The 57096-nt window shown below is 73.3% G+C and carries 50 protein-coding genes and 1 pseudogene (1 of these 51 cut by a window edge); 20 read left to right on the top strand and 31 right to left on the bottom strand.

Going from position 1 to position 57096, the window contains the following annotated elements:
* The first annotated feature begins 101 nt into the window (after positions 1–101).
* The gene (gene glgX, locus LQ327_RS26815) at positions 102–2177 is read left to right on the top strand and encodes a glycogen debranching protein GlgX (RefSeq protein WP_230738879.1); all 2076 of its coding nucleotides are present in this window, start codon (positions 102–104) and stop codon (positions 2175–2177) included.
* Positions 2178–2257: 80 nt separating this feature from the next.
* On the opposite strand, the gene LQ327_RS26810 is transcribed toward glgX, so the two are convergent.
* Both LQ327_RS26810 and glgP read right to left on the bottom strand, forming a co-directional pair.
* Entirely contained in the window at positions 2258–3187 is a 930-nt protein-coding gene (locus tag LQ327_RS26810) for a type IV toxin-antitoxin system AbiEi family antitoxin domain-containing protein (protein WP_308286385.1), read from the bottom strand.
* Between the two features lie 176 nt (positions 3188–3363).
* Positions 3364–5895 (bottom strand): alpha-glucan family phosphorylase, encoded by a 2532-nt coding sequence (gene glgP, locus LQ327_RS26805; protein WP_230738877.1) that lies wholly within the window; start codon positions 5893–5895, stop codon positions 3364–3366.
* A 2270-nt stretch (positions 5896–8165) separates the two neighbouring features.
* Between glgP and LQ327_RS26800 the strand changes: the two genes are divergently transcribed.
* On the top strand, positions 8166–10256 hold the full coding sequence (locus LQ327_RS26800) for an alpha-1,4-glucan--maltose-1-phosphate maltosyltransferase (RefSeq protein ID WP_230739259.1): 2091 nt from the start codon (positions 8166–8168) through the stop codon (positions 10254–10256).
* Positions 10257–10299: 43 nt separating this feature from the next.
* Here LQ327_RS26800 and LQ327_RS26795 read toward each other — a convergent pair whose 3' ends face one another.
* A complete protein-coding gene (locus LQ327_RS26795) occupies positions 10300–10848 on the bottom strand; it encodes a TetR/AcrR family transcriptional regulator (protein ID WP_230738876.1) in 549 nt (182 codons plus the stop codon).
* An 86-nt stretch (positions 10849–10934) separates the two neighbouring features.
* Between LQ327_RS26795 and LQ327_RS26790 the strand changes: the two genes are divergently transcribed.
* The 6 genes from LQ327_RS26790 to LQ327_RS26765 all read left to right on the top strand — a co-directional run bounded on the left by LQ327_RS26790 (position 10935) and on the right by LQ327_RS26765 (position 19874).
* Positions 10935–12152, top strand: coding sequence for an FAD-dependent monooxygenase (locus LQ327_RS26790; protein WP_230738875.1), 1218 nt, complete (start codon positions 10935–10937; stop codon positions 12150–12152).
* Positions 12153–12271: 119 nt separating this feature from the next.
* Positions 12272–12832 carry an FxsA family protein gene (locus LQ327_RS26785; RefSeq protein WP_230738874.1) on the top strand — a complete coding sequence of 187 codons (561 nt, stop codon included), beginning with the start codon at positions 12272–12274 and terminating at the stop codon, positions 12830–12832.
* A gap of 18 nt (positions 12833–12850) precedes the next feature.
* Positions 12851–14662, top strand: coding sequence for a maltose alpha-D-glucosyltransferase (gene treS / locus LQ327_RS26780; protein WP_230738873.1), 1812 nt, complete (start codon positions 12851–12853; stop codon positions 14660–14662).
* Positions 14659–16086 (top strand): maltokinase N-terminal cap-like domain-containing protein, encoded by a 1428-nt coding sequence (locus LQ327_RS26775; RefSeq protein WP_230738872.1) that lies wholly within the window; start codon positions 14659–14661, stop codon positions 16084–16086. The genes treS and LQ327_RS26775 overlap by 4 nt, the downstream gene beginning before the upstream one ends.
* A gap of 75 nt (positions 16087–16161) precedes the next feature.
* Positions 16162–18438, top strand: coding sequence for a 1,4-alpha-glucan branching protein GlgB (glgB, locus tag LQ327_RS26770; RefSeq protein ID WP_230738871.1), 2277 nt, complete (start codon positions 16162–16164; stop codon positions 18436–18438).
* A 68-nt stretch (positions 18439–18506) separates the two neighbouring features.
* Complete coding sequence (locus LQ327_RS26765; protein ID WP_230738870.1) at positions 18507–19874, top strand: neutral zinc metallopeptidase; 1368 nt, start codon at positions 18507–18509, stop codon at positions 19872–19874.
* Here the strand turns inward: LQ327_RS26765 and LQ327_RS26760 are convergent.
* The gene (locus LQ327_RS26760) at positions 19840–20508 is read right to left on the bottom strand and encodes a TetR/AcrR family transcriptional regulator (protein WP_230738869.1); all 669 of its coding nucleotides are present in this window, start codon (positions 20506–20508) and stop codon (positions 19840–19842) included. The genes LQ327_RS26765 and LQ327_RS26760 overlap by 35 nt on opposite strands.
* A gap of 97 nt (positions 20509–20605) precedes the next feature.
* Between LQ327_RS26760 and LQ327_RS26755 the strand changes: the two genes are divergently transcribed.
* Complete coding sequence (locus LQ327_RS26755) at positions 20606–21640, top strand: hypothetical protein (RefSeq protein ID WP_230738868.1); 1035 nt, start codon at positions 20606–20608, stop codon at positions 21638–21640.
* Here LQ327_RS26755 and LQ327_RS26750 read toward each other — a convergent pair.
* Positions 21637–22617, bottom strand: coding sequence for a tetratricopeptide repeat protein (locus LQ327_RS26750; protein WP_230739258.1), 981 nt, complete (start codon positions 22615–22617; stop codon positions 21637–21639). The two genes, LQ327_RS26755 and LQ327_RS26750, sit on opposite strands and share 4 nt — an antisense overlap.
* Positions 22618–22728: 111 nt before the next feature.
* The gene (locus LQ327_RS26745) at positions 22729–23046 is read right to left on the bottom strand and encodes an MTH1187 family thiamine-binding protein (RefSeq protein ID WP_230738867.1); all 318 of its coding nucleotides are present in this window, start codon (positions 23044–23046) and stop codon (positions 22729–22731) included.
* 41 nt (positions 23047–23087) lie between these two features.
* Here LQ327_RS26745 and LQ327_RS26740 point away from each other — a divergent pair, with 41 nt between their 5' ends.
* Positions 23088–23591 (top strand): MarR family winged helix-turn-helix transcriptional regulator, encoded by a 504-nt coding sequence (locus LQ327_RS26740; protein WP_230738866.1) that lies wholly within the window; start codon positions 23088–23090, stop codon positions 23589–23591.
* 35 nt (positions 23592–23626) lie between these two features.
* On the opposite strand, the gene cydC is transcribed toward LQ327_RS26740, so the two are convergent.
* The 3 genes from cydC to LQ327_RS26725 are packed head-to-tail and all read right to left on the bottom strand — an operon-like array spanning position 23627 to position 29347.
* Positions 23627–26869 (bottom strand): thiol reductant ABC exporter subunit CydC, encoded by a 3243-nt coding sequence (gene cydC / locus LQ327_RS26735; protein ID WP_230738865.1) that lies wholly within the window; start codon positions 26867–26869, stop codon positions 23627–23629.
* A complete protein-coding gene (gene cydB, locus LQ327_RS26730) occupies positions 26866–27852 on the bottom strand; it encodes a cytochrome d ubiquinol oxidase subunit II (protein WP_230738864.1) in 987 nt (328 codons plus the stop codon). The genes cydC and cydB overlap by 4 nt, the downstream gene beginning before the upstream one ends.
* 13 nt (positions 27853–27865) lie before the next feature.
* Positions 27866–29347, bottom strand: a complete 1482-nt coding sequence (locus LQ327_RS26725; RefSeq protein ID WP_230738863.1) for a cytochrome ubiquinol oxidase subunit I — start codon at positions 29345–29347, stop codon at positions 27866–27868.
* Between the two features lie 112 nt (positions 29348–29459).
* On the opposite strand from LQ327_RS26725, the gene LQ327_RS26720 reads away from it, so the two are divergent.
* Together LQ327_RS26720 and LQ327_RS26715 are read left to right on the top strand one after the other, a co-directional pair.
* Positions 29460–29834 carry a BlaI/MecI/CopY family transcriptional regulator gene (locus tag LQ327_RS26720; RefSeq protein ID WP_308286384.1) on the top strand — a complete coding sequence of 125 codons (375 nt, stop codon included), beginning with the start codon at positions 29460–29462 and terminating at the stop codon, positions 29832–29834.
* Between the two features lie 32 nt (positions 29835–29866).
* Entirely contained in the window at positions 29867–30793 is a 927-nt protein-coding gene (locus tag LQ327_RS26715) for a M56 family metallopeptidase (protein WP_230738862.1), read from the top strand.
* A 24-nt stretch (positions 30794–30817) separates the two neighbouring features.
* Here LQ327_RS26715 and LQ327_RS26710 read toward each other — a convergent pair whose 3' ends face one another.
* Entirely contained in the window at positions 30818–30967 is a 150-nt protein-coding gene (locus LQ327_RS26710) for a hypothetical protein (protein WP_230738861.1), read from the bottom strand.
* 73 nt (positions 30968–31040) lie between these two features.
* A complete protein-coding gene (gene meaB, locus LQ327_RS26705) occupies positions 31041–32012 on the bottom strand; it encodes a methylmalonyl Co-A mutase-associated GTPase MeaB (RefSeq protein ID WP_230738860.1) in 972 nt (323 codons plus the stop codon).
* Positions 32013–32135: 123 nt separating this feature from the next.
* Between meaB and mce the strand changes: the two genes are divergently transcribed.
* The 3 genes from mce to LQ327_RS26690 all read left to right on the top strand — a co-directional run bounded on the left by mce (position 32136) and on the right by LQ327_RS26690 (position 35376).
* Positions 32136–32588 (top strand): methylmalonyl-CoA epimerase, encoded by a 453-nt coding sequence (gene mce / locus LQ327_RS26700; RefSeq protein ID WP_230738859.1) that lies wholly within the window; start codon positions 32136–32138, stop codon positions 32586–32588.
* An 81-nt stretch (positions 32589–32669) separates the two neighbouring features.
* Complete coding sequence (gene ccrA, locus LQ327_RS26695) at positions 32670–34001, top strand: crotonyl-CoA carboxylase/reductase (RefSeq protein WP_230738858.1); 1332 nt, start codon at positions 32670–32672, stop codon at positions 33999–34001.
* A 223-nt stretch (positions 34002–34224) separates the two neighbouring features.
* Positions 34225–35376: a DivIVA domain-containing protein gene (locus LQ327_RS26690; protein WP_230738857.1), complete on the top strand. Its 1152-nt coding sequence runs from the start codon at positions 34225–34227 to the stop codon at positions 35374–35376.
* 7 nt (positions 35377–35383) lie between these two features.
* On the opposite strand, the gene LQ327_RS26685 is transcribed toward LQ327_RS26690, so the two are convergent.
* The 7 genes from LQ327_RS26685 to LQ327_RS26655 form a co-directional block, all read right to left on the bottom strand.
* Positions 35384–35644 carry an Rv1322 family protein gene (locus tag LQ327_RS26685; RefSeq protein WP_230738856.1) on the bottom strand — a complete coding sequence of 87 codons (261 nt, stop codon included), beginning with the start codon at positions 35642–35644 and terminating at the stop codon, positions 35384–35386.
* A gap of 79 nt (positions 35645–35723) precedes the next feature.
* Complete coding sequence (locus tag LQ327_RS26680; protein WP_230738855.1) at positions 35724–37502, bottom strand: 3-hydroxyacyl-CoA dehydrogenase family protein; 1779 nt, start codon at positions 37500–37502, stop codon at positions 35724–35726.
* A 120-nt stretch (positions 37503–37622) separates the two neighbouring features.
* Complete coding sequence (locus tag LQ327_RS26675; RefSeq protein WP_230738854.1) at positions 37623–39158, bottom strand: aldehyde dehydrogenase family protein; 1536 nt, start codon at positions 39156–39158, stop codon at positions 37623–37625.
* A 27-nt stretch (positions 39159–39185) separates the two neighbouring features.
* A complete protein-coding gene (locus LQ327_RS26670) occupies positions 39186–39641 on the bottom strand; it encodes an HIT family protein (RefSeq protein ID WP_230738853.1) in 456 nt (151 codons plus the stop codon).
* A gap of 40 nt (positions 39642–39681) precedes the next feature.
* Positions 39682–40341 (bottom strand): endonuclease NucS, encoded by a 660-nt coding sequence (gene nucS / locus LQ327_RS26665; protein ID WP_230738852.1) that lies wholly within the window; start codon positions 40339–40341, stop codon positions 39682–39684.
* Between the two features lie 7 nt (positions 40342–40348).
* Entirely contained in the window at positions 40349–40837 is a 489-nt protein-coding gene (atpF, locus tag LQ327_RS26660; protein ID WP_230738851.1) for a F0F1 ATP synthase subunit B, read from the bottom strand.
* 95 nt (positions 40838–40932) lie between these two features.
* A complete protein-coding gene (locus tag LQ327_RS26655) occupies positions 40933–41949 on the bottom strand; it encodes a hypothetical protein (RefSeq protein WP_230738850.1) in 1017 nt (338 codons plus the stop codon).
* Between the two features lie 96 nt (positions 41950–42045).
* On the opposite strand from LQ327_RS26655, the gene LQ327_RS26650 reads away from it, so the two are divergent.
* The 3 genes from LQ327_RS26650 to LQ327_RS26640 all read left to right on the top strand — a co-directional run bounded on the left by LQ327_RS26650 (position 42046) and on the right by LQ327_RS26640 (position 44427).
* On the top strand, positions 42046–42585 hold the full coding sequence (locus LQ327_RS26650) for an NUDIX domain-containing protein (protein ID WP_230738849.1): 540 nt from the start codon (positions 42046–42048) through the stop codon (positions 42583–42585).
* Positions 42586–42643: 58 nt separating this feature from the next.
* Positions 42644–43447 (top strand): hypothetical protein, encoded by an 804-nt coding sequence (locus LQ327_RS26645; protein WP_230738848.1) that lies wholly within the window; start codon positions 42644–42646, stop codon positions 43445–43447.
* A gap of 128 nt (positions 43448–43575) precedes the next feature.
* Complete coding sequence (locus LQ327_RS26640; RefSeq protein WP_230738847.1) at positions 43576–44427, top strand: NmrA family NAD(P)-binding protein; 852 nt, start codon at positions 43576–43578, stop codon at positions 44425–44427.
* Here the strand turns inward: LQ327_RS26640 and LQ327_RS26635 are convergent.
* Together LQ327_RS26635 and LQ327_RS26630 are read right to left on the bottom strand one after the other, a co-directional pair.
* Positions 44424–44771 carry a PaaI family thioesterase gene (locus tag LQ327_RS26635; protein ID WP_230738846.1) on the bottom strand — a complete coding sequence of 116 codons (348 nt, stop codon included), beginning with the start codon at positions 44769–44771 and terminating at the stop codon, positions 44424–44426. The two genes, LQ327_RS26640 and LQ327_RS26635, sit on opposite strands and share 4 nt — an antisense overlap.
* Positions 44772–44797: 26 nt before the next feature.
* Positions 44798–46864 carry an ethylmalonyl-CoA mutase gene (locus tag LQ327_RS26630; protein WP_230738845.1) on the bottom strand — a complete coding sequence of 689 codons (2067 nt, stop codon included), beginning with the start codon at positions 46862–46864 and terminating at the stop codon, positions 44798–44800.
* Between the two features lie 160 nt (positions 46865–47024).
* Between LQ327_RS26630 and LQ327_RS26625 the strand changes: the two genes are divergently transcribed.
* Positions 47025–47321, top strand: coding sequence for a hypothetical protein (locus LQ327_RS26625; RefSeq protein WP_230738844.1), 297 nt, complete (start codon positions 47025–47027; stop codon positions 47319–47321).
* A 51-nt stretch (positions 47322–47372) separates the two neighbouring features.
* Here LQ327_RS26625 and murA read toward each other — a convergent pair whose 3' ends face one another.
* Positions 47373–48653 (bottom strand): UDP-N-acetylglucosamine 1-carboxyvinyltransferase, encoded by a 1281-nt coding sequence (murA, locus tag LQ327_RS26620; RefSeq protein WP_230738843.1) that lies wholly within the window; start codon positions 48651–48653, stop codon positions 47373–47375.
* A 102-nt stretch (positions 48654–48755) separates the two neighbouring features.
* On the opposite strand from murA, the gene LQ327_RS26615 reads away from it, so the two are divergent.
* Positions 48756–49346, top strand: a complete 591-nt coding sequence (locus LQ327_RS26615) for a cob(I)yrinic acid a,c-diamide adenosyltransferase (RefSeq protein WP_230738842.1) — start codon at positions 48756–48758, stop codon at positions 49344–49346.
* Here the strand turns inward: LQ327_RS26615 and LQ327_RS26610 are convergent.
* From LQ327_RS26610 to LQ327_RS26565, 10 genes and pseudogenes are all read right to left on the bottom strand, one after another.
* Complete coding sequence (locus LQ327_RS26610) at positions 49343–49819, bottom strand: DUF2550 domain-containing protein (protein ID WP_230738841.1); 477 nt, start codon at positions 49817–49819, stop codon at positions 49343–49345. The genes LQ327_RS26615 and LQ327_RS26610 overlap by 4 nt on opposite strands.
* Positions 49820–49874: 55 nt before the next feature.
* Positions 49875–50261, bottom strand: coding sequence for a F0F1 ATP synthase subunit epsilon (locus LQ327_RS26605; protein WP_230738840.1), 387 nt, complete (start codon positions 50259–50261; stop codon positions 49875–49877).
* Between the two features lie 69 nt (positions 50262–50330).
* A complete protein-coding gene (gene atpD / locus LQ327_RS26600; protein WP_230738839.1) occupies positions 50331–51758 on the bottom strand; it encodes a F0F1 ATP synthase subunit beta in 1428 nt (475 codons plus the stop codon).
* 5 nt (positions 51759–51763) lie between these two features.
* Complete coding sequence (locus LQ327_RS26595) at positions 51764–52771, bottom strand: F0F1 ATP synthase subunit gamma (protein WP_230738838.1); 1008 nt, start codon at positions 52769–52771, stop codon at positions 51764–51766.
* Positions 52772–52785: 14 nt separating this feature from the next.
* Positions 52786–54354: pseudogene (gene atpA / locus LQ327_RS26590) on the bottom strand (F0F1 ATP synthase subunit alpha); the annotation flags it as partial.
* A gap of 82 nt (positions 54355–54436) precedes the next feature.
* Positions 54437–55264, bottom strand: a complete 828-nt coding sequence (locus tag LQ327_RS26585) for a F0F1 ATP synthase subunit delta (RefSeq protein WP_230738837.1) — start codon at positions 55262–55264, stop codon at positions 54437–54439.
* Positions 55264–55863 (bottom strand): F0F1 ATP synthase subunit B, encoded by a 600-nt coding sequence (locus tag LQ327_RS26580; protein WP_230738836.1) that lies wholly within the window; start codon positions 55861–55863, stop codon positions 55264–55266. The genes LQ327_RS26585 and LQ327_RS26580 overlap by 1 nt, the downstream gene beginning before the upstream one ends.
* Before the next feature lie 32 nt (positions 55864–55895).
* Entirely contained in the window at positions 55896–56180 is a 285-nt protein-coding gene (locus LQ327_RS26575) for a F0F1 ATP synthase subunit C (protein ID WP_230738835.1), read from the bottom strand.
* A 97-nt stretch (positions 56181–56277) separates the two neighbouring features.
* Positions 56278–57021 (bottom strand): F0F1 ATP synthase subunit A, encoded by a 744-nt coding sequence (gene atpB / locus LQ327_RS26570; protein WP_230738834.1) that lies wholly within the window; start codon positions 57019–57021, stop codon positions 56278–56280.
* A protein-coding gene (locus LQ327_RS26565) for a hypothetical protein (protein WP_230738833.1) crosses the window boundary here: on the bottom strand, positions 57018–57096 show its end. 308 nt of this gene lie beyond the right edge of the window; only the last 79 of its 387 coding nucleotides appear in the window; its start codon lies beyond the right edge, outside the window; it ends in the stop codon at positions 57018–57020. The genes atpB and LQ327_RS26565 overlap by 4 nt, the downstream gene beginning before the upstream one ends.

Here is a 57096-nt window from a genome sequence, read left to right as displayed (position 1 = left end):
TGGGCGAGACGGGACGCGGGGCACTCACGTGGCCATCCTCTCCGATCCGGTTCACCGCGCGCGGTGTGGGCCGGGGTCCGGATCGGGCACGATCAACCGTCATGCGCCCCAGCAGCCAGGGGACCGTCGAACCGGTGGCGGCCCTCCCGACCGACGCGCCCGCCGGCGTCCTCCTCGACGACGAGGGGGTGCTCTCGGCCGCCGTCCCGGCGACCGCGACCGCCGAGGCCGTCGAGCTCTGCGTGCTCGGCGAGAGCGGCGAGCGGCGGGTGGAGCTGGGACGTCACGACGACGGGTCGTGGCGCGGCTCGGTGACCGGCGTGGCCCCGGGCCAGGGCTATGGCCTGCGGGTTCACGGCCCCTGGTCCCCGACGACAGGGGTGCGGACCGACCCGGCGAAGCTGCTGGTGGACCCGTGGGCGCGGCAGGTCGGCGGGCGGTTCACCTCGCTCGCGGCGGCGGTGTCGCACGTCGGCGACGACCCGTTCGGCGCGCGCTCGGACGTCGACTCGGCCGGGTCGGTGCCGTTCGGGGTGGTGGCCGCGCCGACGTCGTTCGGACCGGTGGAGCGGCCCACGGTGCCGTGGCGCGACACCGTCGTCTACGAGACCCACGTGCGCGACCTCACGATGCGCCACCCCGAGGTGCCGGCCGCGCTGCGCGGGACCTACGGCGGCGTCGCGCACCCCGCCGTCGTCGAGCACCTGCGCTCGCTGGGCGTGACGACCGTCGAACTGCTGCCGGTGTTCGCCAACGCGCCGGAGCCCTCGCTGATGGCGCGGGGCGCGCACAACCACTGGGGCTACTCGACGCTGGCCTACCTCGCGCCGGAGCCGCGCTACGCCGCCGTCCCCGGCCAGGAGCTCGCCGAGGTCCGCGCGATGGTCGACACGCTGCACGCCGCCGGGCTCGAGGTGGTGCTCGACGTCGTGTTCAACCACTCCTGCGAGGGCGGGGTCGGCGGGCCGTCGTTGTCGTGGCGGGGGCTGGACGCGCCGTCGTGGTACCAGCTCGACGGCTCCGGTCGCGACATCGACCTCACCGGCTGCGGCAACACGTTCGACGCCGGGTCTGGGCTGGTCCGCCGGCTCGTCCTGGACTGCCTGCGGTACTGGGTCACGACGATGGGGGTGGACGGGTTCCGCTTCGACCTCGCCTCGACGATGGGCCGGCCGGGCGGCTCGGAGTTCTCGCCGCACGCCCCGCTGCTGGCCGACATCGCCGCGGACCCCGTGCTGGCGACGGTGAAGCTGATCGCCGAGCCGTGGGACGCGACCGGGGAGGGCTTCCAGGTCGGCGGGTTCGGCCCGGAGTGGGCGGAGTGGAACGGGCGCTACCGCGACGGGGTGCGCGACTTCTGGCGTGGTCACGGGCCGGTGAGCGAGATCGTGACGCGGTTCGCGGGCTCGTCGGACATCTACTGGCCGGGCCGCACGCCCGCGGCGTCGGTGAACTTCGTGACCGCGCACGACGGGTTCACCCTGCGCGACCTCGTCTCCTACGACCACAAGCACAACGAGGCCCACGGCGAGGACAACCGCGACGGGACCGACGACAACCGTTCCTGGAACAGCGGGGTCGAGGGGCCGTCTTCCGATGCTGCAATCGAGGCGCTCCGGGCGCGACGGATGCGGAACCTGCTCGCGACGCTCGGGCTCTCCGCGGGCACGCCGATGTTGCTCGGCGGCGACGAGCTCGGCCACACCCAGGGCGGCGACAACAACGCGTACTGCATGGACGACGAGACGTCGTGGCGGTCGTGGCCTGCCGACCGGTCGCTGGCCGACTTCGTGGCGCGGGTGTTCGCGCTGCGACGCTCGATCCCCGAGTTGCGCCGCGACGACTTCTACTACGGCCACTCCGGGCTCGCCGACGACGAGGTGCCCGACATCGTGTGGCTCTCGGAGACGGGTCGGGAGCTGGGTCCGGAGGACTGGCCTCATCCGTTGCGCACGCTGGTGGTGCGCGTCCGGTCGGCCTCGTCGCTGCTGGTGGTGCTGCACGCCGGGCCGGAGCCGGTGGAGGTGACGCTGCCGGGCGAGTACAGGGACGCGACGTGGGGGCCGGTGCTCGATTCGGGTGCCGCGACCGGGGAGCCGGGCGATGCGACGGCGCACGCGGCGGGTTCCGTGGTCACCGTTGCGCCGCACACGTTCCTGGGCTTCCGCTCCGCATAGCCCAGGCTCGCCCGGCGGCCGGGCGGTGATCGACTTCCCGGCGGCAGAGTGCTTGCTCAGCGATCACTCCGCCGCCGACGTCATGATCTTGCTGCGAGGACCCTCCCCAGGGTGTCCAGGAAGACCTGCGGGTTCCCGGTGAGCTCGTACCAGTGGGTGCGGACGACGATCCACCCTTCCGCCGTCAGGGCCGCCTGTCGTGGTCCGTCGATCAGGAACGCCCTCAGGTCGCGGTGGTAGGCCCAGCCGTCGATCTCCACGATCACCTTCTGCACCGGGAACGCGAGATCCACCACGGCACGGCCGTACCCGGGGATGTCGATCGGGAGGTTGGCGATCCAGCCCAGGATCGCGGCCATCCCGAGCACCGAGTGCGCCAGCCGCTCGGCCTCCGAGACCGCGCCGCCGGCCGCGAGGGCGATCAGACGGGCCGTGACGGGTGCCCCACGCCGGCCGGAGCGTCGGAGCTGGAGATGCCGGAGGGTGGAGAGCGCGACCCGGCCCTGCTGCAACGCCCGGTCCACCAGATGCGCCCCGTCGTCGGACCCCAGAACTGCCGCGGCGTCGAGCACCGTGGCGGCGAGCGTCGTCACCCGGATCCCGTGCCGGGTGGTCACCTCCCGGTCAGGGACCGGGCGCCGTCGCAGCACCGCGTCGGGCCGGGACCGCTGGTGACACTCGTGCCCGACCGCGACCTCGAACTCACGTGGAGGCGTGTCACGCAGGCCCCACCACCATGCGGCGGCCTCGCCCACCAGGACGGCATGATCACCGAGGGAGAGCAGCACCGCGCGCACCCGCGCGCGTGATGTGCACTCGTGGGTGGCGTCCTGGTAGACGCGATGCGCCAGGCGTCGCCACCGGCCCGACGCGACCAGCCGCCGCACCGACTGACGACTGATCCCGTGCGCGAGCGCCTGGTCGAGGGAGATCACCCCGTCCTGCCGTCGCAGGAGTGCCCGCAACCGCGCCTGCCGGTGCCTCGGGACGAGGCTCGTATCGGTGTCCACATCCGTTTCGACGCAGCCAGGGCCGCCACGGATCCACCGATTCTCACCCGAGATCGACTTCTCGGCGGCGGAGTGCTCGTTCAGCGATCACCCTGCCGCCCGAACGTCGATCATGGCCGGTGGTGCCTCGCGTCCCGGCCGGCAGACCGCGAGCGCGCTGCCGTCGGACCGGTCACCTATGCCGGGAGGACCACCTTCCCCAGCTCCACCGGCGACGCGAGCAGCTCGTTCGCCGGCAGCACGCGCACCGTGTATCCCAGCACCCCCGCGTGCGGGAGCGGCATCGTCGCCTCGAACCGGTCCGCCCCACCCGAGCCGCCGACGTGGGTCATCGGCTCGACGACGGTCCCGGTCAGCTCGTCGTGGTCGTCCGCGCGCCCGACGACCGCCTGGACCAGCACGTCCGTCGCGGCGAGCCCACCCAGGTCGACCGTCGCGCGCACCGTCATCGGCGCCCCCAGCACCGGGGTGTCCGCCGCCCCGGACGCGTCCACCTCCGCGACCCGCACCGACGGCCACGCGGCGTCCAACCGCGCGCGGAAGTTCGCGAGCTCCTTCGCCCCGGCGTACCCGTCGGAGGCCACCACGCGCGCCGCGGCGGCCGCGGGCGCGTACCAGTCGTTCACGTAGTCCATGACCATCCGTGAGGCCTGGACCTTCGGGGAGAGCGTCGCGAGGGTGTGACGCACCAGAGCGGTCCAGCGGTCCGGGACGCCATCGGCGCCGCGGTCGTAGAACAGCGGCGCGACCTGGCTGGTCAGCAGGTCGTAGAGCGCGTTCGCCTCGATGTCGTCGCGGCGGTCGGGGTCGTCGACGCCGTCGGCCGTCGGGATCGCCCAGCCGTTGCGGCCGTCGTAGAGCTCGTCCCACCAGCCGTCGCGCACCGAGAGGTTGAGCCCGCCGTTGAGCGCCGACTTCATGCCCGAGGTCCCGCACGCCTCCAGCGGGCGCAGCGGGTTGTTCAGCCAGACGTCGCAGCCCCAGTAGAGGTAGCGGGCCATCGACATGTCGTAGTCGGGGAGGAAGACGATGCGGTGGCGCACGGCCGGGTCGTCGGCGAAGTGCACCATCTGCTGGATGAGCCGCTTGCCGGACTCGTCGGCCGGGTGCGACTTCCCGGCGATCACCAGCTGCACCGGCCGCTCCGGGTCGAGCAGCAGCGCCTTGAGCCGCTCCGGGTCGCGCAGCATCAGCGTGAGCCGCTTGTAGGTCGGCACCCGGCGCGCGAAGCCGATGGTGAGCACGCCCGGGTCGAAGATCCGCTCCGTCCAGCCGAGCTCCGGCTCCGAGGCGCCGCGCTCCAGCCAGGACGCGCGCACCCGCCGTCGTACCTCGTTCACCAGCCGGGACCGCAGCGTCCCGCGCATCTCCCAGAGCAGCGCGTCGGACACCCCGAACAGCTCCGGGCCGGCACCCGCCGCGGCCGCACCCGCCGTCATGCCAGCGATCTCCCGGGCCGTCCAGGTCGGGCCGTGGACGCCATTGGTGACCGAGCCGATCGGCACCTCGGGAGCGTCGAACCCGCCCCACAGCGACGAGAACATCCCGCGCGAGACCTCGCCGTGCAGCTGCGAGACTCCGTTGGAGCGCTGCGCCAGCCGCAGGCCCATGTGGGCCATGTTGAACATGTCCGGGTCGGGCTCGCGGCCCAGCGCCAGCACCCGGTCGGTCTCGATGCCCGGCAGCAGGTCGCCGGAGAAGTAGTGCTGCACCAGGCCGAGCGGGAAGCGGTCGATGCCCGCCGGCACCGGGGTGTGCGTGGTGAAGACGGTGCCGGCGCGGACCGCGGCCAGCGCCTGGTCGATGTCCAGCCCGGCCGAGGTGACGAGCTCCCGCATCCGCTCGAGCCCGAGGAACCCGGCGTGGCCCTCGTTCGTGTGGAACACCTCGGGTGCGGCGTGCCCGGTCACCTGGCAGTAGGCGCGGACCGCCCGCACGCCGCCGATCCCGACGAGGATCTCCTGGCGGATGCGGTGCTCGGCGTCGCCGCCGTAGAGCCGGTCGGTGATCGAGCGCAGGTCGGCGTCGTTGTCCTCGATGTCGGCGTCGAGGAGCAGCAGCGGCACCCGCCCGACCGACGCCACCCACACCCGCGCCCGCAGCACCCGGCCCTCGGGCATCGCGACGTGGACGAGGATCGGCGCCCCGCCCGAGTCGGCCAGCAGGTGCAGCGGGAGGCCCTGCGGGTCGAGCGCCGGGTAGGTCTCCTGCTGCCAGCCGTCGAGCGAGAGCGACTGCCGGAAGTAGCCCGAGCGGTAGAGCAGCCCGACGGCGATCAGCGGCACGCCGAGGTCGGAGGCGGCCTTGAGGTGGTCGCCCGCGAGGATCCCGAGCCCGCCGGAGTAGTTCGGCAGCACCTCGGAGACGCCGAACTCCATCGAGAAGTAGCCGACGCCGGCCGGCAGACCCTCACGACCCTGGTACCAGCGCGGCCCGCTCAGGTACTCCCGCAGGTCGTCGGCGATCTCCCCGACACGCCCGACGAAGCCGGCGTCGGCGGCCAGCTCGGACAGCCGGGTGGGACTGACCTCGCCGAGCAGCCGCACCGGATCCCCGCCCGAGGCGCGCCACGCCGCCTCGTCGACCGACGCGAACAGGTCCTGGGTCGGACCGTGCCACGTCCACCGCAGGTTGGTCGCGAGGTCCTGCAGCGGCGCGAGGGCGGCCGGCAGCTGGGCGCGGACGGAGAAACGACGCAGTGCTCTCACGGGTCCGAAGCCTAGGCAAACCCTTCCGACGCGCCGTCATCGCCCGTCGCGGCTGGATCGATTCCACGACTACCCTGCGTCGCGTGAGCGTGCTGGGGAGATGGCGGGGATCCGGACGGCGTGGCGACGACGCCCCGGGCGGGGACGCGAACGGGTCGGACGGCGGGTTCGAGGAACCGGCGACGGGCCCCGCGAGCGGCGGGTTCGACCTGCTGCCCGGCGCCGAGGAGGAGTCGCGGCGTCGGACGAGTCCGTGGAGCGGTCGCTTCCGGGCCGTGGTCACGGGGCGTCGCGACGACGGTCCCGACGACGACCGCGCCGAGGCCCCGAGCGCCTCCCGCGAGGACGACCGGCGGGCGTCCCGGGACATCGAGCCCTCCCGCCCGGTCGATGACGACGACGCCGACGCCGACGACGCTGCGCCCACCACGCCCGGCCACCGGGCCGACGAGTTCCCGCCCCGCTACGACCCCCGGGTCAGCGGCCACCGCGGGGCGATGCCCGCCGGCTGGGGTTCGGCGAGCGACGTCGAGCTCGGCCCGCCCCCGCCCCCGGACGCCCCGGTGAACCCGGGCTCGCCGTCCGGCCCGATCCCCGTTGTCGGGCGGACCCCGGCCGAGCGTCCCCCGCGCCCGGCCGCGGCCCTGGCGGACGACGCCGGGTCGGCGCCGTCGTCGGCCTCGTCGTCCGTCTCGTCGTCGGTCTCGTCGTCGGGCGGTCGCGCCGGCTCCGGATCCGACCTCGACGCCGCGATCGCCTCCGGCCCGACGATCCCCTCGGGCCCGCTGCCCCCCGTCGGTCGCCAGACGCCGCGCCCCTCACGCCCCGCCTCGCCGCCCTCCCCGGCGGGCCAGGGTCCGGCCAACCGCGCCAGCCCCGACGCGTCGAGCCCGGCCGCGCCCGCCTGGTCGCGCTCGACCCAGACCGGCGGGTTCCGGGCGGTCGTTCCGCCGTGGCGCCGGCCCGTCGTGCCGCAGTCCTCCCCCGAGCCGCCGACCGCCCAGGCGCGCACCGCGACCCCACCGCCCGAGGACGAACGGGACGCGTCCACCGCGGTGACCCGGCGTCCGGGCGCTCCGGCCGCATCGAAACCGGCCACATCGGGTAGGGCGCCGGGCATGACCTCGTCGTCCGCTGATCGGCCGACCGACGACCGCGACGCGTCCGACCAGGACGACGCCGCGGCCCAGGACGCGCCGACCGCCACCACGCCGACCGCCGGACGCCACGCGCGCCCGGGGTGGGCGTTCAGCACCGCCGGCTCGTCCGAGGACGTCTCGCCGGGTCGCGGGTCCGCCGACGATCACGAGACGCCCGACCCGCTGACGGCGCCGGGCCGGCTGTCCACGCCGGAGTCCCCGACGACGTCGGGTCCGCTCACCTCACCCGGTGGCTCGCCGGCGTCGGACCGGCCCACGACGCCGGGTCCGCTCACCGCGGCCGGTGCGTCCGCCTCGGACCCGCTGTCGACGCCGGGTGCCTCGCCCTACTCGGACCGGTCCTCGTCCTCGGACCCGCTGGCCCGCCCGGACCGGCCGACGGCGTCCTCCTCGTCGGACCGCCCGACGTCGTCGGACCCGCTGACCCGCTCGTCCGCCGTGGACCTGTTCGGGACCCCCGGCGCGACGTCGGGTGCGACGCCGTCGGGGGCGGCCTCGTCCTCGGGGTCGGCCTCGTCCGCCGGCTCCTCCTCCACGCCCGGACCCTCGGACCGGCCGACGGTGCCCGGCTCCACGGCGCTGCCCGACCTCGGCGGTGAGCGGCCGGACCTCGGCGTCGACCCGCTCGGGACCGACTCGCCCGGGTCCGCGTCGTCGGGCCGGGAATCGTCGAGCGCTCCGTCGTCGAGCGCCCCGTCGTCGAGCGCTCCGTCGTCGAGCACCCCCTCGGACGAGCCCGCGACCGGGACCTCCGCGGCGCCCGCACTCGGCGCTCTCGCCGCCGGCGCCGGCCTCGGGGCCGCCGGTCTGGCCGCGGCGAGCTCCCACCGCTCGACGACGACGGCCGACCCGAAGACCGCCGACGCGACGACCGCCGACGACAGCCCGACCGTCGAGCCCGGCCGGCAGGCCCCGGAGGACACCCCGGCCGTCGAGGAGCCCGAGGTCGCCGGCCCGACGACGGCGGAGACCGGCGGCGCCGAGCCCGACGAGGCACCCGCCCGCACCGTGGCCCCCGCGCTCGCCCGGACCGGACCCGCGGACACCACGAAGACCGAGCGGCCCACCCCGACCCCCGCCACCGAGCCCGTCGCCACCGAGCGGGCCCGGCTGGCGCAGGGCCGGATCGGCATCGACGAGGTCAGCCCCGAGGTCTCGGGCGGGCGGTACCCGTCGAAGGCCGTCGTCGGGGAGGTCGTCCCGGTCGCGGCCACGGTGTGGCGTGAGGGTCACGACGCCGTCGCCGCCACGCTGGTCTGGCAGCGCTGCGCGGACGTCGACCACGCCGACGAGCAGGCGGTCGCGGTCGCACCGACGGTCGGCGAGGAACGCTGCGTGCGCATGGCGAGCCTCGGGCCGGAGACCGACCGGTTCGCGGCGAGCCTCGTCGCCGACGCCGAGGGCCTCTGGCGCTTCCGGGTGGACGCCTGGAGCGACCCGTGGGCCACCTGGCGGCACGCCGTCGAGGTGAAGGTCGCGGCCGGTCAGGGGCCGGGCGAGCTCTCGAACGACCTGGAGTCCGGCGCCCGCCTGCTCGAGCGCGGCGCCGCCCGGATCGAGGAGCGCGCGAGCGCCACGGAGGTCCGCGAGCAGCGCGCCACCGAGTCGACGACGCCGATCGAGATGCCGCCGACGCTGACCTTCGCCGCCGAGCTGCGCGAGGCGGCGGCGAGCCTGCGCGAGACCGGCAAGGGACTGCCCGAGCGGCTCGCGAAGGCGCTCTCCGAGCCGGTTCAACGCACGATGGGCGAGCGCCCGGTGCGCGACCTCCTGACCCGCGGCGCGGACCACCACGTGCTCGTCGAGCGGCCGCGCGCCCTCGACGGCGCCTGGTACGAGTTCTTCCCCCGCTCCACGGGCGGCACCGACGCCGAGGGCCGCGCGGTGCACGGCACGTTCGCGACCGCGCAGCGCGAGCTCGAGCGGGCCGCCGCGATGGGCTTCGACGTCGCGTACCTGCCGCCGATCCACCCGATCGGCACGGTGAACCGCAAGGGGCCGAACAACACGCTGACGCCCGGGGCGGACGACCCCGGGTCGCCGTGGGCGATCGGCTCCGCCGAGGGCGGGCACGACGCGGTCCACCCGCAGCTGGGGACGATCGACGACTTCGACGCGTTCGTCGCGAGGGCGTCCGAGCTCGGGCTCGAGGTGGCGCTGGACTTCGCGCTGCAGTGCGCGCCCGACCACCCGTGGGCCGCGGCCCACCCGGAGTGGTTCACGGTGCGCCCCGACGGGACGATCGCGTACGCCGAGAACCCGCCCAAGAAGTACCAGGACATCTACCCGGTCAACTTCGACACCGACCCCGAGGGGATCTACCGGGAGTCGTTGCGGGTCGTCCTGTACTGGCTCTCCCACGGCGTTCGGATCTTCCGCGTCGACAATCCGCACACCAAGCCCGCCGACTTCTGGGCCTGGCTGATCGCCAAGGTGCACGAGGTCGATCCGGGCGTGGTGTTCCTCGCCGAGGCGTTCACCCGGCCGGCGCGGCTCTTCGGCCTGGCCAAGGCCGGCTTCAGCCAGTCCTACACGTACTTCACGTGGCGGACCGGCAAGGACGAGATCCGCGAGTTCTTCGAGATGCACCGCGACCGTCTCGACGAGTGCCGACCGAACTGCTTCGTCAACACCCCGGACATCCTCCACGAATCGCTGCAGACCGGTGGACCGGGAATGTTCGCGATCCGGGCGACGCTCGCGGCCACGCTCGCCCCGAGCTGGGGCGTGTACGCGGGGTTCGAGCTGTTCGAGTGGCAGCCGGTGCGCTCGGGCAGCGAGGAGTACCTGGACTCCGAGAAGTACCAGCTGCGGCCGCGCGACTTCGACGCCGCGCTCGCCGAGGGCCGCAGCCTGCAGCCCTGGATCACCCGGCTCAACGAGATCCGTCGGGCCCACCCGGCGCTGCGCCAGCTGCGGACGCTGCGGTTCCACGACACCGACAACGACGCCCTGCTCGCGTTCTCGAAGACCGACCCGGTCAGTGGCGACACGGTGCTCGTCGTCCTCACCCTCGACCCGTTCGGCGCGCAGGACGGCACGGTGCGGCTCGACATGGGCGCGCTGGGCCTCGACCCGTTCGCCCGGTTCGGCGCGTTCGACGAGGTCAGCGGGCAGGTCTTCGACTGGGGGCAGGCGAACTACGTCCGCCTCGAGCCCTGGCGCGACGTGGCGCACGTGATCTCGGTGCAGAGGCGCTGACGCGCATGTGAGTGGATATGGTCGTCTGAACGACCAAATCCACTCACATGCGGAGCGCCCGCACCGCCGCGTCGACCGCGGCCTCGCGGATTCGCGGCAGGTCCGCGTCGCCGAACACGACGACGGCGTCCTGCACCCCGCCCAGCGCGACGACCGCGCGCACCCGGTCCGCCGCGTCGTCGCTGCCGACCAGCACCCCGTCGATGCGCTCGCGCCAGTGCAGCATCCGCGGCGCGAGCTCGATCCGGGCGACCACCCGCGGGTTGTGGATCAGCACCCGCATCACCGCACGGTTCCGGAGGCACAGCTCCCAGAACCGCTCGATCACCGCGCGCACCTGCGCCTCGTCGCCGGCATCGATCGACCGGCCCTCGAGCTCGTCGCCGAGCTCGCGCAGCTCGACGAACATCGGGTCGACGAGGTCGCCGAGCAGGGCGTCCTTCGACGCGTAGTGGTAGTAGAGCGCCGCCTTGGTGATGCCGATGCGCTCGGCGATCTCGCGGAGGCTCGTCGCGTCGACGCCGCGCTCGGAGAACAGCTCGAGGGCGGCGGCGCGGATCTCCGCCCGGGTGTCGACGGTGGTGCGGGGCACGACGGGGACCCTACCTCGCGTTGACTACCTGCCGCACGGTCAGTAACTTACCGGTCGGCAGGTAACTCACGGGAAGGGGTCATCCGATGACCAGCGTTCTCATCTCCGGCGCGAGCATCGCCGGACCGGTCCTGGCGTTCTGGCTGCGGCGTGCGGGGGTCGAGGTCACCGTCGTCGAGATCGCGCCCACCGTCCGCGGCGGCGGCTACCCCATCGACCTGCGCGGCGTCGCGGTCGACGTCGTCGAGCGCATGGGACTCCTCGAACCCGTCGAGGCGGCGCGCACCGGCACCCGCGCCCTGACGTTCGTCACCGAGCGCGGCCGCACCATCGCGTCCCTCGGCCCCGCGACGCTCCTCGGCGAGCAGTCCATCCGGGCCGTGGAGCTCCCGCGCGGCGACCTGACGACGGTGCTGTGGGAGGCCACCCGCGACGACGTCGAGTACGTGTTCGACGACCGGATCACCGCGCTCGACGACCGGGACGACGGTGTCCACGTCACCTTCCGCCGCGGCACGCCGCGGGTGTTCGACCTGGTCATCGGTGCGGACGGCCTGCACTCCGGGGTCCGGGCGCTGACGTTCGGCCCGGAGGCGCCGGTGCGCCGCGATCTCGGCGCCTGCTACGCGGCGTTCTCCGTGCCCAACGTGTTCGGGCTCGACCGCGAGGCCGTGATGATGAACCTCCCCGGCCGGTCCGTCACGCTCTACGCGGTCCGCGACCAGCCGGTGACGGCCCTGTTCTCCTTCGCCGGCCCCACCCCGACGCTGGATCACCGCGACACCGAGGGCCAACGCCTGCTCGTCGAGCACGTCTTCGGCGGCGTCGGCTGGTGGGCGCCGGAGCTGCTCGTGCGCATGCGCCGCGCCGAGGACTTCTACTTCGACACCGTCAGCCAGATCCGGATGCCGTCCTGGACGCGGGGGCGGGTCGGCCTGATCGGCGACGCGGCCCACGCCCCGTCCTTCCGATCGGGCCAGGGAACCAGCATCGCGACGGTGGGCGCCTACGTCCTGGCCGCCGAGATCGCGGCCCACCCCGACGACGTGCGCGCCGCGCTGCCCGCCTACGAGGCCCGGATGCGGGGGTTCGCGACGCAGAACCAGGACCTCGCGACGTCGGGCGCCTTCATCACGTCCCCGAGGACCGGGTCCCAGCTGGCCGGCCGCAACGCGCTGCTGCGCTCGGTGCCGCTCCTGGAACGCCTCCACCTGCCCGCTCCGGGCGGCGCCATCGCCCGGGCCGCCACCGCGCTGGCGCTGCCCGAGGAGCCCCGGCCGGCGGTGGCGGCCGTCGCGCCGTGAGTGAGTGCTGCCGTCCGCTCACCGGACGACAGCAACGAGCCGTTGCTGCCGGACCCCGGAATCGGGCACTTTCCGGCATCCCCACGCGTTGGACACGGTGAGAAGACCCGGAGGTCCGCATGCCCGTCCTGCTCGCCCTGCTGGCGTACGTCGCCCTCGAGATCTGGGTGCTGGTCCTCGTCGGCCAGACCATCGGTTTCCTGGGCCTGCTCGGCCTGCTCGTCGTCTCGGCCGTCGTCGGGGCGTGGGCCCTCAAGCACGAGGGACGCCGCTCGCTGACCGACCTCGGCCGCGCGGCGCGCTCGGGCCGCCCGGCGGAGGCCGAGGTCGCCGGCGGGATGTACGTGGCGCTCGCCGGGGTGCTGCTCGTGGTCCCCGGCATGCTGTCCACCGTCGCCGCGCTGGTGCTGCTGATCCCGCCGGTGCGCCGCGCGCTGGCGCGCCGGGCCGCGGCCCGCGCGGTGCGCGCCGGGAGCGCGCGCATGGGCCCGACGATCACCGTCGTGGGTGCGGGCGTGCCGGGCGGGTACGGCGCCGGACAGAACCCGTGGGGACCGGCAGCGAGCGGCGGGGATCCCTGGCACGGGCGCGTCATCGAGGGCCAGGTCGTCGAGCCCGCCGAGCACGACGACGAGACCCCCGACGAGAACGGGACCGGTGGCACGCGTCGCACTGGCTGACCACTAGCGTGACGCCTGATGAACGAGGGGATCGGCACGGGCACCGCCGGCGCGCCCGACACCAGCACGACCGGCACCGTCACCGCGCCGCGGGAACCTCCGACGCCCGAGGGGGTCGTCGAACCCTCGTCGCGGGATTTCCGCAGCGCGCGGGAGCTCCCGGTCGACGACGGCTGGTACAAGCGCGCGGTCTTCTACGAGGTCCTGGTCCGGGCGTTCGCAGACTCGAACCGTGACGGCTTCGGCGATCTGCCCGGCCTCACCGACAAGCTGGACTACCTCGCGTGGCTCGGCGTCGACTGCCTCTGGCTGCCGCCGTTCTACGACTCGCCGCTGCGCGACGGCGGGTACGACATCCGCGACTACCGCAAGGTGCTCGGCGAGTTCGGCACCGTCGAGGACTTCGTCGAGTTCGTGGACCAGGCGCACGCCCGCGGGATGCGCGTGATCACCGACCTGGTCATGAACCACACCTCGGACCAGCACCAGTGGTTCCAGGAGTCCCGCCGCGACCCGGACGGGCCGTACGGCGACTTCTACGTCTGGTCCGACGACGACACCCGGTGGTCCGAGGCGCGGATCATCTTCGTCGACACCGAGTCGTCGAACTGGACCTACGACTCGGTCCGCGGCCAGTTCTACTGGCACCGCTTCTTCTCCCACCAGCCGGACCTGAACTTCGACAACCCCGCCGTGTGCGAGGCGATGATCGACGCGCTGCGGTTCTGGCTGGACCTCGGGATCGACGGATTCCGCCTCGACGCGGTCCCCTATCTCTACGAGCGCGACGGGACGAACGGCGAGAACCTGCCGGAGACCCATTCGTTCCTGCGCCGGGTGCGCAAGGTGGTCGACGACGAGTACCCGGGCCGGGTCCTGCTCGCCGAGGCCAACCAGTGGCCCGCGGACGTCGTGGAGTACTTCGGCGACGCCGAGGTCGGGGGGGACGAGTGCCACATGGCGTTCCACTTCCCGCTGATGCCGCGCATCTTCATGGCGGTGCGCCGCGAGTCGCGGTTCCCGATCTCGGAGATCCTGGCGCAGACCCCGGAAATCCCGGAGAACGCGCAGTGGGGCATCTTCCTGCGCAACCACGACGAGCTCACGCTCGAGATGGTCACCGACGACGAGCGCGACTACATGTACGCGGAGTACGCCAAGGACCCGCGCATGAAGGCCAACATCGGCATCCGCCGCCGCCTGGCCCCGCTGCTCGACAACGACCGCAACCAGCTCGAACTGTTCACCGCGCTGCTGCTGAGTCTCCCGGGCAGCCCGGTGCTCTACTACGGCGACGAGATCGGGATGGGCGACAACATCTGGCTCGGCGACCGCGACGGCGTGCGCAGCCCGATGCAGTGGACGCCCGACCGCAACGCCGGTTTCTCCACCTGCGACCCGGGCCGGCTCAATCTCCCGATCGTCATGGACCCCGTGTACGGCTACCAGGCCGTGAACGTCGAGGCCCAGTCGAACTCCAGCGCGAGCCTGTTGCACTGGAACCGTAGGATGATCGAGATCAGGAAGCAGCACACGGCGTTCGGGCTCGGCGACTTCCACGAGCTCGGGGGCTCGAACTCCTCGGTGCTGGCCTACGTGCGCGAGTTCGTCGACGAGGAGGGCACCCGGGACGTCGTCCTGTGCGTGAACAACATGTCTCGCTTCCCGCAGCCCGTCGAGCTCGACCTCATCGCGTGGAAGGGCTGGGTGCCGACCGAGCTGACCGGCGGTGTCCCGTTCCCGCCGATCGGTGAGTTGCCGTACCTGCTGACGCTGCCGGGGCACGGCTTCTACTGGTTCTCCATCCACGCGTCGCAGGAGCGCTCGTGACGAGCCCCGGCGGACACCGCACCGAGGCCGCGCCGGCGCTCGAGGCCCTGCTCCCGGCGCTGGTCGGGTGGCTGCCCCAGCAGCGCTGGTTCGCGGCCAAGGACCGCACGGTCGACGCGGTGCGCCTCGTCGGACACTCCGAGGTCACCTCGGCGGACGCGGTGCCCGCCGTGACGCACGCGGTGATCTCCGTCGGGTTCACCGACGACGGCCCGGAGGAGACCTTCCAGCTCCTGCTCGGCTCCCGCCCGGAGATGCCCGGCGACCTCGACCACTCGGTCATCGGCACGGCGGCCGGCCGGACGGTCTACGACGGCCTGGCCGACGGCGAGATCACCCGGCTGCTGCTGTCGCTGATCGTCTCGGACACCACCGTCGGCCCGCTGCGCTTCGTGCCCGAGCCGGAGACCGAGGCCCCGATCGTCGGACCGGGCCGGCCGCTGCTGGGCGAGCAGTCGAACTCGTCGGTGATCTACGGCGAGCGGGCCATCCTCAAGCTCTTCCGCCGCGCCACGCCGGGGCTCAACCCCGACCTGGAGCTGCACCGCGCGCTGGGCCGGGAGCACTCGGTCGAGGTCGCCCCGCTGCTCGGGGCGATCGAGGGCGAGCTTCCCGACGGCGAGGGTGGCAGCACGCCGATGACCGTCGCGATGCTGCAGGACTACGCGTCGAACTCCGCCGACGGCTGGTCGATGGCGCTGACCAGCGTCCGCGACCTGCTCGCCGAGGGCGACCTGCGGCCCGACGAGGTCGGCGGCGACTTCGCCGGCGAGGCCACCCGCCTGGGCCGCACGGTCGGCAGCGTCCACCAGGAGCTCGCGCGGGCGCTGGGGACGGCCCGACTCGACGCGGCGGGGGTGCGCGGGGTCGCGGACTGGATGCTCGCCCGCCTCGAGCTGTCCGCGCAGGCCGTTCCGGAGGTCGCCGAGCGCCGCGAGGCGATCACCGCGGTGCTCGAGGGCGTCACCGCGGCGGACGGCCTCGTCGTGCACCGCATCCACGGCGACCTGCACCTGGGCCAGGAGCTGCGCACGCCGCGCGGCTGGCTGGTCATCGACTTCGAGGGCGAGCCGTCCCGCTCGCTGGCCGACCGGGTGCGCCCGGACTCCCCGCTGCGCGACGTGGCGGCGATGCTCCGGTCGTTCGACTACGCCGCGTTCCACCAGCTCGCCGAGTGGGAGCCGGGCGCGGAGTCGCCGAGCTACCTCAAGCGGCGCGCCCAGGAGTGGGCCGACCGCAACCGCTCGGCCTTCTGCGACGGCTACGCGGAGATCACCGGCGCCGACCCGCGCGCCGACCTCGCGGTGCTGCGCGCCTACGAGCTGGACAAGGCGGTCTACGAAGTGCTGTACGAGACCCGGAACCGGCCGAACTGGCTGGCCATCCCGCTCCGCTCGATGGAGCGCCTCATCGATCGCTCCTGATGCCGGATTGGCCGCCCCGCCCGGCGGGGTAGGTGATCGGCGAACCGTCTCACCTGCGAAAGAGTCCGACCACCGATGACCCGACCCACCACGCCGTCGTCCACGGGCCCGCTGCCGGTCGCGCCCGGGGAGCTCGACCGCCACCTGCTGCTCGAGGGCTCGCACCGCGACCCGCACGGCGTCCTGGGCCCGCACCGCCGTCCGGACACGCCGGGCACCGTCGTCGTCCGGGCGCTGCAGCCCGGGGCGGACGCGGTCGACGTCGCCGTGGAGCAGGGCCCGACGGCGGGTCGCTACCCGCTGACGCCGGTGGGCACGAACGGGCTGTTCGCGGGCAACGTGCCGGGGCCGCTGCCGCACTACCGGCTCGCGGTCCGTCGAACGGACGAATCGGGCGGGGACTCCCACGGCGACGTCATCGAGACCCTGGTCGACGACCCGTACCGGTTCTCGCCGGTGCTCGGGCCGGTCGACCTGCACCTGATCGGCGAGGGACGCCACGAACGGCTGTGGGACGCGCTCGGCGCCCACTTCCGGCGCTGGCCCACCCCGTCCGGGCCGGTCGAGGGCACCTCGTTCACGGTGTGGGCGCCCAACGCCCGCGGCGTGCGGGTGGTCGGCGACTGGGCACCGGAGCGCGGCAGCTGGGACGGGGTCGCGACGCCGATGCGCGCGCTCGGCTCCGGCGTCTGGGAGATCTTCCTGCCGGGGGTCGGCGTGGGCACCCGCTACGGGTTCCGCATCCTCACCGCCGACGGGCACTGGCTGGACAAGGCCGACCCGATGGCGTTCGCCGCGGACCTCCCGCCCACGCCGGCCTCCGTCGTCACCACCTCCACCCACGAGTGGGCCGACGCGGACTGGATGGCGCAGCGGGCGACCTCGAGCCCGCACGCCGAGCCGATGAGCGTCTACGAGCTGCACGTCGGCTCGTGGCGCCAGGGCCTGAACTACGCCGACCTCGCGCAGGAGCTCGTCGGGTACCTCTCCGCGCAGGGCTTCACCCACGTCGAGCTGCTCCCGGTCGCCGAGCACCCGTTCGGCGGCTCGTGGGGCTACCAGGTCAGCTCGTACTACGCGCCGACCTCGCGCTACGGGAGCCCGGACGACTTCCGCGCGTTCGTCGACACCCTGCACCGCGCGGGCATCGGCGTGATCGTCGACTGGGTGCCGGCGCACTTCCCCCGTGACGAGTGGGCGCTGGCCCGCTTCGACGGCACCCCCTGCTACGAGCACGGCGACCCGCGCCGCGGGGAGCAGCTCGACTGGGGCACGCTCGTGTTCGACTTCGGGCGCTCCCAGGTCCGCAACTTCCTCGTCGCGAACGCGCTGTACTGGCTCGAGGAGTTCCACGTCGACGGCCTGCGCGTCGACGCCGTCGCCTCGATGCTCTACCTGGACTACTCGCGCTCCGACGGCGGCTGGGTGCCCAACAAGTACGGCGGCCGCGAGAACCTGGAGGCGGTGTCGTTCCTCCAGGAGTTCAACGCCACCGTCTACAAGGCCCTCCCCGGCGTCGTGACGATCGCCGAGGAGTCCACCGCCTGGCCCGGCGTCACCCGGCCCACGCATCTCGGCGGCCTCGGGTTCGGCATGAAGTGGAACATGGGGTGGATGCACGACACCCTCGACTACGCCATGCGCGACCCGGTGCACCGGGGGTACCACCACAACCAGATGACGTTCTCGCTGACCTACGCCTGGTCGGAGAACTACGTGCTGCCGTTCAGCCACGACGAGGTCGTGCACGGCAAGGGCTCGCTGTGGACCCGCATGCCCGACCAGGGGCGGGGCGATCACGGCAGGGCGGCCGGGCTGCGCGCGCTGCTCGCCTACATGTGGGCCCACCCGGGCAAGCAGCTGCTGTTCATGGGCGGCGAGTTCGGGCAGGTCCGCGAGTGGTCCGAGGAGCGCTCGCTGGACTGGGACCTGCTCGACGACCCGCTGCACGCCGGTGTCGCTCGGCTGGTCGCCGACCTGAACGCCGTGTACCGGGCGCACCCCGCGCTGTGGACCGCCGACACCGACCCGGCCGGATTCTCGTGGATCGACGCCAACGACGCGATCGGCAACGTCTTCTCGTTCGTGCGGCACTCGACCGACGACGCGCCCGACGTGGTGTGCGTGGCCAACTTCTCGGGCGTCGTGCACGACCGCTACCGCATCGGGCTGCCGCGGGCCGGGCGGTGGCGCGAGGTCGTCAACACCGACGCGGACCTCTACGGCGGCGACGGGGCGGGCAACTTCGGGTCGGTGTTCGCGGCCTCGGTGGCGACGCACGGGCGTCCGGCCTCCGCCGAGCTGACCCTGCCGGCGTCGGGGGTGCTCTGGTTGGTGCACGAGCCCGAGTAGGTCGCGCTCCCGGGGCGAGTCCGGCCGTTCGACCACCATCGCGGGGCCCGGTCCACCACACTGAGCGGGTGCGGAGGAGATCCGGGGCGGTCCTGCTGGCGGCGGTGTGCGCTGCCGTCGCGCTGCTCGGCTCCGGGTGCGCCGCGGCGGTCGACGGGCAGGCCTTCGCGTCCGGGACGGTGACCGCGGGCGTCGACCCGGGATTCGTCAAGGGCAGCGACGGCAGCGACGACGACCGGCTGGCGGCGGCGGTCCTGCACGACCTCGAGGGCTGGTGGGGCGGACAGTTCCCGAAGCTCGCGAACGGCGCGAAGTTCACGCCGTTGAAGGGCTACTTCTCGGTCGATTCCTCGCGCGACGGTCCCGGGCCGCCGTGCACCGACGCCGCCTCCGAGGTGGAGGGCAACGCGTTCTACTGCCCGAACGCGGACATCATCGCCTACGACCGCGCGGCCCTGCTGCCGGTGCTGCGCCAGAAGTTCGGGGACTCCGCCGTCGTCGTGGTCATCGCGCACGAGTTCGGCCACGCGGTCCAGCAGCGCCTCGAGAGCTCCTCCCCGACGGCGGCCGGGCTGAGCTCCGGGGCGCCGACGATCCTCTCCGAGGGGCAGGCCGACTGCTACGCCGGCGGCTTCCTGCGCGCCGTGCACGACGGCGCCACCCCCGACCTCCGCACCGGGGACCGCGGCATCGACGCCGCGATGAGTGCGCTGATCACCTTCCGGGACCCGGTCGGGACGGACGCCGGGGACGACCGCGCGCACGGGAACGCGTTCGACCGCGTCTCCTCGTTCCAGGACGGCTACGACGGCGGGCCGTCGGCCTGTGCGGGCATGACACTGCAGAACCGCACCTTCACCCAGCAGTCGTTCGCGACCCTCTCCGACGCCCAGAGCGGCGGGAACCTGCCGCTGCCCGACCTGCTGCGGTCCATGGGCACCGACCTCGACCGCTATTTCGGCGGGCTCGTCCGCCAGCGCGGCAGGCAGTGGACCCCGCCGACGATCCGGGAGGGCCAGACCGGCTGCGGCCCGGACGCGGTCGACCTCTGCGCGGGCACCCCCGCGACGCTGGCCGTCGACGACCGGGCGCTCGCGCGAATCCACGACGGCATCGGTGACTACGCCAGCGGCACGGTGCTCGCGTCCCGGTACGCGATGGCCGCGCTGGCCGCGCTGGGCCGGCCGACGACGGGCGCCCAGGCCGGCAGCACCGCGCTGTGCCTGGCGGGCGCCTACACCGGTGACGTCGGGAAGCCCGGCGCCGACTTCAGCCTCTCCCCCGGCGACCTCGACGAGGCCGTCGGCGTCCTGCAGCGCGACGACTCCGCCGCCCGCGGCACCGACGGCGTCTCCGCCGCGGGCGGCGCCTACGCCCGGATCGCCGACTTCCGCCAGGGCGTCAGCGCGGGCGCCGGTCGCTGCCTGGGGAACTGACCCCGTCGTCGGACTCCGGCCCGTCGCGGCGGGTGGCGAGGTCGAAGGTCTCGACGAGCTCCTCGGCGTAGGCGGCGAGGTCGAGATCGGGGCGGGTCTCGATCAGGAACGGCAGCCCGTCGACCGACCGCTGGATGACCGAGGCCATGACGAACGGGTCGAAGGCCCGGAACCGGCCGACCTCCTGGCCCCGCCGCAGGATGTCCTCCACCGCGCCGATCGTCTGCTCGTCCGCGGCCGGCCGGAAGGTGCGGCTCTCCCCCGCCTCGTCGCGGAAGCCGACGAAGATGCGCGTCATCGCCTGCATCTCGACCCGGTGCTCACCGACGAACCCGACGACGGCCCGCACGTACGCGGCCAGCTCGACGCGGGGATCCTCGGCCTCGGCCAGGCGCGCCGTGAGATGCGCGTCGAGCTCGCCGTACACCTGGTCGACCGTCGCGGACATCAGCGCGTCGCGGCCGGCGAAGTGGTACGAGATCAGCCGGGTGCTGCTCAGCCCGCTGCGCTCCGCGATCTTCGCGAACGACGCCGACCGGTAGCCCAGCGCGGCGACCGTCTCGATGGTCGCGGCGACGATCTCGCGACGGCGGGCCTCGGGCGAGAGCCGTCGCCTGCCCCCCGTGTCAGCCACGACCCGGGTTTCTACCCGATCGGGCACCGCCGGTCGTCGCCGCGGCGCGGTGCGCTACGGTGGTCTTGTTACTTACACAAGTAATAAGGGAGGGTGCATGACCACGACGACGGAACCCGTCGACCGCCGCGTGCGGACCGTCACGGACCGGCGGGCCGCCTGGACGCTGGTCGCGCTCGCCCCGTTGTCCGCCGAGGCGACCTTCAGCGGCATCTCGACCCCCTTCATCTGGCTCGGGCTCCTGCTGCTCGTGCCGATGTACGGCGGCGGGGCGCTGCTGGTGCGCGAGCTCGCCCGCCGCAGCGGAACCGGATGGCCCGGGATGCTCGTCCTCGGGCTGGCCTACGAGCTGGCGGAGGACGGGATCGGGCTGCAGGACCTCACGAGCACCCACCTCTACACGGCGGCGGACTGGGGGCCGCGGGTGCTCGGCCTGAACACGACCTTCTGGGAGGCCCAGCTCGGGTACCACCTGGTGTTCACGGTGCTGATCCCGATCGCGCTCACCGAGATGATGTTCCGGGAGCACGGACCGCGGCCCTATCACCACCGGCGCGGCCTCGTCGTCACGGCGGGCGTCTTCGTCGTGGGGGTGGCGCTGGTCCGGGCCTTCCCGGCCTCCCAGGATCCCGGGTACCACCTGCCCTGGTCCGCGCTCGTCGGCTTCCTGGCCGCGATCGCCGTGCTGGCCACCCTGGCGCTGGCGGTGCTGCCACGACTCGGGCCCGTGCGTCCGTCGCCGGTCGTGAGCCCACCCGGCCCGCGCACGGCCGCCCTGGTCTCCGGCGTGACCACCCTGGTGTTCCTCGGGCTCATCTGGCCGCTGGGCCCGGACTCCGGGCACCCCGCGGTGGGCAGCGGCGCCTGGGTCTGGATCCCGATGGTCGCCGCACTCGGGGTCGCCGTCGCCGTCGGGTGGCGGGTGGCCCGCTGGTGCGCGACCGACGGGTTCGACGACCACCACCGCATCTGGCTCATCGGCGGCGCCCTCGTCGCCCACACCGTGAACGCCGCGGCGAGCGGCATCGTCGGGGGATCCGCGGCCCTGTCCACGGCGATCGCGGCGGTCGTGCTGGCCGCGACCGTCCTGGCGCTGCGGCGGCTGGACCGCCACGTGGCCCGAGGCGCCTAGTAGAGCGCCCGGGCGAGGGCCCGCCGCGACGCGGTGACCCGCGGGTCGTCGGCCGCGAACAGCTCGAACAGCCCGACGAGGTGCTCCCGGGCGGCGTCCCGGTCGTCGCCGGCGGTCCGCTGGACGGTCTTCACCAGCCGGTCGAACGCGGCCTCGACCTGACCCGCGGCCAGCTCGGCGTCGGCGGCCGCCTTCTGGGCCTCGACGTCGTCGGGGGCGGCGTCGGCCCGCGTCACCGCGGACGGGTCGGCCTGCTCGGCGCGGGACATGAACCGGACCTGCGCGAGCGCGGCCTGGGCCTCGGTGTTCGCGGGCTCCTCGGCGAGGATGTTCTCGTAGGCGAACACCGCCGCGTCGTAGTCGCCGCGCTCGAGGGCGTCCTCGGCGGCGGTGAACCGGGGGTCCTCCGGCTCGGGCGCGGGCTCGGCCGGCTCGCCCCCGCCGTCCTGGCCGGCGCGGGCCTCCGCCTCGGCGATGGCGGGCATCCGCTCGCGCAGCGCGTCGAGGATCTGGCCGATCCAGGAGCGCAGCTCGGGCTCGGGCTGCACCCCGTTGAACGAGGTGACCGGCTGCTGCGCGACCACGACGTACACCGTCGGGATCGACTGCACCTGGAACATCTGCGCGATGCGCGGATTCGCGTCGACGTCGACCGTCGCGAGGATCCACGCGCCGCCGCCCTCGGCCGCGAGCTTCTCCAGCGTCGGCGAGAGCTGCTTGCACGGCTGGCACCACTCGGCCCACAGGTCGACGACGACCGGCACCGTCATCGACCGCTCGAGGACCTCGGTCTGGAAGTTGTCCTCGGTGACCTCGATGACGTGCCCGCCGGCGGGCGGGGGCGCCCCTTCGACGACGGGTGCGCCGTCACCGCCCGCGGGCGGCGCCGCGGCGCCGCCGGGGGCCGCGCCGCGCGGGGCGGAACCGCGCTGTTCGGCGCGGGCCTTGAGCCCGGAGAGGTCGACGGCCCCGGCCATCGAGGAGGACATGGCGGCCGCCTGCGCGGCCTGCTGGCGGGGATCGGGTCGTGCCACGTGCCCAATCCTGCCAGGAGGTGCAGCGCAGCGCGTCAGGCCAGGTGCAGGGCCTCAGCCGAGGTGCTGCTCGACCCGCGCCACCTTTGCCGACAGCTGCCCGGTCCACCCGGGCCGGATGTCGGCCTTGAGCACCAGCGAGACGCGCGAGCCGTACCGGCCGACCGCCTCGGTGGCCCGCTTGACCACGTCCATCACCTCGTCCCACTCGCCCTCGATCGAGGTGAACATCGAGGACGTCTCGTGCGGGAGCCCGGACTCGCGGACCACGCGCACCGCGGCCGCGACGGCTTCGCTGACCGAGTCCGACACGGCTCCGTCCGGCGCGTCCGGTGCGGGGCCGGACGGCGCGACGCTGAAGGCGACGATCATCGTCCCAGCCTGCCACCGCTCACTGCTAGATTCCGCCCCTGATGGCCACGTCCGATCCCCTGCCGTTCGACCCGATCGAGCGGGCCGCACAGATCTGGTCGAGGCGGATCGGCGAGTCGGCCCCGATGGCCGCCGTGACCGGCGTGTTCCGGGTCCAGCAGATCCTCCAGCAGGCCGTCGACGCGGCCCTGCGCCCCCACGAGCTGACCTTCGCCCGCTACGAGGCGCTCGTGCTGCTGCGCTTCTCCAAGACGGGCGCGCTGCCGATGAGCCTCATGGGCCAGCGGCTCCAGCTGCACCCGACGTCGATCACCAACATCGTCGACCGCCTCGAGGGCGCCGAGCTGGTCCGCCGGCAGCCGCACCCGACCGACAAGCGCACCACCCTCGTCGAGATCACCGAGGCGGGCCGGCGCCGCGGCGAGGAGGCGACCGGGTCCGTGATGGAGATCGGGTTCGGGCTCGTCGGGCTCTCCGAGGACGAGGTGACGTCGCTGACGGCGCTGCTCGCGAAGGTCCGGCAGGCCGCGGGCGACTTCACCTGACGGAACCGGCCGAACTCCCCGCCCGAGGGGAACCCTCAGCCCGCTAGAGCGACCGAGGGTTCCCCTCGTGCGGGCGAGAACAGCCGACCGTCGGCGAGCTCGAGCACCGAGTCCATCCGGTCCAGCCCCTCGGGCCGGTGGGTCAGCAGCAGCACCGTCGCGGGGGTGTCGAGCAGGTCGGCCATCAGCGCCTCGGCGGTCTCGGTGTCGAGGCCCTCGGTGGGCTCGTCGAGCACGACGACGGCCGGGGCAGCGAGCACGACGCGTGCCGCGGCCAGCCGGCGCCGCTCACCCCCGGAGATGCTGTCCGGGCCGACGACGGTGTCCAGCCCCTCCTCGAGCCCGTCGACCCAGCCGCCCAGCCGGACCCGGCGCAGCGCGGCGAGCAGCCGGTCGTCGTCGGCGTCGGGTGCGGCGAGCAGCAGGTTCGCGCGGACGCTCGCGGTGAAGACGTGGTCGGCGTCGCCGAGCAGGCCGACGCGGCGGCGGACGTCGTCGCCGGCCAGCTCGTCCAGCGGCACCCCGCCGAGGATGACGGTGCCCGCCGTCGGGTCCAGCAGGCGCAGCAGCACCGCCGCGAGCGTCGACTTGCCCGACCCGGACGCCCCCGTCACCGCGACGCGTGCCCCGGCCGGCAGGTCGAGGTCGACCCCGCGCAGCGCGGTGGTGTCCGCCCAGCCGGCCGTCAGCCCCCGGATCCGCAGGTCACTGGCTGCGGGCAGCGCGCGCGGGCGGGCCGGTTCGACGGCGGGGACGGGCGTCGCCCCGAGCGCGGTGATCCGCTGCCGCGCCTGCGCGCCCCGCACCGCCGCCCGCGCGGCACCCGGCAGCGCGAGCACCGTCCCGGCCAGCGCCGTCGGCAGCAGCACGACGATCCCGACGAGCTCGGGCGGGGCCGTGGGACCCAGGCCGATCGCCGCGAGCGCGGCCCCGAGGGTCGCGACGGCGAGGCCCAGGTGGGCGGCGCCGTCGAGCCGGCCCTCCCGGCCGGCGGCCCGACGACGGGCGGCGTCGAGCGCGGCGGCGCGGGCCCGCGGGACGGCGAGCACCTCGTCGCGGTCGCGGGCGGCGAGCTCCTCGCGCGCGGCCACCGTCTCGACGACCGCGGCGCGCAGCCGCTCCCCCGCCGCGTCGAGCGCCCGCCCGTCACGACGTGCGCCGAGCGCGGCGACCGCGGGGACCACCACCGCCGCGACCCCGAGCCCCAGGGCGAGCGCGGGCACCGTCGTCGGGACCGCCGCCCACGCGACCACCAGCACGACCGGCACGACGACCGCGGCCACCAGCAGCGGCTGCCGCCCGCGGACCAGGCCGTCGAGCCGAGTGTCGACGTCCTCGACCGCCCGCGCGAGCAGCTCGCCGCGCCGGCCCGCGACCGCGCCGGGGACCCGGTCGACGAGCACGGCCACCAGGGCGCGGCGCCAGCCCGCGACCCGGGCGAGCGCGCCGTCGTGCACCACGAGCCGTTCGAGGTGGCGCAGCAGCGGACGCAGCACCGCCGCGGCGCGCACGAGCACGACCGCGATCGACAGCGTGAGCACCGGCGGGCGGGCGTCGGCGCGCACGATCAACCACGTCGACGCCGCGGTGAGCAGCAGCCCGGCCAGCACCGCCGCGGCACCCAGGGCGACCCCGGCGGCCGTCGTCCCCCGGCGTTCCGCCCTGTGCGGCGCCGGCTCCGAACCCTGCCGATCCCGCGGCGCTCGGGCGTGCCCCGCGGCCGCCTCGGCGGGTGGGCGCTCGAGCGTGACCACCCGGTCCGCGGCGGCCAGCGCGGCCGGCCGGTGCGCCACGAGCAGGACCGCGGCGCCCCGCCCGGCCGCGGCCCGCAGGAGGTCGAGGACCCGGGCCTCGATGGCGGGATCGAGGTGGGCGGTCGGCTCGTCGAGGAGCACGGTGGCGTGCGGGGTGGCTTCGAGAGCGAGCAGCACCCGGGCCAGCGCCAGCCGTTCGCGCTGGCCCGCGGAGAGCGAGGTGCCCTCGTCGGCGAGGGGGTCGTCCGGGTCGAGCGGCAGGTCGAGCGCACCCAGGACGGCGAGCATCCTGACGCGGGGGACGTCGCCGAGGGCCTCGCCCACGGTCCGGGCGTGCGGCAGCGTCGGGCGCTGCGGGAGCAGGAACAGCGGGTCCCCGACGACGGCGGTGCCCGCGTCGGCGCGGACGGCGCCGGAGAGGACCCGCAGCAGCGTGGTCTTGCCCGCACCGGACTCGCCGGCGAGCGCGACCAGCTCGCCGGGCGCGACGTCGAGGCGGTCCAGGCGCAGCGCATCGGCGCGCCGCCCGGGGTAGCGGACGCGCAGGTTCGAGGCGCGAGCGCCATGTGAACGAATGTGGTCGTCGGAGCGACCGAATCCGTTCACATGGGCGGCGGCCACGCCGGCCTTGGCCGTGTCGTGGAACCGCGCGCCCACCTCACGGATGGGTCGGAAGGCCTCCGGCGCCAGCAGGATCGCGACGAGCGCGGGCCCGAGCCCCAGCGACCCGTCCACCACCCGCAGCCCGGCCGACACCGCGACCAGCCCGACCGACACCGTCGCGACCAGGTCCAGCGCGGTCGTCGACAGGAACGCCGTGCGCAGCACCGAGCCGGTCGCGCGCCGGTGCGCCTCCCCGAGCCGCGCCACCTCGTCGACCTGACGACGGGCGCGCCCGAACACCCGCAGCGTCGCGAGCCCGGTGACGACGTCGAGCACGTGGCCGGCCAGCCGCTCCCCGGCCGCCCACTGCCGGGCCGCGCGCGCCCGGGTCGCCCACCCGACCAGCGCCGCGAAGACCGGCAGCAGCGGCAGGGTCAGGGCGACGACGAGCGCCGACGGCGGGTCGACGACGACCAGCGCCACCAGCACCACCGGCGGCAGCACCACCGCGAGCACCACCGCCGGGAGGTAGGCGGTGAACCAGGCGCGCAGGTCGTCGATCCCGCCCGACGCCAGCTCGCGGCGCATCCGGCCGCCCGGGTCGCGGCGCTCGGCGTCCGGGTCCCGCGCGTCGAGCAGGTTCTCGCGCAACGGTTCGACGACGCGACCCGCGGTGCCGGCCGCCACGCGCGGCGTCACCGTCGCGACGAACGCCCGCACGACGAGGGCCGCGGCCAGCGCCACGAGCGGGGTCGTCGTGCTCGCCCCGCCCCCGACGAGCGCCGCGACCAGCAGCCCCGCGGCCACCAGCGCCGTCGCGTCCGCGAGCGCGCCGAGGCCGCCCAGCACGACCTGCGCCGCCACCCCGGGCAGCGCCGGGCGCGCGAGGCGGAGCAGGCGACGATCCACCGGGCCGGTCACGCCGACACCTCGCGCCCGCTCGCCACCCGGCGCCGGAACACCCAGTACGAGAAGGCCTGATAGGCGAGCACCCCGGGCAGGATGATCACCGCGCCGATCGTGATGACCTGCAGCGCCTCGGGCGAGGCCGCCGCGCCCGCGATGGTCAGCGACAAGGCCGGGTCCAGCGTCGAGGGCAGCACCACCGGGGCGTGGGCGACGAACGCGGCGACCACCCCGCCGAGCACCGCCAGCGAGGCCGCCGCGAACGCCGTCGCCTCCCAGCGGCGCACCCCGGCGATCCCGGCCACCAGGGCGAGCACCGCGACGATCCCCGCCACCGGCGCCGCCACCCCGGCCAGGATCCCGACGACGACGGCCGCCACCCCCGCCGTCGTGACCGCGACCCGGCGGGCCCGGACACGCACCGGACCCGTCGTGCGCAGCCCGAGGAAGGCCGCGCCCTGCAGCAGCGTGGCGAGCACCCCGAGCACGGCGCCGGTCAGCGCGGGCCACGAGGCCAGCGGAGCCAGCGAGCGGGCCGGGCCGGCGCCGGCGACGGCCCCGCCCGGGCCGAGCGCGAGACCCGTCGTCGCCACCCCGAGGGCCGCGCCGAACCCGGCCGCGCACACCAGCGACGAGACGCCGAGCGCGACGTCGCAGCGGTGCCGCCAGCGGGCGGTGTCGACCTTCCCGCGGAACTCCAGCGCGACCCCGCGCGCGGCGAGAGCGAGCAGCACGATCACCAACGGCAGGTAGAGCCCGGAGAGCAGGGCCGCGTACCAGTCGGGGAAGGCCGCGAACGTCACGCCGATCGCGGCGACGAGCCACACCTCGTTGCCGTCCCAGACGGGTCCGACGGTGCGGACCGCGGCGCCGCGCTCGTGCTCGTCGCGCCCGACGATCCCGGCGAGCATCCCGACGCCGAAGTCGAACCCCTCGAGCACGGCGAACAGCACCCAGCACAGCACCACGAGGGCGAACCAGAGCATCGCGAGATCCATGACCGGCCTCCTGTCAGTAGCTCGGCTCGAGCACCGGGTCGGGCTCGTCCGACGGTTCCGGGTGCAGGTCGGCGAGTTCGCCGCGGGAGACGTGCAGCACGAGGCGCACCCAGACGACCGCGAGCACCCCGTAGACCAGCGCGAACCCGGCGAGCGAGGCCCAGAGCTCGATCGGGGTCAGCGTCGGCGAGACGCCGTCGGTGGTGCGGAAGAGCCCGAAGACGAGCCACGGCTGGCGGGCGGTCTCGGTGAACAGCCAGCCGAACGTCGCGGCGGCCGCCGGCAGCGCCGGGATCACCGGCAGGAGGCGCATCAGCCACCGGTCGGCGAACGGGAACCAGCCCCGCCCGGCCGGCTCGAGGTCCCGGCCCCGCCGCGTGCGCCAGAGGACCCAGGCCGCGACCGCGGTCGCGAGCACCCCGAACCCGATCATCAGACGGAACGTCCAGTAGGCGACCGGGATCCAGGGCGTGTAGTTGCCGGCGCCGAACTGCGTCGCGTACTGCGCCTGCAGGTCGTCGATGCCCTGCACGGTGGCCGTGGGGTCGCCGGTGGCCAGGAAGCTCAGCAGCCAGGGGACGTCGATCGACCAGGGCTGCGCCTGGCCGGGCAACTGGACGGCGAACAGCGAGAACGGCGCGTGGGCGGTCGTCTCGTACAGCGCCTCGGCCGCGGCCATCTTCATCGGCTGGACCTCGGTCATCACCTTGCCGAGGAGGTCGCCGGTGAGGGCGACGGCGACGCCCCCGGCCAGCGTCGTCCAGGCGCCGACGCGGGCGAGGAGCCGCCAGGTGGGTGCCTCGTCCGATGTCAGCGATGCGGCGTCACTGACGTTGAGCGTCAGCGATGCCGCATCGCTGACAACCCGGCGGGGCCACCGCCGCCACACCCCGAGCGCCAGCAGCAGCGCCCCGCCGGCCATGAACGCCCCGGCGATGGTGTGCGGGAACGCCGCGAGCACGACCTCGTTGCTCATCAGCGCGCCGAAGCTGCCCAGCCGCGCCCGACCCGTCGTCGGGTCCAGGGCCACGCCGACCGGGTGCTGCATGAACGCGTTGGCCGCGAGGATCACGTACGCCGAGAGCAGCGTCCCGACCGCGACCACCCAGATCGTCGCCAGGTGCAGCGCCGGCCGCAGCCGGTCCCGCCCGAACCACCACAGGCCGAGGAAGGTCGCCTCGAGGAAGAACGCGAGCATCCCCTCGATCGCGAGCGTCGGCCCGAACACGTCGCCGTAGTACTGCGCGAACGCCGACCACGAGAGTCCGAACTGGAACTCCTGGACGAGCCCCGTCACCACCCCGACGGCGAACGTCGCCATGAGCAGCTTCCCGACGAGCATCGTGGCCCGCCCGAAGCGCGGGTCCCGGGTCCGCCAGTACGCCGTCTGCAGGCCCGCCGTCAGCGCCGAGAGCGAGATCGACAGGGGGACGAACAGATAGTGGTAGACGGTGACGACGGCGAACTGCAGTCGTGAGAGCTCCAGTGCGGTCACGACGCGACTCCCTTCGCGCTGGGAGGTTCCTACGACGTTTCGTAGTACCTACGACGAAGGGTAGTACGACGTGAGTCGTTGACACACCGTGTCGCTGGGTACACTCACGTGCGTGGCCCTGGGAGAGCTCGAACGCGCGGTCATGGCACAGCTGTGGTCGGCGGACGGGCCGCTCACCGTGCGGGACGTCCACGATCGACTGGAACGCGAGCTCGCCTACACCACCGTGATGACGGTGCTGGGCCGCCTGGCGAAGAAGGGCCTGGTCCGGCAGGAGCGCGACGGGAAGGCGTACCGCTACGCCGCCGCCTCCAGCCGCGAGCAGATGGCCGCCGAAGTCATGATCGACGCGCTCGGGGACGTCGGCGAGGACCGCACCGCCGCCCTCGTGGCGTTCGTCGACCGCGTCGGGCCCGAGGAGGCCGACGCCCTGCGCCGGGCCCTGGACACCCCGCCGCAGGGAATGCCGCGATCACCCGAGTCGTGAGAAGGGCCACCAGCGGGCCACACTGACCTGTCATGGCGTCGGTGTGGTTGACGGGGCTGGCCCTCGTACTCGCCGGGCCCGTGCCTGCCCTGCTCGCGCGCGCCCGGTGGCCGCGTGCCGTCCCGCGCGCGGCGATCGTGCTCTGGCAGGCCGTCGCGGCGGCCGCCGTGCTCGCCGCTGTCGGCAGCGCCCTCGCCGCTCCCGAGGCCCTGCTGCGCGTCCTCACCCACCCCCGGGAGCGCACCGGGTTCCCGCTGCTCATCGCCGTCGGGGTCGCCGCGGTGCTCGCGGGGCTCATCGTGGTGCGCCTGTTCGGGGTGCTCGTCCTGCTCGCCGTCCGGACCCGGATGCGCCGCGCCCGCCACCGCGACATGGTCGACCTGCTCGCGCGCGCGGAGCAGAACGACGCGGTCGGCTCGCTGCGGGCCGGGACCGTGCTGCGCGTGCTGGACGGCGCCGTGCCCTTCGCCTACTGCGTGCCGGGCCGGGTCGGGCGGGAGGGCCGCGTCGTCGTCACCGGCGCGACCCTGGACACGCTCGGCCCGGACGAGCTCAGCGCCGTCATCGCCCACGAGCAGGCCCACCTCGACGCTCGCCACGACCTGGTGCGCGAGGGCTTCACCGCGCTGCACAAGGCATTCCCGGTGGTTGCCCGCAGCCGCGAGGCCCGCGACGCGGTGGCACTGCTGCTCGAGATGCTCGCCGACGACGCCGGGCGGCGCCGCCACGGCGACGACGCCATGGCCGGCGCGCTCGACGCCTTCGCCTCCCGGGGGGGCGAAGGCACCGAGCACGACGACGTCCTGCTGCGTCGCGACCGCATCCGCGCCCACGTGCAGGGCGGGCGCGCGCTGTCGGTCGGGATCTACCTCGCCGCGGTGGCCCTCGTCGTCGTCCCCACCATCACCATCGTCATCCCCTGGCTCACCGACGCCCTCCAGGGGCTGCGCCCGCTCTGACCGGGTCCGGGCGACCGCGACCGTTCACAGCGGCTTGTCCCCCGGCCAGTCCCGCATCGCCCCGCCGTCGCGCCCACGGTGCGCGCCGCGCCGACAGCGCCGCCCCCGGACCCGGCCCGCGAGCCCCACCGTCTGCAGGAGCGCCAGCGCCCCGACCACCCACCAGCACAGCATCGTCGACTCCCCTCACCTGGGGTCGACTTTAACCACTCACCAGTCGTCATCCGCGTCAACGACACACGGTGAGTCAACCGTCGTCCACCGCCGCCTCCCGCAGCCGGTCCGCCGCCGCGAACGGGTCCAGCTCGCCCCCGGCGACCTCCCCGGCGAGCGCGTCCAGCGCCGCGGACCCCGACACCGCCCGCAGCTGCGCCCGCAGGTCGGCCAGCGCGATCGCCTCGATCTCGGCGCGCGCCCGACGACGCCTGCCCTCGTCGCCGCGCCCGTGCTCCACCATCCAGGCGCGGTGTGCGTCGACGGCGGCCATCAGCTCGTCGACGCCCTGCCCCGCCGACGCGACCGTCCGCACCACCGGGGTGCGCCACCCCGGACCGCTCTCGCGACGGGCCATGGACATCGCGTTCTGGAGCTCGCGCACCGTGGCGTCGGCCCCCTCGCGGTCGGCCTTGTTGACGCAGAAGACGTCGGCGATCTCCAGCACGCCCGCCTTGGCCGCCTGGATGCCGTCGCCCATGCCCGGCGCGAGGAGCACGACGGTGGTGTCCGCCAGCGCCACGACCTCGACCTCGGACTGCCCGACCCCCACGGTCTCCACCAGCACGACGTCGCACCCGGCCGCGTCGAGCACCCGCAACGCCTGCGGCGCGGCCGCCGCGAGCCCGCCGAGGTGCCCGCGGGTGGCCATGGACCGGATGAACACGCCGGGGTCGGTGGCGTGCTCGCTCATCCGGACGCGGTCACCGAGCAGCGCGCCGCCGGAGAAGGGCGAACTGGGGTCGACGGCGAGCACGCCCACCCGCCGGTCGTCCGCGCGGAGCGCCGAGACCAGCGCCGACGTCGTCGTCGACTTCCCGACCCCCGGCGAGCCGGTGAGCCCGACGACGACCGCGTGGCCGGTGTGGGGGGCGAGCGCGGCCGCGAGGTCGCGCACGCGCGGGCTCCCGTCCTCGACCAGGGAGATCAGCTGCGCGACGGCGCGGGCGGACCCGTCCCGGGCGCGCGTGACGAGGTCGTCGAGGTCCGAGCCAGCTGCCGCCATTCCGCCGATCCTGGCATCCCCGCCCCCTCCACCGGCCCGGTCGGAGGGGGTCACCCGATGAGAGGTCGGGGTGGCGGCCGTCACCTGCTGTACTTCTCGATTCAGTCGCTTACATTCCCAAGCATGACTGCACTGGTGGACGCGAGCGTCGGCATCGTGGCCGTTGACCACGTCGGGATCGCCGTTCCCGACCTCGATGCGGCCATCGAGTGGTACGCACAGACGCTCGGCCTCGAGGCCACGCACACGGAGACGAACGAGGACCAGGGGGTCCGCGAGGCGATGCTCCATGCGCCGGACGACGCGTCCGGGGCGGCGGTGCAGCTGCTCGCCCCGCTGAACGAGTCCTCGACCATCGCGAAGTTCATCGACCGCAACGGCCCCGGCCTCCAGCAGGTGGCCTACCGGGTCACCGACGTCGAGGCCGCGGCCAGCGCGCTGCGGGAGAAGGGCGTCCGTCTCCTATACCAGGAGGCCCGCCGCGGGACGGCCGACTCCCGGGTGAACTTCGTGCACCCGAAGGACGCCGGCGGCGTTCTGGTCGAGCTGGTCCAGCCGGCCGCGACCGCTCACTGACCCCCGTCACAGCCACCTTCTCCGCACTACCTACTCGTCGGTAGCCTGAGGGCCGACCCGACACCCCGGAGGCTTTTGACCGTGCACGAGATCCGCGACGCCATCCTCGCCGACGATCTGGGAGGCATCGGCTCCCTGAACGTCCCCGAGTCCTACCGGGGCATCACGGTCCACGCCGACGAGGCCGAGATGTTCGCCGGGATGTCCTCGAAGGAGAAGGACCCCCGCAAGTCGCTGCACCTCGACGAGGTGCCGACCCCGGAGCCTGCCGCCGGCGAGGCCATCGTGGCCGTGATGGCCAGCGCCATCAACTACAACACCGTCTGGACCTCGATCTTCGAGCCCGTCTCGACGTTCGGCTTCCTCAAGCGCTACGGACGCATCTCCGAGCTCGCCAAGCGGCACGACCTGCCGTACCACGTGGTGGGCTCGGACCTCTCCGGCGTCGTGCTCAAGGTCGGCCCGGGCGTCCAGATGTGGAAGCCGGGCGACAAGGTCGTCGCGCACTGCCTGTCGGTGGAGCTGGAGAGCCCCGACGGCCACGACGACACGATGATGGACCCGGAGCAGCGCATCTGGGGCTTCGAGACCAACTTCGGCGGCCTGGCCGACATGGCATTGGTCAAGACCAACCAGCTCATGCCCAAGCCGGACCACCTCACCTGGGAGGAGGCCGCCTCCCCGGGGCTGGTCAACTCCACCGCGTACCGCCAGCTGGTCAGCCACAACGGCGCGAACATGACTCAGGGCGACGTCGTGCTCATCTGGGGCGCCTCCGGCGGCCTGGGCTCCTACGCCACCCAGTTCGCGCTCAACGGCGGCGCCACCCCGGTCTGCGTCGTGTCCTCGCCGGAGAAGGCCGAGCTGTGCCGCAAGATGGGCGCCGAGCTGATCATCGACCGCTCCGCCGAGGGCTACAAGTTCTGGTCCGACCCCGAGACCCAGGACCCGCGGGAGTGGAAGCGGTTCGGCTCGAAGATCCGTGAGCTCACCGGCGGGGACGACCCGGACATCGTGTTCGAGCACCCGGGCCGCGAGACGTTCGGCGCGTCGGTCTACGTCGCGAAGCGCGGCGGCACGATCGTCACCTGCGCCTCGACGTCGGGCTTCATGCACCAGTACGACAACCGCTACCTGTGGATGAACCTCAAGCGGATCATCGGGTCGCACTTCGCGAACTACAAGGAGGCCTACCTGGCCAACCGCCTGGTGGCCCAGGGGAAGATCCACCCCACAGTGTCGAAGACCTACGCGCTCGAGGAGACGGGCGAGGCGGCCAACGACGTCCACCACAACAGCCACCAGGGCAAGGTCGGCGTGCTCTGCCTCGCGCCGGAGGAGGGGCTGGGCGTCACCAACCCCGAGCTGCGCGAGCGGCACCTCGCGGGCATCAACCGCTTCCGCGGCGAGTAGGTCCCCGCACCCCGTCCCGTCACGAACGGCCCGTTCGTCACCGTCGTCGGTGACGAACGGGCCGTTCGTGTGTTGCGGGGTTGCCGACGGCGGGCGTGAGCCGGGCTCGGCGGCGGGGGTGATCGGACTCACGAACCACGTGACCGGGAGCGATCGGCCCGAGGTCGGCGTGTCCGTCACCCGTCCGTGGCCGTGTCGCACACAGCCCTAGTAACCTGGGCCGATGCCGTCGGGAGAGCGTGATCTGCTGCCGCTGGGCACCGGGTTCGACGTCGTCCGCCGCGGGTACGACCGCGGCCAGGTCGAGGAGCACCTCGACCGCGTCGAGGCCGATCTGCGCATCCTCACCGCGGACCGGGACGCGGCCGTGGCGCAGGCCTCCGAGCTCGCCCGGGCCCTCGACCGGACGCGGTCCCACGTCGAGGAGCTCCGCGCGCAGATCGACCGCCTCGCGGCGCCGCCGGACTCCATGGAGGGCCTCTCCGAGCGCCTGCAGCGGATGCTGCGGCTCGCGCAGGACGAGGCGCGGGAGATGCGCTCCAGCGCCGAGCAGGCCGCCCGCCGCACCCGCGAGGAGGCCGACGAGCGGGCCCGCCGCACCGTCGAGGAGGCGAACGAGCACGCGCGCCGCACGGTGGCCGAGGCCGACGAGCACGGCCGCCGGACGATCGCCGAGGCCGACGAGCACGCCCGCGGGACGATCGCCGAGGCCGACGAGCAGGCCCGCGGCACGATCGACGAGTCGCACCGCCAGGCCCAGGAGACGCACGAGGCCGCCGAGGCCGCGGCCGCCCAGGTCCGCACCCGGTACGACTCCGGGGTCGAGGACAACGAGCGCCGCCGCGCCGAGATGGAGGCCGAGCACCACACGCAGATGGAGACCGCGCGCGCCGAGGCCGCCCGCATCCGCTCCGAGGCCGAGGCCGAGCGGCGCCACCTGGACGACGAGTCCCGGGCGCGGCGGGTGCAGATCGAGGAGGACTTCGAGATCGCGATGGCCTCCCGGCGCACGGAGTCCATGCGCGTGCTCGCCCGCAGCGAGGCCGACGCCCGCTCCCGCGCCGACACGCAGCTACGGGACGCCGCCGAGGAGTCCCGCCGCCGGCGCCAGGAGGCCGACGACGAGGTCGCCGAGACCCGCCGGCTGCGCACCCGCGTGACCAACCAGCTCGCGACGCTGCGCGAGTCCCTGGCTGAGCTGCCCGGCCTCGACGCCTTCCCCGAGGAGACGTCCGACGGGGCACGCCCGGCGCGCGCCGCGGAGCCCGACGAGCGCTACGGCGACAACGGCCACCAGAACGGCGGCCACCCCGACGACGGGTACGACCAGCCCGCCCCGCGCGGGCCCCGCAGCGCCGCCACCACGTCGTCCTGAGGGCGATTCAGCGCTGCCAGCAGCCGGTGTGCCAGTGGCGGCGCTCGTCACCGCCGCCGTCGGGACCGTCGACCGGCCACGCGACGACGTGGGACACCCCGGGTCGGATCTCCTGGTTGCAGCCCGGGCAGCGGTAGGTCTTCGCCGCCGCCGACCCGCTGATCGAGCGCACCGCCCACCGCCGACCGGCGCGCTCGACGTACGAGAGCGCACCACCGAACAGCGGACGGGGCTCCCCGCCCGCTGCTCGCCGGTTGCGTCGTGCCATGTCGCGTAGGTGCGCTCCGCGCTCGTGAGCACTAATTGACGCTATAGCGTCAATTAGTGCTCACAAGGCCGAAGGCCACCTAGGAGTAGTCCCGGAACCCGTGCCCGGTCTTGCGCCCGAGCCGGCCCGCCGTGACCAGGTGCTCCAGCAGCGGGGCGGGCGCGAAGCCCGGCACCCGGAACTCCTGGTAGAGCGAGCGCTCGATCGCCAGCGACACGTCCAGGCCCACCACGTCGAGCAGCGCGAACGGCCCCATGGGCAGGCCGCAGCCGTTCTTCATGGCCGAGTCGATGTCGTCGACCGTCGCGTAGTGCGCCTCGAGCATCGACACCGAGTCGTTGAGGTACGGGAAGAGCAGCGCGTTGACGATGAAGCCCGCGCGGTCCCCGCAGAGCACGGGGTTCTTCTTGATCCGCGCGCAGACGTCCCGGACGGTCGCGGTGACCTCGGGTGCGGTGGTGATCGGGCTGACGACCTCGACGAGCTTCATCACCGCGGCCGGGTTGAAGAAGTGCATCCCGATGACGTCGGCCGGGCGCGAGGTCGAGGCCGCGCACTCCACGACCGGCAGCGAGGACGTGGTCGTCGCGAGGATCGTGCCCGGCTTGCAGACCTCGTCGAGGGCCGAGAAGGCGGCCTGCTTGACGTCGAGGTCCTCGGCGATGGCCTCGACGACGAGGTCGCACTCCGCCAGACCGGAGAAGTCGACCGTGGTCGAGATCTTCCCCAGGGTCTCGTCCCGGGCCTCCTCGGAGAGCTTGCCCTTGACGACGGCCTTCTCCAGCGACTTGCGCACGGCGGCGACGGCGCCGTCGCCCTTGGACTCCGACCGGCCGCGCACGACGACGTCGTACCCGGCCTTGGCGAAGACCTCGGCGATGCCGGTGGCCATGGTCCCGGTGCCGACCACGCCGACCCGGTTGATCGGGCGCAGGGTGGCGTCGTCCGACCCGGGCGGCGGCGGGGTGAGGCCGTCGGCCACGACCTCGGAGGAGCCCGGCTCGGCGTAGGTGTAGAAGCCGCGGCCGGCCTTCCGGCCGAGCAGACCCGCCGTGATCATCTGCTTGAGGATCGGGGCGGGCGCGTGCCGCTGGTTGCGCGACTGCCGGTACATCTCCTCGAGGATCTCGTACGCGGTGTCGAGACCGATGAGGTCCATGAGGGCCAGCGGGCCCATCGGGTAGCCGCAGCCGAACTTCATCGCGGCGTCGAGGTCCTCGCGGCCGGCGTAGTTCGACTCGAACATGCCCACGGCCTGGTTGAGGTACGTGAACAGCAGCTGGTTCGCGATGAAGCCGGCGCGGTCGCCGCAGACGACCGGCGACTTGCCGAGGCGCTCGGCGAGGCCGCGGACGTCCTCGACGACGGCGGGCTCGGTGACGACGGTGCGCACCAGCTCGACCAGCGCCTGGACCGGGGCCGGGTTGAAGAAGTGCATCCCGACGACGCGGCTGGGGCGCTCGGTGCGCACCGACAGCTCGGTGATCGAGAGCGACGAGGTGTTCGACGCGAAGATCGTGTCGGGCCCGCAGACCTTGTCGAGGGCCGCGAAGACCTCGGCCTTGAGCTCGAGGCGCTCGGGCACGGCCTCGACGACGAGGTCGACGTCGGCCAGGTCGGCGAGGCTCGTGGTCACGCGGACGCGGTCGAGCAGGGCGGCCCGGTCGTCCTCGGCGAGCTTCCCGCGCGACACCGCCCGGGAGGTGGAGTGCTCGATGTGCTCCCTGCCGTGGGCGGCCGCGGTCTCGTCCACCTCCACCGCGACGACCTCGATGCCCGCGCGGGCGAACACCTCGACGATGCCCGCACCCATGGTGCCCAGACCGATCACACCCACCCGGGCGAACTCGCGAGCCACGTTCACTGTCCCTTCGTCGACTCCCGGGTCGTCGGCGACCCGGTTCGGGCGATCCTGTCATGCACCTGCGAGGGGCCGTACCCCTCGACCAGGCCCGGTGACGCAGCCCTCCGGGCAGCTTTACCGGTTCCGTCGGTAGATCAGTCCGGCCAGCACCGTCATGGCCTTCACGACCCACCCGGGCCGGTCGAACGTCATGACGTTGATGCTCTTGAACCGCCGCTCGGAGACCGCCAGCGGCCGGGTGAACTCCCGCAGGCCGTCCCGGCCGTGGATGCGTCCGAACCCGGAGTCCCCGACCCCGCCGAAGGGCAGCGAGGGCATCGCGGCGAACGCGATGACGCCGTTGACCGAGACCATCCCGCAGCGCAGCCGCCGGGCGATCTCGTAGCCACGCTTCTTCGCGAAGACCGACCCGCCGAGCCCGTAGCGCGACGCGTTGGCCCGCTCGACCGCCTCGTCGATGTCCCGGACGCGGTTGACGACGACGGTCGGGCCGAACGTCTCGTCGGTGACCGCGATCGAGTCCTCGGGGACGTCGGCGAGCACCACCGGGTCGACGTACGGGGCGTGCACCGACTCGCGGCCGCCGACGACGGCCCGCCCGCCACGGGAGAGCGCGTCGTCGATCTGGTCGGAGATGATCCCGAGCTGGCTGGGCATGGTGATCGGGCCGTAGATCGAGCGGGGCTCGCCGCCCGGGCGCACCGTCGCGGCCCGCTGGGCCACCTTGTCGAGGAAGACCTCGGCGACCGACTCGACGACGTAGACGCGCTCCACTCCGACGCAGGTCTGCCCGGCGTTCGACATCGCGCCCCACACCGCGGCGGCCGCGGCGTCGTCGAGGTCCGCGTCGTGGTCCACGAGCAGGGCGTCCTTGCCGCCGCACTCGACGAGGACCGGGGTGAGCGACTCCGCGCAGGTCGCCATGACCTTCTTCGCCGTGGCCGTCGAACCGGTGAACGCGACCTTGTCCACGCCCGCCCGGCACAGCGCCGCCCCGGTCTCGCCCTCGCCGGTGACGAGGCCGAACACGTGGCCCGCGTCGTCGCGGCCCGGGTCCGTGCCGCGCAGCACCTCGGCGAAGGTGTCGACGAGCCAGCGGCCGACGGTCGGGGTCAGCTCGGAGGGCTTGAAGACGATCGCGTTGCCGGCGGCGAGCGCGTAGACGATCGAGCCCATCGGGGTGAAGACCGGGTAGTTCCAGGGCCCGAGCACGCCGACGACGCCGAGCGGCCGGTACTCGATCGTCGCGGTGTGGTTGACCATGAGCGCGCCCGCCTCGGCCCGACGGCGGCCCAGTGCGGCCTTCGCGTGCTTGCCCGCCCAGTGCAGGTGGTCGATGACGAGGACGACCTCGATGCGGGCGTCGTCGAGGGGCTTGCCGGTCTCGTGGCTGACGAGGGCGGCCAGCTCGTCGGTGCGGGAGATGAGCAGCCGCCGCCAGGCCGCGAGCCGGCTCCGGCGGCCGTCGAAGCCGAGGTCGGCCCACCAGTCCGCGGCGGCGCGGGCCTGCGCGACGACGGCCTTGACCTGCGCCGGGGTGTGCCGCGGGTGGGTGGCGACGACGGAGCCGTCGCGCGGGTCGAGGGAGTCGAACGTGTCCGACCCGGCCGCCGGGCCGGTGCTCGCGGGCTTCGGTGCCGTGCTCGTCATACGGCTGGACGTTACCGGCGGGTACACCTACTCCGCGAGGGGGAGAGACGCCCGCAACCGCGTCGCGACGCCATCGAGGACGTCCCGCTCCATCAGCCGGAACGCGCCGTCGAGCCGCAGGCCGTCGCCCGGGGTGCGCGGCAGGACGTGGAGGTGGACGTGCCAGACCTCCTGGCCGGCCGCGGCACCGTCGGCGAGGAAGAGGTTCACGCCCTCGGCGAGCCCCGCGGCGCGGGCGGCGGCGGCCACCCGGCGTCCGAGCTCCCACACCGCCGAGCCCTCGGCAGCCGTCAGGTCGGTGAGGGCGACGACGTGGCGGCGCGGCACCACGAGCGCGTGGCCGGTGACCGCGGGCTGCACGTCGAGGAACGCGACGGCGTCGTCGTCCTCGGCCAGGAGGCTGCGCTCCGCCCGGCCGGCGACGATCGCGCAGAACACGCACTCGCCGTCGACCTCGGCCGGCAGGACCCGGCGCTTCGCCATCCTGAGAGGCGGCAGTCGGCGGATCGGCGGGAGGCGCACTCTAGAACAGCCGGAACTCGTCCGACTCGATGCCGCGCAGCGCGTCGTAGTCGAGCGTCACGCAGCGGATGCCGCGGTCGGTCGCCAGCACCCGGGCCTGCGGCTTGATCTGCTGCGCGGCGAAGATGCCCGCGACCGGGGCCAGCAGCGGGTCCCGGTTGAGCAGTTCGAGGTAGCGGGTGAGCTGCTCGACGCCGTCGATCTCGCCGCGGCGCTTGATCTCGACGGCGACCGAGCCGCCGGCGTCGTCCCGGCAGAGCAGGTCCACCGGCCCGATCGCGGTGGGGTACTCGCGCCGGACGAGGCTCCAGCCGTCCCCCAGCGTGTGCACGTGCTCGGCGAGCAGCTCCTGCAGGTGGGCCTCGACGCCGTCCTTCACCAGGCCGGGGTCGACGCCGAGGTCGTGCTGCGAGTCGTGCTGGATCTCCTCGAGGGAGATCGTCAGCGTCTCGTCGGCCTTGTTGCGCACCACCCAGGAGCCGGGTTCCTCGGTGAGCCAGCACGGCGGGCTCATCCAGTTGAGCGGCTTGTAGGCCCGGTCGTCGGCGTGGACGCTGACCGAGCCGTCGGCCTTCACCAGGAGCAGGCGGACCGCGCTGGGCAGGTGCGCGGTCAGGCGGCCCGCGTAGTCGACCGTGCAGCGGGCGATGACGAGACGCACGCGGGGATCAGTTCCGCGACGCGGACCGGTTCAGCTCGTCGAGGAAGGAGTCGACCGACGCCTTCTTCGCCTGGTCGGACTGCAGCTCCTGGCGCACGAGGCGGCCGGCGAGCTCGGTGGAGTGGCCCCCGAGCTCGGTCTTGAGCTCGCGCACGACCTGGGAGCGGGCGTTCTCGAGCGACTCCTCGCCGCGGCGGCGGAGGCGCTCGACCTCCTCCTCGGCCTTCTGGCGCATCTCGTCGGCGATGCGCTGCGCGTCGGCCCGGGCGTCGTCACGGATGCGCGCGGCGTCGTTCTGGGCGTTCTCGACGGCCTCGCGGTAGGCGGCCTCGGCCTGCTCCAGGCGCTCGCGGGCCTTGCGGGAGTCCTCGACCTGCTGCTCGATCTCCTGCGCGCGCTTGTCGGTCATCGCCTTCAGCGGCGGCAGCACGTACTTGTAGAGCACGAACAGGATGATCAGGAATGCGAAGACCTCAGCGAGGATCGTGCTAACCATGTGCTCTGCCGTGCTCCCGTTCCGCGGTGACCGGTATCGCCCTGCTCGTGCCGCAGCGTAGCAAGGGGTCGCGTCGCCCGGGCGGCGGAGTGTGATCACGGCGCCGGACCGGCGTCCTCGGTACTGGGTGCCGCGGCCGGCCGCGGGCGGGAGACGACGATCTGCGCGATGCCGACGAGCAGGACACCGATCGTCAGCAGCCGTTCGGCGGGAGGCAGCTCGCGCACGTACCCGTAGATCTGGGTGGCGACGGCGACCACCTGCGCGGCGACCGGGAGCGCGATCGCCCGCCAGCCGGTGATCTCCCGCGGCGCCTGCGGCGCCGAGGGCGTCCGGGTCGCCCCGACGGCCATCAGGAGGGCGCCCGCGCTCCAGAGGAAGTCGTAGGGCCCCTCGTGGGACACCGCGATCGCGGCCGTGACGCTGTAGACGGCGTCGGCCACCGTCAGGCACAGCAGCCCGGCCCCGACCCACGGCCAGCTCCCCCCGAGACGCCAGGACATCAGGGGCAGGCTGCCGAGCACGGCACCGAGCAGCAGCACGTCCCCGACGGGGTAGGCCGCGTCGACGACGAGGCCGAGCGGATCGATCGGGGCGCTCTGCAGCACCGGCACGATCACCAGCACCACCCCGGGGGTCGCCACGATGAGCACGACGACGAAACCGTCGAGCCAGCGGTGCCAGGGGACGTCGAGCACCCGGTTGCGCACCATCAGCACCAGGCCCGCCATGAACAGCGGGTAGGTGGCCAGGTAGAGCACGTCGGTCGGGTTCGGGGCGGGCACGGGCTCGCCGCGCGAGAACATCAGGCCCCAGGCGATCTCGGCGAGGGCGAAGAGCAGCAGCGCCGCCGCGAAGCACCACCAGGCCGCGCGGCCGGGCCCCGGGACGCGGTGCGTCGCGCCCCGGGCGCAGATCGCGCTCGCGGCGAGGATCAGCCCGGCGTGCAGCCAGTCGTCGATGACCGGCAGATCCGGCGCGTCGTTGCCGGCCAGGATCTGGTGCACGGCCTCGACCACCAGCCCGACCAGCAGCACCCCGGCGACCACCCGTCCGGTGACCGGTCGGGCGCCGAGGTCGCGGAGGCGCACGAGCTGTCGCGAGTGGGACACGGGCACGCCTCCGGCTCTGGCATCGAGGAACGTACCGCGCACCGGAGGCCCGCAGGCCCGGGAATGTGCTGACGACCGGAGGGCATGATCGGTCGCGTGGACACGCTCTCGAGCCGCCCGGTGTACGAGAATCCCTGGATGACGGTGCGGGAGGACACCTTCCGGCGTCCCGACGGCGGCGAGGGCCTCTACGGCGTCGTCGACAAGCCGCACTACGCGCTGGTCATCGCGCTGGACGGCTCGGGGCCGACGGCGCGGATGATGATGGTCGAGCAGTTCCGGTACCCGCTCGGCCTGCGCCGCTGGGAGTTCCCCCAGGGCACGGCCCCGGACCGCGCCGCGATGGAGCCGGGCGCGCTGGCGGCGCGCGAACTGCGCGAGGAGACCGGGCTGGAGGCCGGGCGCTGGCTCCCGCTCGGCCTGCTCGACGTCGCGCCGGGCCTGTCCTCGCAGCGGGGGCGGGCGTTCCTGGCCACCGACCTCACCGCGGGCGAGCCCGACCGCGAGGACACCGAGGCGGACATGCGCAGTGCGTGGGTGACCCGCTCGGAGTTCGAGGACATGGTGCGCGCGGGCGAGATCACCGACGCCCAGTCGATCGCGGCCTACGCGATGCTGATGCTCTCCGGCCGGTGAGGCGCGCCAGGGTCCATAGTCACCACGTGGCGCGCCCCGAGGCGGAACACTGGGCCTCATGCCGCTCGTGCGCCTCGGTCCGCTCGCCGTCCCGACGCCCTCCGAGGTCCTGGGCTGGACCGCCGCCACCCTCGAGGTGGGCGTCCGGCTGCCGGGGCAGGTCGACGCGCTGCTCGGCGAGGCCACCCGGCTGCTCGGGGTCCTCGACGGCATCGCGGGCCGGGTCGACGGGCTCGTGGACCGGGCGGACGGCATCGTCGTCGAGATCGAGGGCGTGATCGGCGAGGCCCGGACGATCACCGGCGGCGCGACGGCCGTCGTCGCCGACGCGCGGGGCATCACCCGAGGCGCATCGGAGGTCGTGGAGTCCGCGCGGGGCATCACGACCGGCGCGTCCACCGTCGTCGACGAGGCCGGGGGCATCACCAAGGGCGCCGCGTCCGTCGTCGACGAGGCCCGGGACATCACGACGGGGGCGGCCTCCGTCGTCGAGTCCGCGCGGGGGATCACGTCGGGTGCCGAGGACGTGATGAGCTCCGCCGGCCGGACCAGCCGCGAGGCGCAGGAGCTCCTCGACCTCTACCGGCCGATGCTGGAGCAGGCGGCCCCGCTGACCAAGAAGTTCGTCGACGACCTCGCCCCGGAGGAGATCGAGGCGGCGATCAAGCTGGTCGACGAGCTCCCCGCGCTCGCCCACCACATGACCACCGACATCCTGCCGATCCTGGAGACCCTGGACCGCGTCGGCCCGGACCTGCACGAGCTGCTCGACGTCACCAAGGACCTGCGGCGCGCGATCGACGGCATCCCCGGGTTCTCGTTCCTCAAGCGCCGGGGCGAGTCGCGCGAGGACGACGAGTAGGCGCGCGGGATTCCGCCGGGCTGACCGGCGCCGATGTCGGCATCCGCCGATCCGCCGCGCAGCGAGCCGTCATCGAGGCGCGCCCTGTCGAGGATGGGTGCCACCCACTCCTCGGAAAGGTTCCCTCGATGATCCTCGTGACCGGAGCGACCGGCACCGTCGGACGCGCCCTGATCGACGCGCTCGCCCCCACCGGTGAGCCCGTCCGCGCCATGACCCGCCGGCCCGACTCCGCCGCCCTGCCCGCCCACGTCGAGGTCGTCGCCGGCGACCTCGACGACCCCGACTCGCTCACGGACGCGGTCCGCGACGTCGACCGCGTCTTCCTGGTCTCCACCGGACCCGACGGCCCGGTCCAGGACCGCAACCTCGCCACCGCGGCCGCGAAGGCCGGGGCGGCCCGGATCGTGAAGCTCTCCACCCTCAGCGTCGGCGACCACCGGATCGACGACCCGATCACCCGCTGGCACCGGGCCGGCGAGGACGCCGTGCTGGACGGCGGCGTGCCCGCGACGTTCATGCGCCCGACCGGCTTCATGTCCAACGCGCTGACCTGGGCCCGGACCATCGCCGCGCAGGACACCGTCTTCCACCCGTACGCCGACGGCCGCGTCTCGCTGATCGACCCCCGGGACATCGCCGCCGCGACGGCGACCGTCCTCACACAGCCCGGGCACGAGGGGCAGGCCTATCCGCTGTGCGGGCCTGAGGCGCTCGGGCCCGCCGACGAGGTCGCGGCGCTCGCCGAGGTCCTCGGGCGCCCGCTGCGCTACGTCGAGGTCTCCCCGGAGGCCGCACACCGGGCGATGACCGAGCACGGGATGCCCGCGGAGCTCGCCGACGCCGTCGTCGCGAAGGGCGCCACGACGCTGCAGCCCGGGGTCGCCGGTCCCGACGACGAGCTGCGCCGGCTCATCGCGACCGCCCCGCGCACCTTCCGCGAGTGGGCCCGCGACCACGTAGGTGCCTTCGTCCGCTAGGCCCCGGGAAGAACCGCCTGCGTCTGCGTGGTGCGCGCGACCAGCCGGCCGGACTCGTCGGTGATATCGGTCTGCACGACGACCTGCGTGCGGCCCCGGTGCACCGGGCGCGCCGTCGCCGTGACCGTCCCCTCGCGGACGCCCCGCAGCAGGTTGGTCGCCGACTGCGTGGTCGCCGTCGACGCGCCCTCCGGCAGCCCCAGGTAGGCGCACACGGCCCCGATGGAGTCCGCCAGGGTCATGAGCGCGCCGCCGTGGGCCAGGCCACCCGCCGTCGTGATCGTGATCCCGAGCGTGCCGGTGCGCTGCGCGCCCGTGAGCAGAAATTGATGCCAGAGCGTCAATTTGTGCTCACGGGCGCGAAGCGCACCTAGGCAGGCGCGCCCTCCCGCTCGAGCCCGTGCACCTCGCGGATGACGTCGACGAACTCGCCCATGATCCCGGTCAGCGAGTACGACTTCGGCGTCACCACCCGCTGCACCCCGAGCCGCTGCAGCTGCTCGGCGTCGTTCGGCGGGATGATGCCGCCGACGACGACGGGGATGTCCGACGCGTCCGCCCGCGCGAGCCCGTCGAGGACCGCCGGCACCACCTCGAGGTGCGAGCCGGAGAGCACCGAGAGCCCGACGACGTGCACGCCCTCCTGCACGGCGGCCGCCACGATCTCGCCCGGGGTGAGCCGGATGCCCTGGTAGATGACCTCGAACCCGGCGTCGCGGGCCCGCACGGCGATCTGTTCGGCGCCGTTGGAGTGCCCGTCGAGCCCGGGCTTGCCGACCAGCATGCGCAGCGCCGAGACGCCGAGCTCGTCGGCCGTGCGCCGGACCCGCTCGCGCACCGCGTCGAGGTCGGTGGGCTCGCCGTCGTCGGTCTCCGAGCCGGGAGCCGACGCCGACGACGAGGCCGCCGTGACCCCCGTCGGCGCGCGGTAGGACCCGTAGACGCCACGCAGCGCGCCGGCCCATTCCCCCGTCGTCACGCCGGCCTTGGCGCACTCGAGGGTCGCGTCCATGAGGTTCTCGGAGCCGCCGGCGGCCTCGGTGAGCGCGTCGAGCGCGCGCTTGACGGCCTGGTCGTCCCGGTCGGCCCGCCAGGCGGCGACGGCCTCACGGGCACGCTCCTCGACGTCCGGGTCCGCGACGAAGATCGCGTCGGCGCCCTCGGCCTGCAGGGGGCTGGGCTCGGTGGACGTGAACTTGTTGACCCCGACGACGGTGTCCTCGCCGGACTCGAGGCGCATCCGCCGCCCCGCGAGCGAGGAGACGAGTTGGGACTTCATGTAGCCGGAGTCGACGGCCGCGACCGCGCCGCCCATCTCGGCGACCTTCGCGATCTCGGCCCGGGCGCCCTCGACGATCGAGGCCGTCTTGGCCTCCATGACGTGCGAGCCCTCGAAGATGTCCTCGTAGTCGAGCAGGTCGGTCTCGTAGGCGAGGACCTGCTGCATGCGCAGCGCCCACTGCTGGTCCCACGGACGCGGCAGGCCGAGGGCCTCGTTCCACGCGGGGAGCTGGACGGCACGGGCGCGGGCGTCCTTGGACAGCGTCACCGCGAGCATCTCGAGCACGATGCGCTGGACGTTGTTCTCCGGCTGCGCCTCGGTCAGGCCCAGCGAGTTGACCTGCACGCCGTAGCGGAAGCGGCGCATCTTCGGGTCGGTGACGCCGTAGCGCTCCTGGCAGAGCTCGTCCCAGAGCTGCGCGAACGCCCGCAGCTTCGCGATCTCCTCGATGACGTGCAGCCCGGCGTTGACGAAGAACGAGATGCGCCCGACGACCTTGCCGAAGTCCTCCTCGGGGACCTGACCCGAGTCGCGGACGGCGTCGAGGACCGCGATCGCCGTCGAGATCGTGTAGGCGACCTCCTGCGTCGGCGTCGCCCCGGCCTCCTGCAGGTGGTAGCTGCAGATGTTGATCGGGTTCCACTTCGGGACGTTCGACACCGTCCACGCGATCATGTCGGTGATCAGCCGAACGCTCGGCGCGGGCGGGAACGCGTACGTCCCGCGCGAGAGGTATTCCTTGACGATGTCGTTCTGCGTGGTGCCGGAGAGCTTCGCGCGGGTCTCCTCGACGGACTGACCGCCGGCTTCCGCCTGCTCGTCGGCCACCGTGACGTAGAGCGCGAGCAGCCACATGGCCGTCGCGTTGATCGTCATCGAGGTGTTGGCCTCGTCGAGCGGAATCTGGTCGAACAGCGCCCGCATGTCGCCGATGTGCGAGACCGGGACGCCGACCTTGCCGACCTCGCCGCGGGCGAGCTCGTCGTCGGGGTCGTAGCCGGTCTGGGTCGGCAGGTCGAACGCGACCGAGAGCCCGGTCTGGCCCTTGGCGAGGTTGCGCCGGTAGAGCTCGTTGGACGCCTTCGCCGACGAGTGGCCGGCGTAGGTCCGCATGACCCAGGGGCGGTCACGGGAGTCGTCGGTCGGGTACGGCATCTGATACCTCCGCGCAGGGGACCCGGAGAGGTTACCGGCGGGTCATCCGAAGTCTGCACATGCTGTGCTCCACGGAATCGGTCACGATGACGGAGGAGACGGCCCGGAGCGCATGCTCGGCCTGATCGGACGGGACGCACCAGTCGGACGGAGGGGCCGCATGATCGGCTCCATCGACGAGATCCTCACGGCACTCGCCGTGATGATGCTGCTCGCCGGGCTGCTGCGCTGGACCTTCGGCTCGGGTCCCAAGGGCGCGGTGCCCGGTGACGACGGCGACGTGGGCCTGCTCGAGACGGTCGCGACGGTGCCGACCCGCGAGGCGGCCGAGGTGCTGGCCGCACGCCTGGCCCGCGAGAAGGTGCGCGCGACGATCGCCCACGACGAGGGCGGCTGGAACCTGCTGGTGTTCCCGCAGGACGCGGACGACGCGAAGGTGGCCCTCCGGGCCTCGTGAGTACTTGTGGTGGCTATAGCCACCACAAGTACTCACGAGCGCGAAGCGCACCTACCGGACCGGCGGCGCGTTCACCCGCCGGATGTCCCCGCCGAGCGCGGTGAGGTTCTCGACGAACAGCGGATAGCCGCGGTCGATGTGGGCCACGTCCCACACCTCGGTCTCGCCGTCCGCCACCAGCCCGGCGAGCACCAGGCCGGCCCCCGCCCGGATGTCCGAGGCCCACACCGGCGCCGACGAGAGCCGCTCGACCCCGCGGACCACCGCGTGGTGGCCGTCGGTGCGCGCGTCCGCCCCGAGCCGGACCATCTCCTCGACGAACCGGAAGCGGCCCTCGAAGACGTTCTCGGTGATCATCGAGGTGCCGTCGGAGACCGCGGAGAGCGCGATCGCCATCGGCTGCAGGTCGGTCGCGAAGCCCGGGTAGGGCAGCGTCACCCAGTCCACGGAGCGCGGGCGCCCGCTGCCGACCACCCGGAACCCCTCGCCGACCGGCTCCACCGTCGCGCCGGCCTGCATGAGCTTGTCGAGCACGAGGTCGAGGTGGTGCGGGTCCACGCCCTGGACGGTGACGTCGCCCGAGGTGATCACCGAGGCGAACGCCCAGGTGGCGCCGACGATCCGGTCGCCGATGACGCGGTGGGTGGTCGGCGTCAGCTCGGCGCCGCCGTGCACGGTCAGCGTCGACGTCCCGCCGCCGGAGATCTTCGCGCCCATCTCCTGCAGCATGCGGACCAGGTCCACGATCTCCGGCTCGCGCGCGGCGTTGTCGATGACCGTGGTGCCCTCGGCGAACACCGACGCCATGAGGATGTTCTCGGTCGCGCCCACCGAGGGGAAGTCCAGCCAGACCTGCGCACCCCGCAGCGCGACGCCGGGCCCGTCGGCCTCCGCGACGACGCAGCCGTGCGAGATCTCGGAGCGTGCCCCCAGCAGCCGCAGGCCGGCCTGGTGCATGTCGAGCGGGCGCGAGCCGATCGCGTCGCCGCCGGGCAGCGGCACCACGGCACGCCGACAGCGCGCCACCAGGGGGCCCAGCACGCACACCGACGCGCGCAGCCGCGACACCGAGCGGTAGTCGGCCTCGGGGTTCAGCTCGGCGGGCACGTCGATCACGACGACGTCCCCGTCCACGGCCACCTCGCACCCGAGGCTGCGCAGGACGTCACCCATCAGGGGCACGTCGAGGATCCGGGGGCAGTTGGTGATCGTCGTGCGGCCCTCGGCGAGCAGGGCCGCGGCCATCAGCTTGAGCACGCTGTTCTTGGCGCCGACGACGTCCACCGTCCCCGCCAGGGGGCCCGCCGAACGAACGACGAAGTGCTCATTCACGCTCGGCGACGCTACCGCCCGCGCTTCGGGCCCCCTCCCCCGGCCGCCCGCCGGCGCCCGGCGTGTCCGGGTCAGCCGCCCGGACCGCCCTAGACTGACCCCGTGGCCGTTCACCTGACCCGCATCTACACGCGCACCGGCGACGACGGGACGACCGGTCTGTCGGACTTCTCCCGGGTCCCCAAGACCCATCCCCGGCTCGACGCCTACGCCGACTCCGAGGAGGCCAACGCGGCCATCGGGGTCGCCCTCGCCGTCGGGAACCTGCCGGAACGGATCGTCGGGCCGCTGCAGCAGATCCAGAACGACCTGTTCGACGTCGGGGCCGACCTCGCCACCCCGGTCACGGAGAACCCGGAGTACCCGCCGCTGCGGGTCACCGAGGCCCAGGTGGAGCGACTCGAGGGATGGTGCGACGAGTTCAACGAGGAGCTGACCAAGCTCAACTCGTTCATCCTGCCGGGCGGGACGCCGGGCGCGGCGTACCTGCACGTGGCTCGGGTCGTCACGCGCCGGGCGGAACGCGCCACGTGGGCGGTGCTCGAGGCCGATCCGGACCGGACCAACGTGGCGCCCGCGCGCTACCTCAACCGGCTCTCGGACCTGCTGTTCATCTTCGGCCGGGTCGCGAACCCCGGCGGGGACGTGCTCTGGGTGCCGGGCGGCCCCGAGGCCCAGGCCCAGGAGGCCTAGGACGCCTGCCGGTACCCCGTCGAGCGGCCCGGGGGCGTCGACTCCAACCAGGACGAGAACCCGGTGAGGACGTCGACGCTCATCGCGAGCTCGTAGGTGCCCCCGGAGGTGCGACATCGCAGCACCGTCGCGCCCGGGGGGTGCAGTTCGGTCGCTCGCGGGGCCCGGCGGTCGACGATCTCGACGTCGAAGCGGTCGAGGACCACGTTGGGCCCGGACCGGAGCCCGCTGACCCGGTACCAGCGGAACTGGTCGCCGCGGTAGCGGGCGATCCCGGAGTGCCAGCCGCGCTGGTCCTCCGCCGCCGTGGGTGGGGTGGACGTCGCGTCCGCTGCCGGTGCCCGGCGCAGCGCGACGTCCACCCCGCCCCGACGGAGCTGCTGGAGACGGCGCAGGGCCACGAGGGCGAGCAGCAGCAGGACCGCCGCCACCACGACGAGCACGACCTCCACGATCACCCCGGAGGTCGTCATGCTCGTCGTGCCATCGTGGGTCGGGCCTGCACTCGCCTCGGTTCCGCCCGCTCGCCTACTCGGCGGCCTGGCCGGCCGCCGCGAGCCGGGCCTCGGCCCGGGCCTTGGCCGCGCGTCCCGCCGCGTCGTCGGTGTCGGCGCGGTCGCGGTCCTGCTGGGCGGCGGAGACGTCGATCTGGTCGCCGAGCTCCGCCTCCTCGGCCAGGATCGTCAGCTTCTCGCCGTCCATCGAGAGGAAGCCCCCGAAGACGGCCACCCGGACCGACTCGCCGTCGCTCGGGTCGATCCGCACCATGCCGGCGTCGACGAGCTGGGCGATGAGCGGCTCGTGGCGGGGCAGGATGCCGATCTCGCCCACGCTGGTGCGCGCGAAGACGAACTCGGCCGTGCCGGACCACACCTTCCGCTCCACCGCCACGAGATCGACCTGCATCTCGGCCACGGAGAAGTCCTTTCGTCAGGCGGTCCCGGGCGGGGCGCGCGATCGCACGCCCCACCCGGGGAGAGCGGATCAGTCGTTGTACTTCTTCTGGTTCTCCTCGACGTCGTCGAGGTCACCGCACATGAGGAACGACTGCTCGGCGTAGTCGTCGTACTCACCCTTGGCGATCTTGTCGAACGCCTCGACGGTGTCCTTGACGTCGACGAACGAGCCCGCCTCGCCGGTGAACTGCTCGGCGGCGTACATGTTCTGACCGAGGAAGCGCTCGATGCGCCGCGCGCGGGCGACGGTGAGCTTGTCCTCCTCGGAGAGCTCGTCGATGCCGAGGATCGCGATGATGTCCTGCAGGTCGTTGTACTTCTGCAGGATGCGGATGACCTCGCGCGCGACGCGGTAGTGCTCGTCGCCGACGAACTGGGGGTCCAGGATCGTCGAGGTGGAGGTCAGCGGGTCCACCGCGGGGAAGATGCCCTTGGCGAACACGTTGCGGGAGAGCTCCGTGGTCGCGTCCAGGTGGGCGAACGTGGTCGCCGGGGCCGGGTCGGTGTAGTCGTCGGCGGGCACGTAGATCGCCTGCATCGAGGTGATCGAGCGGCCCTTGGTCGAGGTGATGCGCTCCTGGAGCTCACCCATCTCGTCCGCGAGCGTGGGCTGGTAGCCCACGGCCGACGGCATGCGGCCGAGGAGGGTCGAGACCTCCTGGCCGGCCTGCGTGAAGCGGAAGATGTTGTCGATGAAGAGCAGCACGTCCTGGTTCTGCTCGTCACGGAAGTACTCCGCCATCGTCAGCGCCGACAGCCCGACGCGCATGCGGGTGCCCGGGGGCTCGTCCATCTGGCCGAACACCAGGGCGGTGTCCTTGAGGACGTCCGCGTCGCCGAGCTCGACCCAGAGGTCGTTGCCCTCACGGGTCCGCTCGCCCACGCCGGCGAACACCGAGGTGCCGCCGAAGTTCCGGGCGATGCGCTGGATCATCTCCTGGATGAGGACCGTCTTGCCCACACCCGCGCCGCCGAACAGGCCGATCTTGCCGCCCTGCACGTAGGGGGTGAGCAGGTCGACGACCTTGAGGCCGGTGACCAGCATCTCGGTGCGGCCCTCGAGCTGGTCGAAGGGCGGCGGGTCGCGGTGGATCGACCAGCGCTCGGCGTCGTCGGCGTAGCCCGGCTGGTCCAGGCACTTGCCGAGGGCGTTGAACACGTGGCCCTTGACGACGTCGCCGACCGGCACGTTGATCGAGGAACCGGTGTCGGTGACCTCGGTGCCGCGGACCACGCCGTCGGTGGGCTGCATGGCGATGGTGCGGACCTGGTTGTCGCCCAGGTGCTGCGCCACCTCCAGGGTCAGCATCTTCGTCTCACCGTCGAGGGTCAGGTCGAAGGTGAGGGCGTTGAAGAGGTCCGGCACGGAATCGCGCGGGAACTCGACGTCGATGACGGGACCGAGCACGCGGGCGATGCGCCCGGTGCCGGCCTTCTGCTCGGTTGCCTGCGTCATGGGTGTCACTCCCCTGCCGTGGCGAGGGCGTCGGCACCACCGACGATCTCGCTGATTTCCTGGGTGATCTGCGCCTGACGAGCCTGGTTGGCCTCGCGGGTCAGGTCGTCGATGAGGTCGTTCGCGTTGTCGGTGGCGGCCTTCATGGCCCGCCGCCGCGCCGCCGACTCGGAGGCCGCCGCGTCCAGGAAGGCCGCGAACACCCGGGTCCGGAGGTACTTCGGGAGCAGCACGTCGAAGAGCTGGTCGGCCTCGGGCTCGAAGTCGTACTCCGCGTCCTGAGACGACGGGGCGTCCTGAGACGACGAGGCGTCCCCGGAGTCCTCCGCATCGGAGGGGTCCCCGAGCTCCTCCAGCGACAGCGGCGCGACCTGGCGCGCCTCGGGCGTCTGGCTGAGCATGGTGGCGAAGGCGGTGTAGACGACGTGGAGCTCGTCCACCCCGGTGAGGCCCTGGACCTCCTCGGGGGCGACGACCGCCGGGTCCTCGTCCTCCGCGGGTGCCTCGATCGTCTGATCGCCGCCGGCGAGGAACGCCGCGGCGAGCGAGTCGGCGACCGAGACCGCGTTCTCGTACTGCGGCAGCTCGGAGAACCCGGTCCAGCTCTGGGCGATGTCCCGACCGCGGAACCGGAAGAAGTCCCGGCCCTTGCGCCCGACGACGAACAGCATCGGCTCGTGGCCGGCCGCGGTGATCTCGGCGAGCCGCTTGTTCGCGAGCCGCAGCGTGTTGGCGTTGTAGCCACCACAGAGCCCGCGGTCGCTGGTCACCACCAGCACGCCCACCCGCCGGATCTCCTCCCGCGGGACGAGCAGCGGGTGGTCGGTCGCGGCCGCCTTCGAGGCCTGGGTGAGGACGTTCGTGAACTCCGCCACGTAGGGACGGGAGTTCTCCACCCTCGCCTGGGCCTTGGAGATCCGCGAGGTCGCGACGGTCTCCTGGGCCTTGGTGATCTGGGCGATGTTGCGCGACGACCTGATGCGTCGCCGCAGCACGCGCAATGAAGCCGGCATCCGCTACCTCAGCTCTCGGAAGCGACGACCGAGGACCCGTCCGAGGCCTCGAACGACTTCTTGAACTCGGTGACGGTATCGGTCAGACGCTTCTCGTTGTCCTCCTGGAGCTTCCCGGTGTCACGGATTTCCGAGAGAATCTCGGCACCGTTGCGCTGGAGGTACTCCAGGAACTCGCTCTCGAAGCGGCGGACGTCCTCCGCGGGCACCGAGTCGAGGTGACCACGGGTGCCGAGGAAGATCGCCGCGACCTCCTGCTCGACCGGGTACGGCTCGCCCTGGCCCTGCTTGAGCAGCTCCATGAGGCGCTGACCGCGGTCCAGCTGGGCGCGCGAGGCGGCGTCGAGGTCCGACGCGAACGCCGCGAACGACTCGAGCTCGCGGTACTGCGCCAGCTCCACGCGCAGCGACCCGGCGACCGACTTCATCGCCTTGATCTGGGCGTCACCACCGACGCGGGACACCGACACACCGACGTTGATGGCCGGCCGCTGCCCCTGGTTGAACAGGTCCGACTCGAGGAAGCACTGGCCGTCGGTGATCGAGATGACGTTCGTCGGGATGTAGGCCGAGATGTCGTTGGCCTTCGTCTCGATGATCGGCAGCCCCGTCATGGACCCGGCGCCCAGCTCGTCGGAGAGCTTCGCGCAGCGCTCGAGCAGCCGCGAGTGCAGGTAGAAGACGTCGCCCGGGTAGGCCTCGCGGCCCGGCGGGCGGCGCAGCAGCAGCGAGATCGCGCGGTACGCCTCGGCCTGCTTCGACAGGTCGTCGAAGATGATCAGGACGTGCTTGCCCTGGTACATCCAGTGCTGGCCGATGGCCGAGCCGGCGTAGGGGGCGATGTACTTGAAGCCCGCCGGGTCGGAGGCCGGGGCCGCGACGATGGTGGTGTACTCCATCGCGCCCGCGTCCTCGAGAGACGCCTTGACGCCCGCGATGGTCGAGCCCTTCTGGCCGACCGCGACATAGATGCAGCGCACCTGCTTGTCGGGATCCCCGGTCTCCCAGTTCTCCCGCTGGTTGATGATGGTGTCCGTGCAGACGGCGGTCTTGCCCGTCTTGCGGTCACCGATGATCAGCTGGCGCTGGCCGCGGCCGATCGGGGTCTGCGAGTCGATGGCCTTGATGCCGGTCTGCAGCGGCTCACCGACCGACTGCCGCTGGACGACCGAGGGGGCCTGCAGCTCGAGGACGCGGCGCTCGGTGTCCGCGATCTCGCCCTGGCCGTCGATGGGCTCGCCGAGCGGGTTCACGACCCGGCCGAGGAAGCCGTCGCCGACCGGCACCGAGAGGACCTCGCCGGTGCGGCTGACCTGCTGGCCCTCCTCGATCTGGTCGAAGTCGCCCAGGACGACGACGCCGATCTCGCGCTCGTCGAGGTTGAGGGCGAGGCCCAGCGACCCGCTGGGGAAGCGCAACAGCTCGTTCGTCATCGCCGACGGCAGGCCCTCGACGTGGGCGATCCCGTCCCCGGCGTCGACGACGGTTCCGACCTCCTCGCGGGACGATTCCGCCGAGAAGGACGACACATAGTTCTCGATCGCGCTCTGGATCTCGTCCGAGGAGATCGTCAGCTCCGCCATGGTTCCCTGCTAACTGTTCTCACGACTGCTGATGGTCTGGGGGATGGGCAGCCCGCCCCGGTCCTGCCGGAGCGGACCGCGCTCACGTCGGGAAGGCGTCGGCCGCACCACGCAGATGACGGGCGACGCTGCCGTCCAGCAGCTCACCGCCCACCCGCACGACCAGGCCACCCAGGATGTCGGGGTCGACGTCGGACTGCACCGAGATCGACCGGCCGTACAGGCGGGACAGCACGTCGCCGAGCCGGTCCTCCTGCTCCTGCGAGAGGGCGATCGGGGCGACCACCCGGGCGATCGAGCGGTCCCGGCGCGCCGCCGCGGCGTCCGCGAGACGCTCGGCCGCGTAGTCGAGAGCCTTCGAGTACGGGTGACGCACGATCTGCTCGAGCAGACGGTGGGCGGTCGGCGTGACCTTGTCGCCCAGCACCCGCGAGAGCAGGCCCACCCGCTTGTCGGCCGGCGTGGTGGTGTCCGCCAGCAGCGTCCGCAGCTGCGGCTCGCGCTGGAGGATCCGGCCGAACCGGAACAGGTCGTCCTCGGTGTCGGAGAGCGTCCCGTCCTTCTCGGCGGCCGCCAGCGCGGCGGTGCGGCCGATGGTCTCGACGGCCTCCACCAGGTCGGTCGGCGAGCTCAGCCGCGTCTGGACCAGCGTGGTCAGCAGCTGCACCGTCGTGGCGTCGAGCTTCGAGGAGAAGAGGTTCTCCACGAGGCCGCGACGCAGCGACGCCGAGCCGGTCGGGTCGACGAGGTGACGGCGCAGCTCGATGTGCTCGGTGAGCACCCGCGCCACGCCGTACAGCTCGTCCGACACCTGGGCCAGGTGCGCCGTGGTGCCCGACGTGGGGTCCGACACCACCCGCTCGAGCGCTTCGGTGGCGTTGTCCACGGCCCCCTGGCTCGCGCTGTGCATCAGCCCTCCCCGGGCTCGGTTGTCGCCGACCCCGCGCCGGAGCCGGCCGCGACCGTGCTCGCCGAGGAACCGCCGGAGGACGACCCCGACGAGTCCAGCGACCGCACGTACGACTCGGTGGTCGAGCGCGCGGCGGAGTCGTCGGAGATCGACCGCCCGAGGATGCGCTCCGCGAGGGTGCGCGACAGGTCGGGCAGCTTCTCCTGCAGGTCACCGCGGGCCCGGGTCCGCTGCGTGTCGAGCTCGCGCTCGCCCCGCTGACGGATCTCGGCGATCTCCCGCTCGGCCTGGCCGCGCTGTTCGGCGGCCTGCTCCCGGGCGGTGCCCCGGGCCTCGTCACGGATGGACGAGGCCTCGTTGCGGGCCTCCGAGAGCACCTCGGCGTGCCGGTTCTCGGCCTGACGGTACTGCTCGTCGGCCTGCTCCCGGTCGCGCTGCAGCTGCCGGACGCGCTCCGCCCGCTCCTCCATCGCCTGCCGGATCGGCGGGACGATGAACTTGGCGATCAGGAAGAAGACGACGACGAACAGGATCAGGATGTAGAAGAACGTGCCGTTGGGGAGCAGGAAGTTCTGGCTGCTGCCCCCCTGCGCCAGCACGGCTTCCGTGCTCGGCTGTGCGGCCACGTGAATCACCCGGCGAGCACGAACACGAACAGAGCCATGAACGCCAGGTTGATGAAGTACATGGCCTCGACCAGACCGACGGTCAGGAAGAAGATGTTGAACAGGCGGCTCTGGGCCTCGGGCTGACGGGCGACACCCGCGATGGTCTGGGCACCGACCAGACCGTCACCGATGGCCGCGCCGATCGCGCCGCCGGCCAGAGCGATGCCACCGCCGATGAACGCGCCACCGGACCGGAGACCGGTCGTGGGGTCGCTGCCCTGGGCGAGGACGGACTGCACGAGCGACATGACACTCCTTGGAGTTCGTTGGGTGGAGATGGTCGTGGGGTTGCGGGGATTTCGACGAGCCGCCCGACCGCCGGGTGCGATCGGCACACGCGAAGGCCTAGTGGCCCTCCTCGCTCACGGCCGGTCCGAAGAACTGCATGATGGTCAGCAGCGCGAAGATCAGCGCCTGGATCGCGCCGATGAACAGGTCGAACAGCTTCCACGCGGCGTTCGGGAGCCAGAGGCCCCACCACGGGATCAGCGCGATCACCGACAGCATGATCACGCCAGACAGGATGTTGCCGAACAGTCGCAGCGAGAGCGAGATCGGCTTCGCGATCTCCTCGATGATGTTCAGCGGCGCGAGTGCGACGTAGGGCTGGACGAACCGGCGCAGGGTGCGCGTGCCCTGCTCGCGGAAACCCCAGACCCACGCGGACACGAACACGAAGATCGCGAGCGCGTAGGCGGTGTTGACGTCCGACGTCGGCGGCTTGAGCAGTTCGGGGTGACCGCTGGGGATCACGCCGAGCCAGTTCGAGAAGAGGATGAACGCGAAGAGCGCGATGGTCAGCGGCGCGAGGTACTCGGCGGGCCGCCGGCCCATCCGGCCCTGCACCTGATCCACCATGTAGCCGGTGAGGGCCTCGTAGGCCATCTGCACCTTGTTCGGAACGGCGGACGTCACACGGCCCCGGACGTAGAACCCGGCGCCGATCACGATGACCGCGGCGATGGTCGCGGTCCACATCGTGTCGCCGTTGAATGTCATACCGAGGAACTCGAACTGCCCGACGTGCTCGCTCGGGGAGATCGAGGAGCCGCCTTCGGCGGCGGCAACGGACAAGAATCCGGTCGTCACTTGCGGAGCTCCTTGAGCGCAGGCACGGATCCGACGATCGTGTTGATGACCTGGAACAGCGCCAGCCCGAGGAAC

It is taken from the genome of Actinomycetospora endophytica (genome assembly GCF_021026375.1).
GTDB lineage: Bacteria > Actinomycetota > Actinomycetes > Mycobacteriales > Pseudonocardiaceae > Actinomycetospora > Actinomycetospora endophytica.
Note: the sequence above shows the minus strand (reverse complement) of the source record. Positions and strands in the feature narration are given on the sequence as shown.

What these genes read in the sequence shown, in the direction of transcription:
- mce (WP_230738859.1), top strand. Translation starts at nt 32,136, where the DNA reads ATGACTGCACTGGTGGACGCGAGCGTCGGCATCGTGGCCGTTGACCAC.
- LQ327_RS26595 (WP_230738838.1), bottom strand. Translation starts at nt 52,771, where the DNA reads ATGCCGGCTTCATTGCGCGTGCTGCGGCGACGCATCAGGTCGTCGCGC.
- atpF (WP_230738851.1), bottom strand. Translation starts at nt 40,837, where the DNA reads ATGGTTAGCACGATCCTCGCTGAGGTCTTCGCATTCCTGATCATCCTG.
- LQ327_RS26625 (WP_230738844.1), top strand. Translation starts at nt 47,025, where the DNA reads ATGATCGGCTCCATCGACGAGATCCTCACGGCACTCGCCGTGATGATG.
- cydB (WP_230738864.1), bottom strand. Translation starts at nt 27,852, where the DNA reads ATGGATCTCGCGATGCTCTGGTTCGCCCTCGTGGTGCTGTGCTGGGTG.
- LQ327_RS26745 (WP_230738867.1), bottom strand. Translation starts at nt 23,046, where the DNA reads ATGATCGTCGCCTTCAGCGTCGCGCCGTCCGGCCCCGCACCGGACGCG.
- LQ327_RS26610 (WP_230738841.1), bottom strand. Translation starts at nt 49,819, where the DNA reads ATGACGACCTCCGGGGTGATCGTGGAGGTCGTGCTCGTCGTGGTGGCG.
- treS (WP_230738873.1), top strand. Translation starts at nt 12,851, where the DNA reads ATGAACGAGGGGATCGGCACGGGCACCGCCGGCGCGCCCGACACCAGC.
- LQ327_RS26790 (WP_230738875.1), top strand. Translation starts at nt 10,935, where the DNA reads ATGACCAGCGTTCTCATCTCCGGCGCGAGCATCGCCGGACCGGTCCTG.
- LQ327_RS26585 (WP_230738837.1), bottom strand. Translation starts at nt 55,264, where the DNA reads ATGCACAGCGCGAGCCAGGGGGCCGTGGACAACGCCACCGAAGCGCTC.
- LQ327_RS26670 (WP_230738853.1), bottom strand. Translation starts at nt 39,641, where the DNA reads ATGGCGAAGCGCCGGGTCCTGCCGGCCGAGGTCGACGGCGAGTGCGTG.
- LQ327_RS26710 (WP_230738861.1), bottom strand. Translation starts at nt 30,967, where the DNA reads ATGCTGTGCTGGTGGGTGGTCGGGGCGCTGGCGCTCCTGCAGACGGTG.
- LQ327_RS26645 (WP_230738848.1), top strand. Translation starts at nt 42,644, where the DNA reads ATGCCGCTCGTGCGCCTCGGTCCGCTCGCCGTCCCGACGCCCTCCGAG.
- LQ327_RS26675 (WP_230738854.1), bottom strand. Translation starts at nt 39,158, where the DNA reads ATGACGAGCACGGCACCGAAGCCCGCGAGCACCGGCCCGGCGGCCGGG.
- LQ327_RS26750 (WP_230739258.1), bottom strand. Translation starts at nt 22,617, where the DNA reads ATGGCCGGGGCCGTCGACCTCTCCGGGCTCAAGGCCCGCGCCGAACAG.
- LQ327_RS26785 (WP_230738874.1), top strand. Translation starts at nt 12,272, where the DNA reads ATGCCCGTCCTGCTCGCCCTGCTGGCGTACGTCGCCCTCGAGATCTGG.
- atpD (WP_230738839.1), bottom strand. Translation starts at nt 51,758, where the DNA reads ATGACGCAGGCAACCGAGCAGAAGGCCGGCACCGGGCGCATCGCCCGC.
- LQ327_RS26755 (WP_230738868.1), top strand. Translation starts at nt 20,606, where the DNA reads ATGACCACGACGACGGAACCCGTCGACCGCCGCGTGCGGACCGTCACG.
- LQ327_RS26640 (WP_230738847.1), top strand. Translation starts at nt 43,576, where the DNA reads ATGATCCTCGTGACCGGAGCGACCGGCACCGTCGGACGCGCCCTGATC.
- glgX (WP_230738879.1), top strand. Translation starts at nt 102, where the DNA reads ATGCGCCCCAGCAGCCAGGGGACCGTCGAACCGGTGGCGGCCCTCCCG.
- LQ327_RS26630 (WP_230738845.1), bottom strand. Translation starts at nt 46,864, where the DNA reads ATGCCGTACCCGACCGACGACTCCCGTGACCGCCCCTGGGTCATGCGG.
- LQ327_RS26740 (WP_230738866.1), top strand. Translation starts at nt 23,088, where the DNA reads ATGGCCACGTCCGATCCCCTGCCGTTCGACCCGATCGAGCGGGCCGCA.
- meaB (WP_230738860.1), bottom strand. Translation starts at nt 32,012, where the DNA reads ATGGCGGCAGCTGGCTCGGACCTCGACGACCTCGTCACGCGCGCCCGG.
- LQ327_RS26715 (WP_230738862.1), top strand. Translation starts at nt 29,867, where the DNA reads ATGGCGTCGGTGTGGTTGACGGGGCTGGCCCTCGTACTCGCCGGGCCC.
- LQ327_RS26685 (WP_230738856.1), bottom strand. Translation starts at nt 35,644, where the DNA reads ATGGCACGACGCAACCGGCGAGCAGCGGGCGGGGAGCCCCGTCCGCTG.
- glgB (WP_230738871.1), top strand. Translation starts at nt 16,162, where the DNA reads ATGACCCGACCCACCACGCCGTCGTCCACGGGCCCGCTGCCGGTCGCG.
- LQ327_RS26690 (WP_230738857.1), top strand. Translation starts at nt 34,225, where the DNA reads ATGCCGTCGGGAGAGCGTGATCTGCTGCCGCTGGGCACCGGGTTCGAC.
- LQ327_RS26575 (WP_230738835.1), bottom strand. Translation starts at nt 56,180, where the DNA reads ATGTCGCTCGTGCAGTCCGTCCTCGCCCAGGGCAGCGACCCCACGACC.